At 67.5% G+C, this 55,840-nt stretch carries 52 protein-coding genes and 1 pseudogene (1 of these 53 cut by a window edge); 24 read left to right on the forward strand and 29 right to left on the reverse strand.

The features are described from left to right. A pseudogene (locus tag AUL32_RS03650) lies at positions 1-528 on the reverse strand (4Fe-4S dicluster domain-containing protein); the annotation flags it as partial. Next, a complete protein-coding gene (locus tag AUL32_RS03655; RefSeq protein WP_062111858.1) occupies positions 525-1,181 on the reverse strand; it encodes a cytochrome c3 family protein in 657 nt (218 codons plus the stop codon). The gene AUL32_RS03655 and the pseudogene AUL32_RS03650, both read right to left, overlap by 4 nt. A gap of 263 nt (positions 1,182-1,444) precedes the next feature. Here AUL32_RS03655 and AUL32_RS03660 point away from each other — a divergent pair, with 263 nt between their 5' ends. From AUL32_RS03660 to AUL32_RS03665, 3 genes are all read left to right on the forward strand, one after another. Further along, positions 1,445-1,792 carry a cupin domain-containing protein gene (locus AUL32_RS03660; protein ID WP_062111860.1) on the forward strand — a complete coding sequence of 116 codons (348 nt, stop codon included), beginning with the start codon at positions 1,445-1,447 and terminating at the stop codon, positions 1,790-1,792. Between the two features lie 42 nt (positions 1,793-1,834). Further along, the gene (locus tag AUL32_RS24980) at positions 1,835-1,987 is read left to right on the forward strand and encodes a hypothetical protein (protein WP_156421310.1); all 153 of its coding nucleotides are present in this window, start codon (positions 1,835-1,837) and stop codon (positions 1,985-1,987) included. Between the two features lie 99 nt (positions 1,988-2,086). Beyond that, positions 2,087-4,765 carry a bifunctional acetate--CoA ligase family protein/GNAT family N-acetyltransferase gene (locus AUL32_RS03665; protein WP_062111862.1) on the forward strand — a complete coding sequence of 893 codons (2,679 nt, stop codon included), beginning with the start codon at positions 2,087-2,089 and terminating at the stop codon, positions 4,763-4,765. Positions 4,766-4,822: 57 nt separating this feature from the next. On the opposite strand, the gene AUL32_RS03670 is transcribed toward AUL32_RS03665, so the two are convergent. The 5 genes from AUL32_RS03670 to AUL32_RS03690 are packed head-to-tail and all read right to left on the reverse strand — an operon-like array spanning position 4,823 to position 10,154. Further along, positions 4,823-5,899, reverse strand: coding sequence for an ABC transporter ATP-binding protein (locus AUL32_RS03670; RefSeq protein WP_062111864.1), 1,077 nt, complete (start codon positions 5,897-5,899; stop codon positions 4,823-4,825). A 22-nt stretch (positions 5,900-5,921) separates the two neighbouring features. Continuing rightward, positions 5,922-7,031, reverse strand: coding sequence for a Gfo/Idh/MocA family protein (locus tag AUL32_RS03675; RefSeq protein ID WP_062112099.1), 1,110 nt, complete (start codon positions 7,029-7,031; stop codon positions 5,922-5,924). Between the two features lie 14 nt (positions 7,032-7,045). Next, complete coding sequence (locus tag AUL32_RS03680) at positions 7,046-7,918, reverse strand: carbohydrate ABC transporter permease (RefSeq protein WP_062111866.1); 873 nt, start codon at positions 7,916-7,918, stop codon at positions 7,046-7,048. Next, positions 7,908-8,864, reverse strand: coding sequence for a carbohydrate ABC transporter permease (locus AUL32_RS03685; protein ID WP_062111868.1), 957 nt, complete (start codon positions 8,862-8,864; stop codon positions 7,908-7,910). Before AUL32_RS03685 ends, AUL32_RS03680 begins: the two co-directional genes overlap by 11 nt. Before the next feature lie 3 nt (positions 8,865-8,867). Continuing rightward, positions 8,868-10,154: an ABC transporter substrate-binding protein gene (locus AUL32_RS03690; protein WP_062111870.1), complete on the reverse strand. Its 1,287-nt coding sequence runs from the start codon at positions 10,152-10,154 to the stop codon at positions 8,868-8,870. 120 nt (positions 10,155-10,274) lie between these two features. On the opposite strand from AUL32_RS03690, the gene AUL32_RS03695 reads away from it, so the two are divergent. The 5 genes from AUL32_RS03695 (at position 10,275) to AUL32_RS03715 (ending at position 15,609) form a co-directional block, all read left to right on the forward strand. Next, complete coding sequence (locus tag AUL32_RS03695) at positions 10,275-10,964, forward strand: TetR/AcrR family transcriptional regulator (protein WP_062111872.1); 690 nt, start codon at positions 10,275-10,277, stop codon at positions 10,962-10,964. Between the two features lie 151 nt (positions 10,965-11,115). Continuing rightward, complete coding sequence (locus AUL32_RS03700; protein ID WP_062111873.1) at positions 11,116-12,276, forward strand: Gfo/Idh/MocA family protein; 1,161 nt, start codon at positions 11,116-11,118, stop codon at positions 12,274-12,276. A gap of 11 nt (positions 12,277-12,287) precedes the next feature. Further along, positions 12,288-13,457 carry a dihydrodipicolinate synthase family protein gene (locus AUL32_RS03705; RefSeq protein WP_062111876.1) on the forward strand — a complete coding sequence of 390 codons (1,170 nt, stop codon included), beginning with the start codon at positions 12,288-12,290 and terminating at the stop codon, positions 13,455-13,457. Continuing rightward, entirely contained in the window at positions 13,454-14,287 is an 834-nt protein-coding gene (locus AUL32_RS03710; RefSeq protein ID WP_062111878.1) for a sugar phosphate isomerase/epimerase family protein, read from the forward strand. Before AUL32_RS03705 ends, AUL32_RS03710 begins: the two co-directional genes overlap by 4 nt. 74 nt (positions 14,288-14,361) lie before the next feature. Beyond that, positions 14,362-15,609 (forward strand): Gfo/Idh/MocA family protein, encoded by a 1,248-nt coding sequence (locus tag AUL32_RS03715; RefSeq protein ID WP_061975028.1) that lies wholly within the window; start codon positions 14,362-14,364, stop codon positions 15,607-15,609. Positions 15,610-15,627: 18 nt separating this feature from the next. Here AUL32_RS03715 and AUL32_RS03720 read toward each other — a convergent pair whose 3' ends face one another. After that, entirely contained in the window at positions 15,628-16,257 is a 630-nt protein-coding gene (locus AUL32_RS03720; protein ID WP_062111880.1) for an alpha/beta hydrolase, read from the reverse strand. A gap of 68 nt (positions 16,258-16,325) precedes the next feature. Then, positions 16,326-17,267 carry a ring-cleaving dioxygenase gene (locus AUL32_RS03725; RefSeq protein ID WP_062111882.1) on the reverse strand — a complete coding sequence of 314 codons (942 nt, stop codon included), beginning with the start codon at positions 17,265-17,267 and terminating at the stop codon, positions 16,326-16,328. 110 nt (positions 17,268-17,377) lie between these two features. Between AUL32_RS03725 and AUL32_RS03730 the strand changes: the two genes are divergently transcribed. Next, positions 17,378-18,271 carry a LysR family transcriptional regulator gene (locus AUL32_RS03730; protein WP_156421311.1) on the forward strand — a complete coding sequence of 298 codons (894 nt, stop codon included), beginning with the start codon at positions 17,378-17,380 and terminating at the stop codon, positions 18,269-18,271. A 99-nt stretch (positions 18,272-18,370) separates the two neighbouring features. Here the strand turns inward: AUL32_RS03730 and AUL32_RS03735 are convergent, their stop codons facing one another. The 4 genes from AUL32_RS03735 to AUL32_RS03750 all read right to left on the reverse strand — a co-directional run bounded on the left by AUL32_RS03735 (position 18,371) and on the right by AUL32_RS03750 (position 22,690). Continuing rightward, positions 18,371-19,477 (reverse strand): sn-glycerol-3-phosphate import ATP-binding protein UgpC, encoded by a 1,107-nt coding sequence (locus AUL32_RS03735; RefSeq protein ID WP_062111884.1) that lies wholly within the window; start codon positions 19,475-19,477, stop codon positions 18,371-18,373. 10 nt (positions 19,478-19,487) lie between these two features. Beyond that, positions 19,488-20,375: an ABC transporter permease subunit gene (locus tag AUL32_RS03740; RefSeq protein ID WP_062111886.1), complete on the reverse strand. Its 888-nt coding sequence runs from the start codon at positions 20,373-20,375 to the stop codon at positions 19,488-19,490. A gap of 10 nt (positions 20,376-20,385) precedes the next feature. Beyond that, entirely contained in the window at positions 20,386-21,279 is an 894-nt protein-coding gene (locus tag AUL32_RS03745; RefSeq protein ID WP_061975038.1) for a carbohydrate ABC transporter permease, read from the reverse strand. A 73-nt stretch (positions 21,280-21,352) separates the two neighbouring features. Next, entirely contained in the window at positions 21,353-22,690 is a 1,338-nt protein-coding gene (locus AUL32_RS03750) for an extracellular solute-binding protein (protein ID WP_061975040.1), read from the reverse strand. Between the two features lie 264 nt (positions 22,691-22,954). Here AUL32_RS03750 and AUL32_RS03755 point away from each other — a divergent pair, with 264 nt between their 5' ends. Together AUL32_RS03755 and AUL32_RS03760 are read left to right on the forward strand one after the other, a co-directional pair. After that, a complete protein-coding gene (locus tag AUL32_RS03755; protein ID WP_062111887.1) occupies positions 22,955-23,839 on the forward strand; it encodes a glycerophosphodiester phosphodiesterase family protein in 885 nt (294 codons plus the stop codon). Next, a complete protein-coding gene (locus tag AUL32_RS03760; RefSeq protein ID WP_244497631.1) occupies positions 23,836-24,621 on the forward strand; it encodes an inositol monophosphatase family protein in 786 nt (261 codons plus the stop codon). The genes AUL32_RS03755 and AUL32_RS03760 overlap by 4 nt, the downstream gene beginning before the upstream one ends. A 76-nt stretch (positions 24,622-24,697) precedes the next feature. On the opposite strand, the gene AUL32_RS03765 is transcribed toward AUL32_RS03760, so the two are convergent. The 6 genes from AUL32_RS03765 to AUL32_RS03790 form a co-directional block, all read right to left on the reverse strand. Beyond that, positions 24,698-25,777 (reverse strand): tartrate dehydrogenase, encoded by a 1,080-nt coding sequence (locus AUL32_RS03765; protein ID WP_062111889.1) that lies wholly within the window; start codon positions 25,775-25,777, stop codon positions 24,698-24,700. Positions 25,778-25,791: 14 nt separating this feature from the next. Beyond that, on the reverse strand, positions 25,792-27,174 hold the full coding sequence (locus AUL32_RS03770; protein ID WP_062111891.1) for an aminotransferase class III-fold pyridoxal phosphate-dependent enzyme: 1,383 nt from the start codon (positions 27,172-27,174) through the stop codon (positions 25,792-25,794). A 145-nt stretch (positions 27,175-27,319) separates the two neighbouring features. Continuing rightward, a complete protein-coding gene (locus tag AUL32_RS03775; RefSeq protein WP_062111893.1) occupies positions 27,320-28,993 on the reverse strand; it encodes an ABC transporter ATP-binding protein in 1,674 nt (557 codons plus the stop codon). A gap of 1 nt (position 28,994) precedes the next feature. Next, a complete protein-coding gene (locus AUL32_RS03780; RefSeq protein WP_082659249.1) occupies positions 28,995-29,882 on the reverse strand; it encodes an ABC transporter permease in 888 nt (295 codons plus the stop codon). Next, positions 29,879-30,835: an ABC transporter permease gene (locus AUL32_RS03785; protein ID WP_061975051.1), complete on the reverse strand. Its 957-nt coding sequence runs from the start codon at positions 30,833-30,835 to the stop codon at positions 29,879-29,881. The genes AUL32_RS03780 and AUL32_RS03785 overlap by 4 nt, the downstream gene beginning before the upstream one ends. 65 nt (positions 30,836-30,900) lie before the next feature. Continuing rightward, a complete protein-coding gene (locus AUL32_RS03790; RefSeq protein ID WP_062111897.1) occupies positions 30,901-32,520 on the reverse strand; it encodes an ABC transporter substrate-binding protein in 1,620 nt (539 codons plus the stop codon). A gap of 261 nt (positions 32,521-32,781) precedes the next feature. On the opposite strand from AUL32_RS03790, the gene argE reads away from it, so the two are divergent. The 3 genes from argE (at position 32,782) to AUL32_RS03805 (ending at position 36,079) form a co-directional block, all read left to right on the forward strand. Next, positions 32,782-33,924: an acetylornithine deacetylase gene (gene argE / locus AUL32_RS03795; protein WP_062111898.1), complete on the forward strand. Its 1,143-nt coding sequence runs from the start codon at positions 32,782-32,784 to the stop codon at positions 33,922-33,924. Between the two features lie 124 nt (positions 33,925-34,048). After that, complete coding sequence (locus AUL32_RS03800; RefSeq protein WP_061975057.1) at positions 34,049-35,326, forward strand: NAD(P)/FAD-dependent oxidoreductase; 1,278 nt, start codon at positions 34,049-34,051, stop codon at positions 35,324-35,326. A gap of 39 nt (positions 35,327-35,365) precedes the next feature. After that, the gene (locus tag AUL32_RS03805; protein WP_062111900.1) at positions 35,366-36,079 is read left to right on the forward strand and encodes a GntR family transcriptional regulator; all 714 of its coding nucleotides are present in this window, start codon (positions 35,366-35,368) and stop codon (positions 36,077-36,079) included. A gap of 21 nt (positions 36,080-36,100) precedes the next feature. Here the strand turns inward: AUL32_RS03805 and AUL32_RS03810 are convergent, their stop codons facing one another. The 4 genes from AUL32_RS03810 to AUL32_RS03825 are packed head-to-tail and all read right to left on the reverse strand — an operon-like array spanning position 36,101 to position 39,844. Then, a complete protein-coding gene (locus AUL32_RS03810) occupies positions 36,101-37,036 on the reverse strand; it encodes a 2-hydroxyacid dehydrogenase (RefSeq protein ID WP_192847421.1) in 936 nt (311 codons plus the stop codon). A 14-nt stretch (positions 37,037-37,050) separates the two neighbouring features. Beyond that, positions 37,051-38,181 (reverse strand): NAD(P)/FAD-dependent oxidoreductase, encoded by a 1,131-nt coding sequence (locus AUL32_RS03815; RefSeq protein ID WP_062111902.1) that lies wholly within the window; start codon positions 38,179-38,181, stop codon positions 37,051-37,053. After that, positions 38,178-39,551: an NAD(P)/FAD-dependent oxidoreductase gene (locus tag AUL32_RS03820; RefSeq protein WP_062111904.1), complete on the reverse strand. Its 1,374-nt coding sequence runs from the start codon at positions 39,549-39,551 to the stop codon at positions 38,178-38,180. Before AUL32_RS03820 ends, AUL32_RS03815 begins: the two co-directional genes overlap by 4 nt. Further along, positions 39,533-39,844, reverse strand: a complete 312-nt coding sequence (locus tag AUL32_RS03825) for a (2Fe-2S)-binding protein (RefSeq protein ID WP_062111906.1) — start codon at positions 39,842-39,844, stop codon at positions 39,533-39,535. Before AUL32_RS03825 ends, AUL32_RS03820 begins: the two co-directional genes overlap by 19 nt. Before the next feature lie 318 nt (positions 39,845-40,162). Here AUL32_RS03825 and AUL32_RS03830 point away from each other — a divergent pair, with 318 nt between their 5' ends. The 6 genes from AUL32_RS03830 (at position 40,163) to AUL32_RS03855 (ending at position 46,771) form a co-directional block, all read left to right on the forward strand. After that, a complete protein-coding gene (locus tag AUL32_RS03830) occupies positions 40,163-40,831 on the forward strand; it encodes a haloacid dehalogenase type II (protein ID WP_062111908.1) in 669 nt (222 codons plus the stop codon). After that, on the forward strand, positions 40,828-41,565 hold the full coding sequence (locus tag AUL32_RS03835) for a cupin domain-containing protein (RefSeq protein ID WP_082659251.1): 738 nt from the start codon (positions 40,828-40,830) through the stop codon (positions 41,563-41,565). Before AUL32_RS03830 ends, AUL32_RS03835 begins: the two co-directional genes overlap by 4 nt. Positions 41,566-41,671: 106 nt before the next feature. Next, entirely contained in the window at positions 41,672-42,775 is a 1,104-nt protein-coding gene (locus AUL32_RS03840; protein ID WP_062111910.1) for an NAD(P)/FAD-dependent oxidoreductase, read from the forward strand. A gap of 1 nt (position 42,776) precedes the next feature. Further along, the gene (locus AUL32_RS03845; protein WP_062111913.1) at positions 42,777-44,252 is read left to right on the forward strand and encodes an aldehyde dehydrogenase family protein; all 1,476 of its coding nucleotides are present in this window, start codon (positions 42,777-42,779) and stop codon (positions 44,250-44,252) included. Positions 44,253-44,263: 11 nt separating this feature from the next. Beyond that, a complete protein-coding gene (locus AUL32_RS03850) occupies positions 44,264-45,724 on the forward strand; it encodes an NAD-dependent succinate-semialdehyde dehydrogenase (RefSeq protein ID WP_062111915.1) in 1,461 nt (486 codons plus the stop codon). Between the two features lie 195 nt (positions 45,725-45,919). Then, a complete protein-coding gene (locus tag AUL32_RS03855) occupies positions 45,920-46,771 on the forward strand; it encodes a GNAT family N-acetyltransferase (protein ID WP_062111917.1) in 852 nt (283 codons plus the stop codon). A gap of 57 nt (positions 46,772-46,828) precedes the next feature. On the opposite strand, the gene AUL32_RS03860 is transcribed toward AUL32_RS03855, so the two are convergent. The 5 genes from AUL32_RS03860 to AUL32_RS03880 form a co-directional block, all read right to left on the reverse strand. Then, positions 46,829-47,320, reverse strand: a complete 492-nt coding sequence (locus AUL32_RS03860) for an Lrp/AsnC family transcriptional regulator (RefSeq protein ID WP_202814298.1) — start codon at positions 47,318-47,320, stop codon at positions 46,829-46,831. Between the two features lie 128 nt (positions 47,321-47,448). After that, positions 47,449-49,437: a putative bifunctional diguanylate cyclase/phosphodiesterase gene (locus AUL32_RS03865; RefSeq protein WP_062111918.1), complete on the reverse strand. Its 1,989-nt coding sequence runs from the start codon at positions 49,435-49,437 to the stop codon at positions 47,449-47,451. 232 nt (positions 49,438-49,669) lie between these two features. After that, the gene (locus AUL32_RS03870; RefSeq protein WP_062111920.1) at positions 49,670-50,731 is read right to left on the reverse strand and encodes a magnesium transporter CorA family protein; all 1,062 of its coding nucleotides are present in this window, start codon (positions 50,729-50,731) and stop codon (positions 49,670-49,672) included. Between the two features lie 196 nt (positions 50,732-50,927). Further along, positions 50,928-51,278, reverse strand: a complete 351-nt coding sequence (locus tag AUL32_RS03875; protein ID WP_061975082.1) for a hypothetical protein — start codon at positions 51,276-51,278, stop codon at positions 50,928-50,930. A 134-nt stretch (positions 51,279-51,412) separates the two neighbouring features. Beyond that, the gene (locus AUL32_RS03880; protein ID WP_062111922.1) at positions 51,413-52,132 is read right to left on the reverse strand and encodes a L,D-transpeptidase; all 720 of its coding nucleotides are present in this window, start codon (positions 52,130-52,132) and stop codon (positions 51,413-51,415) included. A gap of 303 nt (positions 52,133-52,435) precedes the next feature. Between AUL32_RS03880 and AUL32_RS03885 the strand changes: the two genes are divergently transcribed. From AUL32_RS03885 to AUL32_RS03900, 4 genes are all read left to right on the forward strand, one after another. Then, on the forward strand, positions 52,436-53,314 hold the full coding sequence (locus tag AUL32_RS03885) for a branched-chain amino acid aminotransferase (protein WP_062111924.1): 879 nt from the start codon (positions 52,436-52,438) through the stop codon (positions 53,312-53,314). A gap of 120 nt (positions 53,315-53,434) precedes the next feature. Next, positions 53,435-54,037 carry a superoxide dismutase gene (locus tag AUL32_RS03890; protein ID WP_062111926.1) on the forward strand — a complete coding sequence of 201 codons (603 nt, stop codon included), beginning with the start codon at positions 53,435-53,437 and terminating at the stop codon, positions 54,035-54,037. 187 nt (positions 54,038-54,224) lie between these two features. Beyond that, complete coding sequence (locus AUL32_RS03895; RefSeq protein ID WP_244497633.1) at positions 54,225-54,668, forward strand: c-type cytochrome; 444 nt, start codon at positions 54,225-54,227, stop codon at positions 54,666-54,668. 12 nt (positions 54,669-54,680) lie between these two features. Next, positions 54,681-55,619: a c-type cytochrome gene (locus AUL32_RS03900; protein ID WP_062111930.1), complete on the forward strand. Its 939-nt coding sequence runs from the start codon at positions 54,681-54,683 to the stop codon at positions 55,617-55,619. Positions 55,620-55,668: 49 nt separating this feature from the next. Here AUL32_RS03900 and AUL32_RS03905 read toward each other — a convergent pair whose 3' ends face one another. Further along, positions 55,669-55,840, reverse strand: the final stretch of a protein-coding gene (locus AUL32_RS03905) for a S9 family peptidase (protein ID WP_062112109.1). The gene runs 1,934 nt beyond the window's last position; 172 of the gene's 2,106 nt are visible here — the last part of the coding sequence; the start codon falls outside the window, past its right edge; its stop codon occupies positions 55,669-55,671.

The raw sequence follows: 55,840 nt of genomic DNA on the forward strand, positions 1-55,840 counted from the left end.
GTAATGCGCCATGGCGGGAAAACCCGCCTGCAGCGCCGCCATCTGGCGCAGGAGCGTCGGCGAGGTGATCCGGCCGGTGAGGATCGCAAGACCCGCGCCGCCACTGGCTCGCAGCGCGTCGAGGCGCGGCGCGAGCTCCGCCAAGAGCCCGTCCAGAGGCGCGATCTGCCCTTGCTTCAAGGCGGTCTGCGAGCGATCGGGGTCGTAGAGGCCGAGCACGTCGGCTTCGCTGAAAATGTCGGTGGCCCCCAGGCTCGCCGGATGCCGCTCGTTGCCGGATATCTTGATCGGCCGACCGTCCACGGAGGTCGCGAGCACGCCGCGCCCATAGCCGCCGAGGGGCAGGGCGGTGGCGAAGCGCAGCGGCTCGCCGACGGGCAATCCGTCCGCCCAGCCGCCGGGGCCGGCGACGGCCGGAACGATCTGTGCGGCGGGCTTGCAGCCGGCGAGCGTCGCAGCCATGCCCCCGGCCAGAAGGCGCAAAGCGTCGCGGCGATTGAGCGGGGCGAGATCGAAGGGGCCGCTCATCGGTGGCATACCGAGCAGTCGGTGAGATGTTTCACGTCGATGCCATGCTCGGCGATCAGCGCGCGGCCGCGCGCCTCCTGGTCGGCTGGCGGGGTCCATTCGAAATCGTAGATGCGATCCTGCGGCCGCAACTGGTGCTCGGGCGCCTTATGGCAGTCGAGGCACCAGCCCATGGTCAGCGGCGCGGCCTGGCGCATCAGCGGCATGGTCGGCACGTCGCCATGGCAGGAGGAGCAGCCGACGCCATTGGTGACATGGACGCTGTGGTCGAAATAGACATAGTCCGGCAGGTTGTGAACGCGCTGCCAGACCAACGGCTTGTTCTCCGCCAAGCTGCGGCGCACCGGCGCCAGCATCTCGGCCCCTGTCCAGATCTGCGAATGGCAACTCATGCAGACCTCGGTCTTGGGCATGCCGGCAAAGGCGGTCTTTTCCACCTGCGAGTGGCACATGGCGCAGCCGATGCCGAGTTCGCGCACGTGATGCTCATGGCTGAAAGGTGGGTTCTGGTGCAGCGTCAGCGACTGGCCCGTCACGTGGTTGGAGTTCATCAGCGTGTAGGCCAGGAGGATTGACACGACCGGGAGGACGGGGATCGCCACCAGCGCGAGGCGGGCGATCGTCGTCGCGCCGGGAGAGAAGATCTGGGCCATGCGCTGCGGGGCGGGCTATCGGGCGCGCCGGCACGGCACTTCCCTCAGCACGGCTGCTCGATCTCGCGCCCGGCGCAGTCCCGCTTCCCGTCCCGCCATGCCGCGTCCCCTTCAAGCCACCCCGCTCGAACCGTTCTAAAGTCTAGTTCACGAAAGCGTGTCGGCTAGCCCTTCCGCTCGTTTGCAACCGGGTAGTCGCAAGACCGGCCGGAACGGCGCGCGGCGGGCGCCGTTGATCGCAAACAGCAATCGGGACGGATGCGATGAGCAAGACTCAACTGAAGACGCGAGCCGGCGACAGTGCGCCGCAGGGAGACGACGGCGAAATCCGTCTGGCGGCGGGCGAGAGCTTGTCGATGCGCATGTGGAAGGACGAGGAGCCGAACGAGGACAAGCCGCTCCGGACCAACGACTACGAGACGGTCGGCTATGTCCTGTCCGGCCGGGCCGAACTGCTGGTGAACGGCGAGACGATCCCGCTGGAGCCCGGCGATTCCTGGTTGGTGCCAAAAGGCGCCGAGCACACCTATCGTATCCTGGAGCGCTTCACCGCGATCGAAGCCACAAGCCCGCCGGCGCTGAAAGCCGGCACGGCGCCTAAGCCGTCCTGACACCGCCCGAAACCGCTTTCACCTCATGGGAAATTCGACAGAATGGATAGTCAAAACGGCCAATCCGACCCGCTTCTGCGGATCTGGCGCCTGCTTTTTGGCGGCAGCGAAGCGCTGGGCATGACGCGCCTCATGGTGGTGCTGGCCGCCTTCATCCTCTTCGGGGGGCTTTTCTTCGGCATCATCACGCGTTGAATGAGCGGGCGGACCTTGATCGCGATCAAGGCCCGCCGCCTGGCCCCGTGCTGAAACGAGGGTCGGGGCCAAAGGCAGGCGCCGTGAACGAGGACGAGCATGACCATCCGCAATCTCGACGCCGTGTTCGAACCCAAGGCCATCGCGCTGATCGGCGCGAGCAACCGGGAAGGCTCGGTCGGCGCGGTTCTGGCGCGCAATCTCTTCGGCTCGGGCTTCGCCGGGCCGGTGATGCCGGTGAACCCGCACGAGCGGGCGATCCGCTCCTCGGTGAACTTCCGCTCCGTCGCCGAGCTTCCCGAAGTGCCCGATCTCGCCGTAATCGCGACGCCCGCACTGAGCGTGCCGGGCCTGATCTCGGAGCTTGGAGAGCGCGGCTGCCGCGCGGCGGTGGTGATCTCGACCGGCTTTGCCGACAAGGGCCTGCGTCAGGCCCTCCTCGAGGCCGCGCGGCCGCATCTCCTGCGCATCGTCGGGCCGAACTGCATCGGCATCATCTCGCCCGGCATCGGCGTCAACGCGAGCTTTGCTCATCTCACGCCGCGCGCAGGGGATCTCGCCTTCGTCAGCCAGTCCGGCGCCATCGCCACGGCCGTGCTCGACTGGGCCGACGTGCGCGAGATCGGCTTCTCGCATGTCGTCTCCATCGGCGACATGAGCGATGTCGATATCGGCGATCTCCTCGACTATCTCGCGCTCGACACCAAGACCCGCGCCATCCTCCTTTACGTCGAAAGCATCACGAACGCGCAAAAGTTCATGACCGCCGCGCGCATCGCGGCGCGCACCAAGCCGGTGGTGGTCATCAAGGCGGGTCGCTCGGGCGCGGGCGCCAAGGCAGCCGCCTCGCATACCGGGGCGCTGGCGGGGCGCGACGCGGTCTATGACGCGGCCTTCCGCCGCGCCGGCATGTTGCGCGTCGGCTCGCTGCGCGAGCTCTTCGAGGCGGTGGGCACCCTCGCTTCCGGCATTCGACCCAAGGGCAACCGGCTCGCCATTCTCACCAATGGCGGCGGGGCCGGCGTGCTGGCGGCCGACACGCTCAGCGAAGCCGGCGGACAGCTCGCGGCGCTGTCGGCCGAGACGATGGAGCGGCTGGAGGCGATGCTGCCGCGCGACTGGTCGCATGCCAATCCGGTGGACATTCTGGGCGACGCGCCTGGGGCGCTCTACGGCCGCTCGCTCGACGCGCTTCTCGAAGACCCCGCGCAGGACGCCGTGCTGGTGATGCACTGCCCGCAGGCCGTGGCGGACGGGCTGGAGGCCGCGCGCGCCACGGTGGCCAGCGCCGCGCAGCGGCGCGGCGCTGCGGTGCTGACCTGCTGGCTGGGGGAGCGCGCGGCGCGGGAATCGCGCCGTCTCTTCGCCGCGCGGGGCATGCCGACCTACCAGACGCCTGACGAATCCGTGCGCGCCTTCATGCAGCTCGTGGACTATCGCCGCAACCAGGAGCTTCTGATGCAAACGCCCCCGGCCATTCAGCCGGGCGTGGCGGACGGGGAGGCGGCGCGGGCCATTCTAGCCCGTGCTGCAGAAGAGGGGCGCGCCGTCTTGACGGAGCCGGAGGCCAAGGCGCTGCTGGCCGCCTACGGCATCCCCGTGGCGCAGACCCGGATCGCCCGCAGCCCGGAGGAGGCGGCGCGCGTGTCGGAGGCGATCGGCTACCCCGTGGCGCTGAAGATCCTTTCGCCGGACATCAGTCACAAGTCGGATGTCGGCGGCGTCCGGCTGGAACTCGACAGCCCCGAAATGGTGCGCGAGGCGGCGGCGCATATGCTCAAACTCGTGGCCGAGCGCCGCGCCGACGCGCGTATCGAGGGCTTCACGGTGCAGGCCATGATCCAGCGCCCGCGCGCGCATGAGCTGATCCTCGGCGTCGACACCGACGCGGTGTTCGGCCCCGTGCTCCTGTTCGGCCGGGGCGGAACGGCGGTGGAGGTGATCGCCGACCGCGCCATCGGCCTGCCGCCGCTGAACCTGCCGCTGGCCCACGACATGATCGGCCGCACGCGCGTTTCGCGCCTTCTGAAGGGCTATCGAGACCGGCCCCCCGCCGATACGGACGCCGTGGCCGCGACGCTCGTCAAGCTCTCGCAGATGATCGCCGATTTCGACGAGATCGCCGAACTCGACATCAATCCGCTTCTGGCGGACGAGGCCGGCGTCATCGCGCTCGACGCGCGCGTCGTCCTGCGCGCCGCGTCCGGCGAGCCGCGTTCGCGCTTTGCCATCCGGCCCTATCCCAACGAGTTGGAGCAGGTCGCCCATTCCCGCTCCGGGTCGAGCTTCTTCCTGCGCCCGATCCGCCCCGAGGACGAGCCGGGCATCGTGGAAATGATCGCGCGATCCGACTCCGAGGACGTGCGCCTGCGCTTCTTCGCGCCGATGAAGCGGATCGGCCATGCCTTCGCCGCCCGGCTGACGCAGATCGACTATCGCCGCGAGATGGCCTTCGTGGCCACAAGGGCGGGCGAGCCGCATGGCGACATCCTGGGTGTCGCCCGAATCGTGTCGGACCCGGATGAGGAAAAAGCCGAGTTCGGCATCATGGTGCGCTCCGACCAGAAGGGCCGGGGGCTTGGCTGGCTCCTGATGGAGACGATCCTCGACCATGCCAGCCGGCGGGGCCTCGCCCGCGTCTATGGCGAGGTCCTGGCCGAGAACCGCGCCATGCTCGCCATGGCCGAAGATCTCGGCTTCGTCCAAAGCCGCCATCCCGAAGACGTTGCGCTGCGCCGGGTCGAGGTGGACATGTCAGCCTATCGCCGAGGGCGATAGGCACACTTATCGCGCCCAGCGATAGATAGGCCGGTCACCGGGCGGGAACAGCAGGGATCAGACCCGCCGACCGTCGGCCCCGAAGAGATGCGCCTGAGCCGGATCGAAGCCGAGCGGGATGGTCTCGCCGGGGCGGATCGGCTGCTGGCCGTCGAGCAGCACCGTTGTCGCTTCGCCGCTTTTGGTGCTGGTGTAGACCACCGTGGAGCCGCCGAGATGCTCGACCAGCTGGACCGAGGCTTCGCCGAGCCCGGCGCGCGCCTCTCCGGCCCGCAGATGCTCGGGCCGCACGCCGAAGGTCAGCTCCTCGTCGGCGCGCGCCTCCAGCGGCCGCTCGAACTCGACCCGCAATCCGCCGATGTCGATCGTGCGCCGCGACGGGTCGCCCTCGGCCATGCGCGCCTTGAGGAAGTTCATCTTCGGCGAGCCGATGAAGCCGGCGACGAAGCGGTTGGCCGGGTGGTTGTAAAGATCGAGCGGCCGGCCCGCTTGCATGACGCGGCCTTCCTTCAGCACCACGATCTTGTCGGCCATGGTCATGGCCTCGACCTGGTCGTGCGTGACGTAGATCATCGTGTTGCCGAGCTGCTGGTGCAGCCGCGTCAGCTCCACGCGCATCTGCACGCGCAGCTCCGCGTCGAGATTGGACAGCGGCTCGTCGAACAGAAAGATCTTGGGCTCGCGCACGATGGCGCGGCCGATGGCGACGCGCTGCCTCTGGCCGCCCGACAGGGCCCTCGGCTTGCGCTGAAGCAGCGGGCCGATCTGCAGGACATCGGCCGCCTCCTTCACGCGGCGCTCGATCTCCGGCTTCTTCATGCCCGCCGTTTCCAGACCGAAGGCGAGGTTCTTGTAGACGCTCATATGCGGGTAGAGCGCGTAGGATTGGAACACCATGGCGATGCCGCGCTTGGAGGCCGGCACGTCGTTCATGCGGGCGCCGTCGATCAGGAGATCGCCGCCCGAAATCTCCTCCAGCCCCGCGATCATGCGCAGAAGCGTGGACTTGCCGCAGCCGGAGGGGCCGACGAAGACGGTGAAGTCCCCGGGGTCTATCGCAAGGTCGATGCCGTGGATGACCCGAAGGCCGCCATAGGTCTTCTCGACGCCGCCGAGCTGGATGCTGGTCGCCATGGCGCACTCTCCCGATTGTCGTTCAGTCCTGCGGCTGCCAGCTCGCGTATTTCGGATGGTCTGGCCCGATCGGCAGTTCGATGTCGGTGCCTGAATCCGCCGAGGCATAGACGGCGGTCACGAGTTCCAGCGAGCGCCGGGCGTCTCGACTCGTCACCGGCGGCGGCTCGCCCGCCATCAGCGCCTTGTGGAAGGCGGCCATCTGGCCCCGGAACCGGCGGCCGACCGGCTCGAAATCGCTCAACGCCTCCTCGATCGCCGCAGCCACCTCGTCGTTCGCCGGCAGGATCGTCCAAGGCCCGTCGCCGGGCGAATAGGGCTCGTGCGTGCTCTCGATAGTGACGTTCTCGAAATGGAGGCGCAGCCGGCTGATCTCGTCCTGGCTGCCGAGCGTCGCGGTGGAGGAGAGGAACGCGCCGCTCTGCATGCGCCAGGAGGCCGAGACGCAATCCTCCACCTCGATCGCGTTCACACGCGTCGCCGTACGCGCGAAGACACGGTCGATCGGGCCGAACAGGAAGGTCGCGAGATCGTGGATGTGGATGGCGTGGGTCATCAGGACGCCGCCGAGCTCGGTCTTCCAGCGCCCGCGCCAGGGATTGTCGTAATACTCGGCGGTGCGCTTCCAGAAGGTTTCGGCGACGCCGACATAGGGCTTGCCGGCAAGACCCGCGTCGATGATGCGCCGCGCCTGCATGGCGCCGTCGCCGAAACGATACTGGAAGATCGGCATGAGCCGCCCGCGCGCCCGCGCCTCGGCCTCGATGATCTCGTCCACCTCCTTGAGGGAGCCGACCAGCGGCTTCTCGCAGACCACATGCTTGCCGGCCGCCAGAGCCTTCAGGATCATCGACTTGTGCAGACCGGGCGGCGTGCAGATGTCGATCACGTCGATGTCGTCCCGCCCCAGTAGCGCGTCGAAATCAGTTACGCGATCGCGAACGCCGAACTCCTCGCCCACCGAGGCGAGGCGGGCCGGGTCGAGATCGCAGAGCGCGGCGAGATCGAAGCATTCGGGCGCCGGCTGGTAGCCTTCGACGATATGCGAGCGGCCGATGCCGCAACCGACCACGGCGACGCGAAGGCGCCGGGTGGGCGTGGCGATGGCTTGGGCGGGGAGCGTGACGTTCATCGGGTCAGGGTCCATCAGCGCTTCATGCCGGTCGTGGCGATGCCCTCGATCAGGAGGCGCTGGAAGAAGAGGAAGAACAGGAAGACCGGCAGGAGGGAGAGGTTCGACATGGCGAAGAGCGAACTCCAGTCCGACGAGCCGGTGGAATCCACGAAGGAGCGCAGGCCGAGCTGCACCGTGTAGGTGTCGATGTCGTTGAGGTAGATCAGTGGGCCGAAGAAATCGTCCCACGTCCAGATGAAGGAGAAGATCGCCGCCGTCGCCAGAACCGGCAGCGAGAGCGGCAGCATGATGCGGAGATAGATGCGCCAGGGCGAGCAGCCGTCCATGATCGCCGCCTCGTCCAGCTCGCGCGGGATGCCGCGAAAGAACTGCACCATGAGGAAGATGAAGAACGCGTCGGTCGCGAGGTATTTCGGCACGATGAGCGGCAGCGGCGTGTTTACCCAGCCCATTTCCAGGAACATGATGTACTGGGGAATGAGCACGACGTGATAGGGCAGCATGAGCGTGCCCAGCATCAGCGCGAACCAGAAGTTGCGCCCGGCAAAGCGCAGCCGCGCGAAGGCGAAGGCGGCCAGCGAGCAGCCCAGCACATTGCCGATCGTCGCCAGCACCGAGATGGTCAGCGAGTTCCAGAAGAACCGGCCGAAGCTCACCTGCAGCCCCGTCCAGCCCCGGACATAGGCGGAAAAGTCCACCGCCGAGGGGATCAGCGACGACGTGCCGAAGATTTCCTCCTCCGGCCGCACCGAGCCCGAGATCATCCAGAGGATGGGGTAGAGCATCAGGAGCGAGGCGGCGATCAGCGCCGCGTGGGTGAGGACGGAGCGAACCGGGGAGCGATGGCCGTGGCGCCGGGGCGGGGGCAGGGCCTCAGTCGTCATAATGCACCCAATAGCGAGCCGACAGGAACGAGAAGGCGGTGAAGGCGGCGACGATCACGACGAGGATCCAGGCGAGCGCCGAGGCATAGCCCATGCGCAGGAATCCGAAGGCCTCCTGATAGAGATAGAGCGTGTAGAAGAGGGTCGAATTGATCGGGCCGCCCGTGCCTTCCGAGATGATGAAGGCCGGCGTGAAGGCCTTGAAGGCGTCGATCGTCTGGATCACCGCGTTGAAGAAGATCACCGGGGTCAGCAGCGGCAGCGTGATACGGAAGAACTGACGCGCCTTGGAGGCGCCGTCGATCTCGGCGGCCTCGTACATGTCGGCCGGGATCTGCCGCAGGCCGGCGAGGAAGATGATCATCGGCGAGCCGAACTGCCAGACGGCCAGCACGACCAGGGTATAGAGCGAATAGTCGGGATTCGAGATCCAGCTCGGCCCTTCGATCCCGAAGAACTGCCAGAGCGCCATGTTGACGAGCCCGTCGGAAGCGAAGAGCTGGCGCCAGAGAACCGCGATGGCGACCGAGGAGCCCAGAAGCGAGGGCAGGTAGAAGATCGCGCGATAGACCGGCAGTGCCCTCAGACCCCGGTTGAAGGCCAGCGCCACGAGAAGCGCGAAGGCGAGCTTCAGTGGAACCGAGAGGGCGACATAGAGAAAGGTCACCGACATGGCCGAGGCGAATTTCGGATCGGCCGTCGCGATGCGCACGTAGTTGGCCGCGCCGACCCAGTTGGGCGAGCGGATCAGATCGTATTCGGTGAAGGAGAGATAGAGCGAGGCGAGGGCCGGCCCGAGCGTCAGGCCGAAGAAGCCGATCAGCCAGGGCAGGAGAAAGAGATAGGCCGGCCCGTTGCGCGCCCAGGAGCGTCGCGCCGCGCCGGGCGCGCTGACCGCCGGCGCCTTCGCGCTCGGCAGCCCCGCGACCTCGGTGTGGATGCTCATGGCTCAGCCTCGCTTGAGAATGGCGCTCGCTTCCTTGACGAGATCCTCGCCGGCCTGCTTGGCCGTCTTGCGGCCGAAGCCGACCTCCTCGTTGATGCGCTTCTGCACGAAGGCGACCTCGCCCGCGCCCGGCGGCGGCGAGGGCGGCAGCGGGCCGACATCGGGGGTGATGAGGGCGATATAGTCCACCATCGCCTTTTCCACGTCGGCAAGCTGCGGGGTCAGCAGCGCGCGCATGGATTCGGACGCCGGCACGCCGCGCTCGGTTCCCAGCGCCTTGACGCCCTCGGGACTCGCCACCAGGAAATTGGCGAAGGCGAGCGCGGGCTCGGCCGGCGCGTTGGCCGAAAGGCTGATGAGCATGGAGGGCTTGAGGTAGTGGCCCGACGGCGCCCCGGCCGAAACGCGGGGATAGGGCGCCAGCGCCAGCTTGCCCTTGTTCAGCTTCTGATAGCCCACGAACTGGTTGGAATGCATGAAGGCGGTGGCCGCCTTGCCGGTGGTGATGGCGTTGGTCTCGATATTGAGCTGGTCCAGCGCCTGGATGTCGGCCGGCACGCAGGCCTTGCGCTCGCGCAGGTCGGCCCAGAGCGCGAACCATTTCTCAGCGTCGGCCGGCTCGTAGCCCAGCGCCCCCTCGGCGGTGTAGAGCGACTTGCCGTTCTGGCGCAGCCAAAGCTCAAAGCTCGGCTCCACGCCGCCGGCGTCCGCCAGCGCGAAGATGCCGGGGCGGGCGCGGTTCTTGGCGAAGGCGGCCGCGCGTTCGCCGAGCTCCTCCCAGGTCATGCCCGCTTTGGGTGGCTCGGTCTTGGCCTTTTCCCAGACCGCCGGGTCGTAGACCATGGCCGAGGAATTGACGCCGAGATTGATGCCGTAGAGCTTGCCGTCCACGCGGCCGGAATCGATATTGGCCTGGCCGAAATCCTCGATCTTCAGCGCCTTGCCGATCTGGTCGTCCATCGGCATGAGCGCGCCGCGCCGCGCATATTCGAAGATGTAGCGGTAATCCATCTGGATGAGATCGGGCGCGTTGCGGCCCGCGACCTGGGTGGCGAGACGCGGCCAGTAGTCGGACCAGCCGGCGAACTCGCCCACGATGTCGGTCTGCGGCGCCACGCCCTTGTAGGCCGAGATCGCCGCCTGTGTCCGATCCGCCCGCTCCTGGCTGCCCCACCAGAGGAAGCGGAGGCGCTGGGCCTGTGCGAAGGCCCGCCCGCCGCCCAGCGTGCCGAGGGCCAGGGCAGCCGCGCCGCCTTGCAAAAGGCTCCGCCGCGTCACCGAAAACGTCATCGCATTCCTCCCGAGAAACCCGCTCTCCCAAGCGGGGCGACGATCGGCTGGTTGCCGATTTATAACCGTTTGGTTACAAGAGTGACCATTGATCCCGGACCTTGTCAAGCAGGAGGGGGAATGGACGATCCATCCCTGGAACACGCCGAAGTTGAGGGTGAGGGCGCGCCGCCTTCGAAGGCCGGAGCGGAGCGCCCGACCCGCAACCCCGAGCGCACGCGGGCCGCGATCCTGGAGGCGGCGCGGCGCGAGATCGCGGAGAAGGGGCTGGCCGGGGCGCGGGTGGATGTCGTGGCCCGCCGGGCCGGCACCAACAAGCGGATGATCTATCACTATTTCGGCGACAAGGACGCGCTCTACCTCGCCGTCCTGGAAGAGACCTACCATCACATCCGGCAGGCCGAGAGGAGACTCGATCTCGCGCGCCGCGAGCCGGAGGAGGGGCTGGCCGAACTCGCGCTTTTCACCTGGCACTATTATCTCGACCACCCGGAATTCCTGAGCATTCTCGCCACCGAGAATCTCAACCACGCCCGCTATCTCCGGCAGGCGCCGGGCATTGCCGAGATGCACTCCAATTTTCTCAGCGAGCTTGCCGATGTGCTGCGGCGCGGCGCGGAAAAGGGCGTCTTCAAGCCGGCGCTCGATCCGGTGAAAGTCTATCTCACCATCGCCTCGCTCGGCTTCTTCTACCTCTCCAACCGCTACACGCTCTCGACCATCTTCCGGCGCGACCTGCAGGCGCGCGGCGAGCTGGAGGACTGGGGCGAGCATATCGTGGCAACGGTCCTGGCCTCCGTTCGCATCTAACCTTGGTTGCGCTGCAAAAACGAGAGGTCGCTTTCGAAGGCGGTTGACAAGACGGCCGAACCATCCTCACAAATAACCAAACGGTTACAAGTGCTCCATTCGTGAGTGCGACAGACCGGCGGCCGGGAGGGCCGCGTGGGGAGGACATCGGATGAAACGTATCGGCGTGATCATGCACGGCGTCACCGGGCGCATGGGCTACAACCAGCATCTGGTTCGCTCGGTGGTGGCGATCCGGGCCCAAGGGGGCGTGACGCTTTCGAGCGGCGAGAAGGTGATACTCGACCCGATCCTGGTCGGGCGCAACGGCGCCAAGATCGAGGAGATCGCGCGCCGCCACGGCATCGAGCGCTGGACCACCGATCTCGACGCCGCGCTCGCCAAGCCGGACGATACGCTGTTCTTCGACGCGGGCACGACACAGATGCGCGGACAGCTGCTGACCAAGGCGATCAAGGCGGGCAAGAACGTCTATTGCGAGAAGCCGATCGCCGACACGATGGCCGAGGCGATGGAGGTGGCGGACCTCGCCCGGCGCTCGGGCGTCAAGCATGGCGTGGTGCAGGACAAGCTCTTCCTGCCCGGTCTTCGCAAGCTGGCCATGCTGCGTGATGCCGGCTTCTTCGGCCAGATCCTCTCGGTGCGCGGCGAGTTCGGCTACTGGGTCTTCGAGGGTGACTGGCAGCCGGCCCAGCGCCCGTCCTGGAACTACCGCTCGAAGGACGGCGGCGGCATCATTCTCGACATGCTCTGCCACTGGCGCTACGTGCTCGACAATCTGTTCGGCGAGGTGCGGGCCGTCTCCTGCCTCGGCGCCACGCACATTCCGCGGCGGGTGGACGAGCGCGGACAGCCCTACGCGGCCGATGCCGACGACGCGGCCTATGCCACGTTCGAGCTGGAAGGCGGTGTCATCGCGCAGATCAACTCGTCCTGGGCGGTGCGCGTGCGGCGCGACGATCTCGTCACCTTTCAGGTGGACGGCACCCACGGCTCGGCCGTCGCGGGACTGACGAAATGCTGGACGCAGCACCGCGTCAACACGCCCAAGCCCGTCTGGAACCCTGACCAACCGCAGGGGATCGACTTCTATCGCACCTGGGACGAGGTGCCCGACAACATCAGCTACGACAACGGCTTCAAGGCGCAGTGGGAGCAGTTCATCCGCCATATCGCGGAGGACGGCCCCTGGCCCTATGGGCTGATGGAGGGTGTGAAGGGCGTGCAGCTGGCCGAGCTCGGGCTGCAATCCTGGCGCGAGCGCCGCTGGCTCGACGTGCCCTCGCTGGGCGCGCGCTCCCTGGCGGCGTGAGGACTCGAGACATGACGCAGATTCGCCTTCCGACCGCCGCGCGCAAGGTCGAGACTTATCGCCTGACCGGCACGCCCATCGCGCCCGAGCGCCGCCGGTCGCAGGATTTCAACCGCGTCGCCTATGCGGCGGCGCATGTCGTGGCCGATGCGCTCGGTGAGTCCGATCCTTGGCTGGAGCCGGCGATCGATTGGGATGCCACCCTGCGCTTCCGCCACCGGCTCTGGGATCTCGGCCTCGGCGTGGCGGAGGCGATGGACACGGCGCAACGCGGCATGGGCCTCGGCTGGCCGCAGGCGCAAGAGCTGATCCGCCGCTCCTTGCGGGAGGCGCGCACGCGCGACGACGCTCTCATCGCCTGCGGCGCGGGCACCGATCACCTCTCTCCCCGGCCCGGCCTGTCGCTCGACGACATCGTCTCGGCCTACGAGGAGCAGGTCGGCTTCGTGGAAGGCGAGGGCGGGCGCGTCATCCTCATGGCGAGCCGGGCGCTCGCCGCCGGCGCCAAGGGGCCGGACGATTATCTCGACGTCTATGGCCGCGTGCTGTCGGGCGCGCGCCGACCCGTCATCATCCATTGGCTGGGCGAGATGTTCGATCCGGCGTTGGACGGCTACTGGGGCGCGGCCGACCACGCCGCCGCGATGGACACCTGCCTCCAGATGATCGAGGCGAACGCGGCGAAGATCGACGGCATCAAGATCTCGCTCCTGTCGAAAGAGAAGGAGATCGCCATGCGCCGCCGGCTGCCGGCGGGCGTGCGCATGTATACGGGCGACGACTTCAACTATGCCGAATTGATCGCCGGCGATGAGCACGGCCATTCCGACGCGCTGCTCGGCATTTTCGACGCCATCGCTCCGGCCGCGTCGGCCGCGCTGGCGAGCTTGGAGCGCGGCAGCACGAACGAGTTCCACGACATTCTGGAGCCGACCGTCGCCCTGTCGCGCCACATCTTCCGAGCGCCGACGCGCTTCTACAAGACGGGCGTCGTGTTTCTCGCCTGGCTGAATGGACTGCAAGACCATTTCACCATGGTGGGCGGGCAGGAGAGCGCGCGCTCGACCCTGCATTTCACTGAACTGTTTCGCTTGGCCGACAAGGCCAATGGGCTGGCCGACCCGGACGAGGCGGCACGGCGCATGGGGCATTTTCTGGCGGTGCGGGGCGTGGCCCAATGAGCGTCAACGCGAGCGTCGAAGGGCTTTCCATCAATTTCGCGACCGTGCGCCAGGGCGGCTCGTTCGGCGAGATCGTCGACGCCTGCCTTCGCCACGGTATCACCGCCATCTCGCCCTGGCGCGAGCATGTGGAGGCGGCGGGGCTTGGTGAGGCGGCGCGGATCGTGCGCGACAACGGCCTGCGCGTGTCCGGCCATTGCCGGGGCGGGTTCTTTCCCGCCGCCGACGAAGCGGGGCGGCGCGCGGCGATCGACGCCAACAAGCGCGCGGTGGACGAGGCGGCAGCGCTCGGCGCGGCCTGTCTCGTCCTGGTGGTCGGCGGCTTGCCGGCGGGCTCGCGCGATCTGCCGGGCGCGCGCGCCATGGTGGCGGAGGGCATGGCCGAGCTTCTGCCCTATGCCCGAGCGGCCGGCGTGCCGCTGGCGATCGAGCCGCTGCATCCCAGCTACGCCGCCGACCGCGCCTGCATCAACACGCTGAAACAGGCGCTCGACCTCACCGATACGCTGGGCAAAGGCGTGGGCGTCGCGATCGACGTCTACCATGTCTGGTGGGACCCGGACTTGGACGCGCAGATCGCGCGTGCCGGGCGGAACGGGCAAATTCTCGCCCATCACATCTGCGACTGGCTGGTGCCGACCAAGGACCCGCTCAACGATCGTGGAATGATGGGCGACGGGGTGATCGACCTCAAGCGCTTCCGCGCGCTGATCGAGGCGGCGGGGTTCCGCGGGCCGCAGGAGGTGGAGATCTTCTCGCACCATTGGGGCGCGCGGCCGGTGGACGAGGTTCTGGCGACCTGCGTGGAGCGCTTCCGCGCGGTTTGCTGACAGGCGAAGAGGCCGGGCGGGACGCCGCCGGCCCTTCGGAAACGTCGATCCGCCGAAAGCGGACGGGAGGGGTGATGGCACAGGGTATCAAACGTATCCGCTATGCGCTGGTCGGCACCGGCAATCGCGGCACCACCATGTGGGGGCGCGAGCTTCTGGCGGGTTGGAGCGAGTTCGTCGATCTCGTCGGCATCTGCGATCTCAACCTGATGCGGGCCGAGCGGGCGCGGGCGATGATCGGCTCGGACGCGCCGCTCTATGCCGATTTCGACGCCATGCTGGCGGAGCTGAAGCCGGCGCTTGTCGTGGTCTGCACGCCGGATGACACGCATGACGACCTGATCGTCCGGGCCCTGGAAAGCGGTGCCGATGTCATCAGCGAAAAGCCGATGACCACGACGCCCGAAAAGGTCGCCCGTATCCGCGAAGCGGAGGCGCGCACCGGCCGGCGGGTGGACGTGTCCTTCAACTACCGCTTCTCTCCGACCTCGGCGCGGATCAAGGAGCTGATCGAGGAAGGGGCGATCGGGGAGGTGACCTCCGTCGACTTCCACTGGTATCTCGACAACCAGCATGGCGCCGACTACTTCCGCCGTTGGCACGCCTTCACGAAACATTCCGGCTCGCTCTTCGTCCACAAGGCGACCCACCATTTCGACCTTCTGAACTGGTATCTCGATTCCGATCCGGTGGAGGTGAAGGGCTTCGGCCAGCTTCTGCACTACGGGCGCAACGGCCCCTTCCGGGGCGAGCGCTGCCGCACCTGCCCGCACAAGAGCGAGTGCGACTATTATTTCGACCTGTCGGCCGATCCGTTTCTCGACGCGCTCTACGAAGAGCCGTCCGGCGTCGATGGCTATGTCCGGGATGCCTGCGTGTTTCGCGAGGAAATCGACATTCCCGACACGATGACGGCGGCAATTCGCTATCGCAGCGGGGTTCAGGTCTCCTATTCGCTCAACACCTACATGCCGATCGAGGGGCACCACATCGCCTTCAACGGCCATCGCGGCCGGATCGAACTGCGCCAATACGAGCGCCAGCCCTGGAGCGTGCCGCCGGCGGACGAGATCGTGGTGATGAAGAGCTTCGGCGGCGGCACGGAGCGGATCTGGGTGCCGCACGAGCCGGGCGGCCATTACGGCGGCGACAACCGGATGCGCGACATGATCTTCAAGCCGGGCTCCAACGACCGGCTGCGCCAGCGCGCGGGATCGCGCGCCGGCGCCATGTCGGTGCTCTGCGGCCTGGCCGCGCTGGAAAGCTCGCGCGCCGGCGGCGCGGTCGCGATCCAGCCGTTGTCGCCGGAACTGACGCGATAGGGCGGCAGCCGGCCTTTCTCAGGCGAAGGACGCGGCCAGCCATTCCCGCGCGATGGCGAGGTCCATCTGGCCGAGCCCGTGGCCGGTCGGCAGGGTCTCGTGTGTCAGCGTGGCGCCGCCGGCCTGGAACTGGCGGGCGAGGCGCGCGGCGTTCTCGGCAGGCACGATCGGGTCCATGCCGCCGGACAGGAGCAGCACGGGCTTGCCCTTGAGGTCGAATTCCGGCGGTTCGGCAAAGGGCACCATGGCGCGGATCAGGACGGCACCGGCCAGGGTCTCGGGCGCCAGCATCATCAGCGCGCTCGCGATATTGGCGCCGTTGGAGAAGCCCACCGCGATCGGCCGGTCCAAGCCGTGATGCTCGCGCGCTTCCTCGACGAAGGCGCCGAGTTCGTGCGCCCGCAGCTGGAGGTCCGCCTCGTCGAACACGCCCTCGGCCAGTCGGCGGAAGAAGCGCGGCATACCGTTTTCCAGGATGCGCCCGCGCGGCGACAGCAGCGCCGCGCCCGGCGACAGGAGCCCGCCGAGCGGCAGGAGATCGGTCTCGTCCCCGCCCGTGCCATGCAGGAGGAGCAGGGGAGCCAGCCCTTCCGCGCTCGCCGGAGAGAAGCGGTGGATCATCGAGAGATCGTTGCTGGGAAGGTCCATGGCGGGGCTCCGAAGGGGAGAGGAGGGGATGCCGGGGCGCCTCTAGGCGCCCCGGGTAGGTGTGGGTCTCAGGCCGGCTCGCCGAGCGAAGGCAGCAGCCCTTCGATGCGCGAGCGGTGGCCTTCCAGAAAGTCCGGCAGTTTCAGCGCCTGGCCGAGGGCGGCGGGCGCTTCGTCCACGGCGAAGCCGGGCTGGTCGGTCGCGATCTCGAACAGAACGTGGCCGGGCTCGCGGAAGTAGATCGAGCGGAAGTAGTTGCGGTCCTTCTGCTCGGTCGTCGCGATGCGATGGTTCTCCCGCAGCTTCTGCGCCATCGCCGCTTCCTCGGCGTCGTCCGCCGCGCGAAACGCGACGTGATGCACCGTGCCCGCGCCCGGGCGGGGCTTCAGGAAACCGCCGACGGGGCGAATGTCCACGATGCCGCCCATGGCCGTGCCCGGCACCTGGAAGCGCGTCACCGAGCCCTCCGTCGCGCCTTGCGCAAAGCCGAGCACATCGGTCAGCACGGCGCCGGTGGGCGCCGCCTCCTCGAGGAGGAGGCTGACGGAGTGGAAGCCACGAATGGCATGCTCGGCCGGCACCTCACCCGCGCTCCAGCCCGGCTCGGCCTCCGCCCCGGGAACGGCAACCAGCGCCAGACGCATCCCGTCGGGATCACGGAACGCGAGCACCGTCTCGCCGAAGCGCTTGTCGATCGGATCGAAGGCCACGCCCTTTTCCAGGAAGCGATGCGTCCAATAGCCGATCGCGCCTTCCGGCACGCGGAAGACGGTCTCCTGCGTTTCGCCGACGCCAAGCCGCCCGGGCGCAGCGTGCTCCCACGGAAAGAAGGTGAGGATCGTGCCCGGCGCGCCGGCCTCGTCCCCATAGTAGAGGTGCCACGTGCCGGGATCGTCGAAATTCACCGTGCGTTTCACCAGCCGCAGGCCGAGCGTGCGCGTATAGAAGCCGACATTGCGGCTGGCCGGGCCGGCGATGGCCGTGACGTGATGGATACCGTGCTGGCTCATGATGGATCTCCAAGGCTTGATGTCTTGGCTGAAACATAGTCGCAGTGATTTTCGGCTATAACCCCTCTGTCCATTGCGTTAATGCAATGATGAGATTGCGGAGCAGGGTCTTGGCCGGGTTCGAGACATTGAGTTGGGACGACTTTCGGCTGATCCGAGCCGTGGCGGAAACGCGCACGCTGCCCGCGGCCGCCGAGAAGCTGGGCACGGCCCATTCCACCGTGTTCCGCCGGCTGCGCTCGATCGAGACGGCGCTCGGCTGCGCCCTGTTCGAGCGCAACAAGGCGCAGTTGGCGCCGACCGTGGCGGGCGAGGAGATCGCCGCGCTGGCGGTGCGGATGGGCGAGGAGGTCGATGCCGTCGCGGTGCGGCTGGCCGGGCGCGAGCCGCTGCCCTCCGGCGAGGTGCGGGTGACCACCAACGACTCGCTGCTGGTTCATCTCCTGACGCCGATCTTCGCGAGCTTCCTTGCGGCCTGCCCGGCCGTGCGGCTCGACATCGCGCTCGGCAATTCCGCGCTGAACCTGTCGAAGCGGGACGCCGACGTCGCGATCCGCGCGACCGACAACCCGCCGCCCAACCTCGTGGGCCGTAAGGCGGCGCGCATCGCCTGGGCGCTCTACGGCGCGGGTGAGGAGGGGGAGGGGCCGCGCCGCTGGGTGACGCTGGGCGATGCCATGGGCGGCATGCGCGTGGTGCGCCATGTCATGAGCGAAGCGGGGGCGGAGGGCGTCGGCTACCGCGTCAATTCCGTTCTCGGCATGGCCGAGGCGGTGGAGGCAGGCCTCGGCGTCGGCTATCTCCCCTGCTTCGTCGGCGATCGCCGCACGGGCCTCAGGCGGCTGGCGGAACCGGACGAGCGTTTCGCCACCGATCTCTGGCTGCTCACCCACGCGGACCTGCGCCAAGTGCCGCGCGTGCGCGCGCTGCTCGACCATCTGGCCGAGGGCGTGGCGCACGAGAGGCCCTTGATCGAGGGCGAGAGCAAGGGCGAGCCCGCCTGAAAGCGCGGCCACGCCGAGCCTCGCGCTCCGTGCCGCGCGAACAGCAAAAGTGTTCCCGAGCGTCCGGACAGGCCCTGACACCCGCCGTCGCCGCCCGGCTCAGACCGGCTCCGGCACGCGTTCGCGATGGAGATCCAGCCGCAGGCCGGTTTCGGCGTCGAAGGCATGGAGCCGATCGGCCGGCAGTTGCAGGCCGATCCGGTCGCCGCTGCCGATGGGCATGGCGTCTGTCACCGTGACGGCGAAGAGCGTGCCGCCGAGTTCGGCATAGACGACGCGCGAGGCGCCGAGCTCTTCGATGAAGTCCACCACCGCCTCGGCGCTGCCGGGCGCACCGACCCGCGTCAGGATAGCGTGTTCGGGGCGGATGCCGATCTCGACGCGCCGCGAGCCGAGGCCGACGCGCGAGCCGACGGGAAGCGTGATGCGGTGGCCGTCCTTGAGGCGGATGGCGTCGTCGGCCTCGAGCTCGCCGGACAGGAGCGTCATAGGCGGCGAGCCGATGAAGCTCGCCACGAAGCGCGTTGCGGGCCGCTCGTAGATCTCGGCCGGCGTGCCGACCTGCTCGACATGGCCGGCATTCATCACCACCAGCCGGTCGGCCAGCGTCATGGCCTCGACCTGATCGTGCGTGACGAAAATCGAGGTGGCCGAAAGGCGTCGGTGCAGCTTGCGGATTTCGGCGCGCATGGTGACGCGCAGCTTGGCGTCGAGATTGGACAGCGGCTCGTCGAACAGGAAGACGCTGGGCTCGCGCACGATGGCGCGGCCCATGGCGACGCGCTGGCGCTGGCCGCCCGAAAGCTGCGCAGGCTTGCGGTCGAGAAACTCGGCAAGGCCGACCACCGCCGCCGTCTCGCGCACTCTCCGCTCGCGCTCCGCCTTGGGTACGCCAGCGACCTTCAGCGCGTAGCCGATATTCTCGGCCACGGACATGTGGGGGTAGAGCGCGTAGTTCTGGAACACCATGGCGCAGCCGCGCTCGCGCGGCTCCAGCTTGTTGACGACGCGCCCGTCGATGGCGATCTCGCCGCCCGTGATGTCTTCCAGCCCTGCGATCATGCGCAGCAGCGTGGACTTGCCGCAGCCCGAAGGCCCGAGGATCACCACGAACTCGCCGGAGGCGAAGGCGATGTCGATGCCGTGCAGCGTCGCCTTGGCGCCGCCATAGGATTTCCGAAGGTTCCGAATGTCGATCTGCGCCATGGCCCCCTCCTTATTTCTCGGTTGCGATGAGGCCGCGCACGAACCAGCGTTGCAGCACGGCGACGACGATGAGCGGCGGAAGCACGATGATCAGCGCGCCCGCATTGGTGACGTTCCAGTCCGGCAGCCCGTTCTCGGAGGGGCGCAGCGCGCGCAGCGCCGTCATGGCCGTGGAGTAGGAGGGGTCGGTCACCATCAGACGCGGCCAGAGATACTGGTTCCACGTGTCGGCGAAGAGGATGGTGGCGAGCGCCAGCATGTTGGTGCGCGACAGCGGCAGGAGGATATCGACGAAGAAGCGCCAGGGGCCGGACCCGTCCATGCGCGCCGCCTCCGCCAGCTCGTCCGGCACGGTCATGAAGAACTGGCGGAACAGGAACGTGCCCGTGGCGGTGGCGACCAGCGGCAGGGTGAGGCCGGAATAGGTGTTGAGGAGGTTCCAGTCGATGCCGACCTCGATGCCGGTCAGCGTCTGGATCAGGAGGCGGAAGGGCTGGAAGGCGTCGGCGGCGATGTTGTAGGTCGGCACGACGCGCACTTCGAGCGGCAGCATCAGCGTCATGAAGACGAGCCAGAAGAAGACCATGCCCCAGCGCGAGCGGAAATAGACGATGGCGAAGGCGCTGAGCGCCGACACCGCGATCTTGCCTGACGTCACCAGCCCCGCCATGACGAAGCTGTTGAAGAGGGCCAGGCCGAGATCGGCGCGCTGCCAGGCGGCGGCGTAGTTCTTCAGCATCTCGCCGCCCGGCACGAAGCTGAAGGGGACGGCGTTGACCTGGGCGACCGACTGCGTGGAGGCGCAGATCACGATCCAGAAGGGAACGAGCACCAGGGTCAGCGCGACGAGCAGGATCGCGTAGGTGACGATGTTGGCGAAGGGGGTTTTCTCGATCACGGCCAGCCCCTCAGCGATAATGCACGCGCCGCTCGACGAAGCGGAACTGGACGAAGGTGAAGACCATGATGATGGCGATGACCATGAGGCTCTGCGCAGCAGCGCCGGAATAGTCGAGCCCTTCGAAGGCTTTCGCCACGATGTTGAAGACCATGACGTTGGTGGCGTTGTTGGGACCGCCATAGGTGGTGCGGTCGACGATGCCGTAGGTGTCCTTGCCGACGAAGCTTTCCGTCGCGATCAGGATCAGGAGAAGGAACAGCGTCGGCGTCAGCATCGGGATCTGGATGTCGATGGCGCGGCGCAGCGGGCCGGACCCATCCATGGCGGCGGCCTCGGTCAGCGAGCGCGGGATCGATTGAAGGCCCGCTAGAAGGAAGATGAAGCAGTAGCCGACCCATTTCCAAACGAAGCAGGTGATGATCAGGATCATCGCGTGGCTGCCGTATTTCGCCGGGTTCCAAAAGTCGGGATGCGCCGCGTTGACGATCGCCATCAGCCCGCGCTCGGGCGAGAGGATGAAGAGAAAGGCGGTGCCGACCGCCGGTCCGGCCAGGGCATAGGGCCAGATGTAGAAGAAGCGGAAGAACTTCGAGCCCTTGAGCTGCCGGTCCACGGCGAGCGCCAGGACCAGGGCGAGGGCGAGCGTGATGAAAGTGCTGGAACAGGCGAAGATCAGGCTGACGCGCACCGAGTTCCAATATTGGGTGTCGGCGAAGACGGAGGTGAAGTTCTCCCAGCCGACGAAGATGCGCTCGCCCGCGCCGCCGAAGGCCGGCTCCAGCGTGAAGGCCCAGTTCATGACCGAGACGGCCGGCCAGTAGAAGAAAAGGAAGATGAGCAGGAGCTGCGGTAGGGCGGCGACGGCCGGAACCCAGCGGCTCTTGAAGACGACGCGCTTCATGGGAGACATCCGCTATGAGGCGCGCCGCCGGCCCCTGATGGAGACCGGCGGCGCGGGTTGAAGGCAGGTCGGCTCAGTTCAGCGTCTGGCCGGCATAGGTCTTCTCGAAGCGGCGCAGCAGCGTGTTGGAGCGCGCGGCGGCTTCGTCGAGGCTCGTCTGGACGTCGGCGTTCTGCATGAAGATCGCCTCCAGCGCGGTCGAGAACTCCTTGCGGATCTGCGTGTAGTTGCCGAGGCGGATGCCGCGCGTGTTGTCGGAGGGCTCGGTGAAGCTGAGGCTCTCGATCGCGAGTTCGCGGCCCTTGAACTGCGGCTTGTCGTAGAAGCCGTTGGCCTTCATCGCCTGGAAGCCGGTCTTCGTCACCGGAATGTAGCCGGTGACCGTGGACCACCATTCCACCATGTCGGGCTGGGCGATGAAGTTCAGGAAGGCGGCCGCACCCTTGTATTCGGCCTCGGGGCGATCCTTCATGACCCAGAGCGAGGCGCCGCCGACGAGCGACTTCTGGCGCTCGGTGCCCTCGAAGACCGGCAACATGGCGACATGCCACTCGACGCCGGCGGGAATGGTCTTGCCGACCGTGCCGTGATCGGCGATCGAGCTCATGGCCATCTGGCAGGTCTGCGACGAGAAGGCCGGGATCGGGTCCATGCCGAGCGCCTTGGTCTTCACGACGAAAAGCTTCTCGTCCGCCTGCTTCTTCCAGAACTTGATCTCGTCCACGACCTTCGTCTTGTTGAAGACGACTTCCGCGTCGAGGCCCTTATAGCCGTTGGCCTGGGTGGCGATCGGCTGGTTGTGGATGGCGGAGAACTGGTCCAGCGAGAACCAAGGGTCGAAATTGATGGCCATCGGGCATTCGAAGCCCGCGTCCTTCAGCTTGCGGGCGTCAGTCGCGACCTGTTCCCAGGTCTTCGGCGCGTCCGTGATACCGGCCTTTTTGAAGGCATCGGCATTGTAGTAGAAGACGGCGGTGGAGGAATTGAAGGGGAAGGACTGCAGCTCGCCCTTCGCCGTGGCGAAGTAGTTGGCAATGCCCGGGAAGTAGTTGTCCCAGTCGATCTTGTAGCCGCTGTCGGCCATCAGCTTCTTGGCGGGGACGAAGGCGTTCGACATCATGAGGTCGAGCGTGCCGGCGTCGTAGACCTGGGTGATCGCCGGGTGCTTCTTGGCGCGATAGGCGGCGATCGTGTTCTGCAGGTTGGTGTCGTAGGCGCCCTGGCTGACGCAGTTGATCTCGTAGTCCGTCTGCGAGGCGTTGAACTTGGTGCAAGCTTCCTGCACCCGCTCGCCGAGATCGCCGGAAAGGCCGTGCCAGAACTCGAACTTGACCGGGGCGGCCTGCGCCGTGCCCGACAGACCTGCCAAAAGCGCAAGCGCGCTCGCCGCGCCGAAGATTTTCGTCAGCATCTTAGCCCCATCGATCCGAAAAATTGTTGCCGAACTCTTGTTGTTCGTCGCGGCGCTCTACTAGGTAATGGTGGACGGCGAGTACAATGAAGTTTGGATGACGGTCCGTGAAACAGACATTCGCGGTTTTGTTTCACATCCGTCAAAAATCCATGACGAGACTGTCACCGAGGTGACATGGGGCCCGTGCTAGCGCCCGGCTCGGCGTCCACCGCTTCTCGCCGTGAGATCAGCCTTTCCCCTTCACGAATCGTCCGAGCCCCCATGACCTCCCGTTTCGCCGCTCCCGCCGCCGAGCCGCTGTCGCTGCGCTCTCCCGTTTTGGATTTCGACCCGGCCGATATCCTGGTGATCGCCCATCGCGGCTCCTGGGCGCGGGCGCCCGAAAACTCTATCCAAGCCATTCGCGACGCCATCGCGCTCGGCGTCGGGATGGTGGAGATCGACGTGCGCCAAGCCGCCGACGGCGCGATGGTGGTGATCCACGACGACACGCTGGACCGCACCACGGAAGGAACCGGCCCCGTCCGCGCTGAGACGGGCGAGGCCATCCGCCGGATGCGGCTTCGCGAGCGGGGCGGCGACGAGGGCGCGGCGCTGACGGAGGAGCGGGTGCCTTCGCTTTTCGAGGCGTTGGAAGAGGCGCGCGGGCGCGTGCTCGTTAATATCGACACCAAGTCGGTGAGCGAGCTGCCGGCGGTCTCGGCCGAGATTCTCAGCGGCGGTTTTAGCGCCGGCGTGGTGGTGAAGGCCGAGCTGAAATCCAGCGAGCTGGCGCAGCTGCCGACCGATCATCCCGCCTTCGGCCCGCTGCCCTTCATGCCGGTCGTCGTCTCGGCGCCGCAGGGCTTTGCCGGCGATCTCGCCGCGCTGGCGCCGCTGTCGCCCTTCATGATCGAGTGCAAGCCCCATTGCGTCGCCGATCTGGAAACGGGCATGGAAGTGGCGCGCACGATCGGCGCGCGGATTTGGCTCAACACGCTGGACGTGGCTCACATGACCGACTTCAACGACACGGCGGCCATGGCCGACGCGGACGCCATCTGGGGGCGGCTGCTCGATCTCGGCGTCGGCGCGATGCAGACCGACGAGTCGCAGGCTCTCGTCGCCTATCTCGCCGGGCGCGGCCTCAAGAGCGCCCGTCCGTGACGCTCGAGCGCATGGCGCGCCGCGACGCGGCGAGCGAGATCGTGAAGGCCGCAGCAAACGACGCGCTCGGCTTCTTCTCGCAGCGCGCGGGGCTGGCGGTCGAGACCAAGGCCGGTCCTCGCGATTTCGTGTCCGACGCCGACCGCACGATCGAGACGCGCGTGCGCGCCCTGCTGGCCGAGCGCTTCCCGGGCGAGGCCGTGGTCGGCGAGGAGGCCGGCGGCGAGACCGCCGCGCGCTACTGGATCGTCGATCCCATCGACGGAACGTCGAACTTTCTGGCCGGCTCGCCGCTCTGGGGCGTGTCGCTCGGCTTCGTGGAAGAGGGCGAGCCCACCGTCGGCGCCATCGCCGCGCCCTGCCTAGGCGAACTCATGGCCGGGGCCAAGGGAGCCGGCGTCCTGCGCAACGGCGTTCCGTTCGAGCGGCGGGTCACGGTCGAAGGGCTGGGTCTCGTGTCGATCGGAGACAGTCCCGGCGAGGATCTGGAGGCCACGATCGCGCTGCAGCGCCGCCTGCGAGAGCGGAACTGGATCGTGGAATCCTTCCACTGCACCTCGGTCTCCATGCTGTTTGCCGCGCTCGGTCGCTTCGACGGGCACATCCAGCCGGTGACGACGATGTGGGACATCGCGGGCGGCGCTGCGATCTGCCGCGAACTGGGGCTGGAGGTCGAGATCAGTCAGCACGCGGACGGCGCCTATGGCATCCATGCCGGGACGGCCGCGCTCCTGCGTGATGCGCTCGGAGAAGGCGAGAGAGCAGGCGTCGCCGCCCAATAGTTCCCCCCGAACAGACAAAAAGGCCCGCGTCGATCGCTCGGCGCGGGCTTTACTATGTCAGGGGATCGCGCCGAGATCAGGCTTCGAAGGCGCGCAGCACGGCGTCGCCGGCCTGACCCGTCGAGGCTTCGCCCTTGAGATCGCGCGTGCGCCCTTCCGGCGTCTGAAGCGCGGTCTCGATCGCCGCGACGATCGCGGCTGCGGCTTCCGTCTCGCCGAGATGCTCCAGCATCATCGCCGCCGTCCAGATCTGGCCGATCGGATTGGCGATGGCCTGGCCCGCGATGTCGGGCGCCGAGCCGTGCACCGGCTCGAACAAGGAGGGGAAGCGCCCTTCCGGGTTGATGTTGGCCGAGGGCGCGATGCCGATCGTGCCCGTGCAGGCCGGACCGAGATCGGAGAGGATGTCGCCGAAGAGGTTGGAGCCCACCACGACATCGAACCGGTCCGGGTTCAGGACGAAATGCGCGGTGAGAATGTCGATATGGTACTTATCACTCCGCACGTCGGGATAGTCCGCTCCCACGGCCTCGACCCGCGAATCCCACCACGGCATGGTGATGGCGATGCCGTTGGACTTGGTGGCCGAGGTCAGGTGCTTCTTCGGCCGGGCCTTTGCCAGATCGAAGGCGAAGCGCAGGATGCGGTCCGTTCCGTGGCGGCTCATCACCGTTTCCTGGATCACCACCTCGCGCTCGGTGCCGGGGAACATGGTGCCGCCGACGGCGGAATATTCGCCTTCCGTGTTCTCGCGCACCACCATGAAGTCGATGTCACCGGGCTCGCGGCCCTTCAGCGGGCAGGGCACGCCCGGCATGAGGCGCACGGGGCGAAGGTTCACATATTGGTCGAACTCGCGGCGGAACTGCAGCAGCGAGCCCCAGAGCGAGATGTGGTCGGGCACCTTCTGCGGCCAGCCGACGGCGCCGAAGAAGATCGCGTCCATCGGCGAAAGGATCGCCTTCCAGTCGTCCGGCAGCATCTTGCCGTGTTGGAGATAATAGTCGCAGGAGGCGAATTCGTGGTGCCGGAGGTCCAGCGTGAAGCCGAAGCGGCGCGCCGCCGCTTCCAGAAGCTTGACGCCCTCGGGCATGACTTCGAGGCCGATCCCGTCACCAGGGATCACGGCGATCGTGTAATGTCTGGTCTCGCTCATATCGGTCTTCTCCCTCAAGCCGCCAGGGCGCCGCGAATGTCGGGGATCTCGAGCAGCCCGTCCAGCACCGCCTCGAACCGGTCGACGAGCAGGTCGATCTCCTCGATCGTGCAGACCAGCGGCGGGGCGAAGCCGACGATGTCGTCCGCGAAGGCGCGGAAGATCAGCCCCTTCTCGTAGCCGAGGCGGCTGAGATGCTCGGCGACCTTCAGGTCGGCGGTGGGCTTCAGGCGCTTCTGCTTGTCGGTCACGAGTTCGACGCCGGCGAGCAGGCCGCGCACTCTGACGTCGCCGACCAGCGGATGGCTTTCCATCGCCTGCAGGCGCTGCGTGAAATGGGCGCCCGAGCGCTGGCCGTTCGCCAGAATGCCGCCCTCGGTGTAGAGGCGCAGCACTTCGAGGCCGACGGCGGCCGAAACCGGATGGGCGGAGTAAGTGAAGCCGTGGCCGATCGGCTTTCCAGCCGGCGCGTTGTCGGCGATCGCCCGGTAGATCGTGTCGGACAGGAGCACCGCGCCCATCGGCGAATAGCCCGACGTGAGGCCCTTGGCGACCGTCATCAGGTCGGGCACCACGCCGTCGTGCTCGCAGCCGAAGAGCGGGCCGGTGCGCCCGAACCCAGTGATGACCTCGTCGGCGACGAAGAGAATGTCGAGCTCGCGGCAGGCCTCGCGCATCGCCTTCAGCCAGCCGTCGGGGGGCACGATGACGCCGCCCGACCCCTGCACCGGCTCGACGAAGAAGGCCGCGACATTCTCCGCCCCCAGTTCCTCGACCTTGTCGCGCAGCGCCGCGACGGAGGAGGCGATGACGCTGGCATCGTCCGATCCGTTCGGGTTGCGATACGGATAGGGCGAGGCGATGTGGTGCTGGATGGGCATCGGCGCGTCGAACCCGTCATGGAAAACGGGGAGCGCGGTGAGGCCCGCGCCGACCGTGGAAGAGCCGTGATAGCCGCGCTGCAGCGCGATCATGTGCTTCTTGGTCGGGCGGCCCGTCACATTGTAGAAATAGCGGATGAAGCGCACGGCCGAATCCACCGCGTCCGAGCCGCCGAGCGTGAAGTAGACATGGTTGAGATCGCCCGGCGCCAGTTCGGCGATGCCGGCGGCCAGCCGGATGGCGGGCTCGGAGGAGAAGTGAAAATAGCCGGTGGCATAGGGCAGGCGGCGCATCTGCTCGGCCGCGGCCTCCACGATCGACTCGTGCCCGTAGCCGACATTGACGCACCAGAGGCCGGAGAAGCCGTCGATCAACTCGCGCCCCTCGCTGTCGGTCAGCATCACGCCCTTGGCCGACTGGAGCACCGTGGCGCCGCGCTTCTCGTGCCCGCTCCAGGACACGACGGGGTGGATCAGGTGCTCGCGATCGAGTTCGATCAGGGAGTTGGCGCGCATGGGACGGGCTCCGGTGGAAAGGCTGGAGCCCGAGATTGATCCCGTTCGCGCGGAAGATGGTGCCGGGGCCGGCGCATGCGCGGCCCATTTCGAAGCGTTTGCGGGCGGCGTTCCGGCAGAAGATCGCGGCCGAAGCCGCCTGCCGTCAGGCCGCCTGCTGGCGCTTGGCGTTCACCTCGTCCAGCCAGCCGGTGCGCAGTTCCGGCACCGAGGAAAGGAGCAGCTTGGTGTAGTCCTCGCGCGGGTTGGCGAGCAGCGTCTCGGTCGGCCCGCTTTCCACGATGCGCCCGTTCTGGAGCACCAGGACCTCGTCGCTGATGGCGCGGACCACGCCGAGATCGTGGCTGATGAAGACATAGGACACGGCGAGTTCGCGCTTCAGCTCGGCCAGAAGATCGAGGATCGCCTCGGCCACCACCGTGTCGAGCGCCGAGGTGACCTCGTCGCACAGGATAACGTCGGGATCGGCGGCGAGCGCCCGGGCGAGATTGGCGCGCTGCTTCTGCCCGCCCGACATTTCGGACGGCAGGCGCTCGAGAACGCCGGCGGGCAGGCGGACGAGATCGAGCAGCCTCAAGGTTCGCTTGTGTCGCTCTGCGGTACCGAGGCCATGATAGAAGGTGAGGGGGCGGCCGAGGATTTCGCCGATCGTCTGCGCCGGGTTCAGCGCCGTGTCGGCGTTCTGGAAGACGATCTGCACGCGGCGAAGCTCGTCGCGCTGGCGCTCGTTCAGAGACGGCGCCAGCACCTTGCCGGCGAGCCGCACCTCGCCCCGCGACGCCGGCAGGATGCCGGCGACGACGCGCGCGAGGGTCGACTTGCCCGAGCCGGATTCTCCGATGACGCCCAGCGTGCCGCCCTTGGGCAGACGGAATCCGACATCGTCGAGAATGCGCACTTTGGGGCTGCCGTCGCGCTCGCGCTGGCCATAGCCGGCCAGAATGCCCTTGGCTTCCAGAATAGGCGCGGCGACATGGTCCGGCTCGCGCGCGCCCTCGCGCCGGCTGGCGGGCTCGGCGGCGGCCAGGAGCTGGCGGGTATAGGGGTCCTTGGCGTCGGTGATGATTTCCTGCGTCGGCGCCACTTCCTTCAGGCGGCCATCGCGCAGCACGGCGATGCGATCGGCGATCTGCGCCACCACGGCAAGGTCGTGGCTGACATAGATGCCGGTGATGCCGCGATCGCGCACCGCCTTCTTGAACGAGCAGAGAACCTCGATCTGCGTGGTGACGTCGAGCGCGGTGGTCGGCTCGTCGAAGATCACGAGATCGGGGTCGTTCAACAGCGCCATGGCGGCGAGAAGCCGCTGCAGCTGGCCGCCCGAGACCTGATGCGGATAGCGGTCGCCGATCGTGTCGGGATGCGGCAGGGCGAGCTCGCGAAACAGCGCCTTGGCCTTGGTTCGCGCCTCGTCCGCGCCCATCGAGCCGTGAATCACAGCGCTTTCGATGACCTGCGCCATGATCGTGCGGCTAGGATTGAACGAGGCCGCCGCGCTCTGCGCGATATAGGCGATGCGGTTGCCCCGGATCTGGCGCAGCGCCTTCTCGCCCGCCGCCGTGATGTCGGTGCCGAACACTTCGACATGGCCGGAATGGATGTGGCAGCCCTTGCGGGCATAGCCCATCGTGGCGAGCGCGATCGTGGTCTTGCCCGAGCCGGACTCGCCGATCAGCGCCAGGACCTCGCCGCGCTGGATGGTGAAGTCGATATTCTCGACGATCACGGTTTCCTCGCGCCGCTCGCGCGCCACGACGCGAAGGCCCTTGACCACGACCTGGCCGGAGGTGCGAAGCCCGCTTGCCTTGAGATCCGTCATGTCAGGCTTTCCCCGCGCCGGCCCGGCGGCGGCCGGGCAGATTGTCGATGAAGAGATTGACGCCGATGGTGAGGATGGCGATCGCGATCGCGGGAACGATGACGGCCGGCGCGCCGTAGGGAAGGCCGGCGATGTTTTCGCGCACCAGCGAGCCCCAGTCGGCTTCCGGCGGCTGCACGCCGAGCCCGAGGAAGGAGAGACTGGACAGGAGCAGAACGACGAAGACGAAGCGCAGGCCGAAATCGGCCAGAAGCGGACCCAGCATGTTGGGCATGATCTCGCGCATCATGATGTAGCCGCGCCCTTCGCCGCGCGCCCGGGCGGCGAGCACGAAGTCTTCCTGCGCGATGTTGACGGCGAGCGCGCGCGTGATGCGAAAGCAGCCCGGCACGTAGATGAAGGCGAGCGTCAGCGTCAGCACGGGAAGCGACGAGCCGAGGCCGGCCACCAGAACCAGCGCCAGCATCTTGGACGGGATGGAGGTGAGCGCGTCCAACGTGCGCGCCAGGGCGCTGTCGGCAAGGCCGCCGATGACGGCCGCGAACAGGCCGAGCGCGATGCCGCAGGAGCAGGCGAGCGCGGTGGCGACGAAGGCGATGCCGACCGTATAGCGCGCTCCGAGCAGAACGCGGCTCAGCATGTCGCGGCCGAGATAGTCGGTGCCGAGCGGATAGGTGGCGCTCATCGGGCCGAACACGTCGAAATCGACGATCTCGCCGGCGTCATGCGGGGCCAGCGTTGTGCCGAACAGGGCGGTCAGCACGGCGAGAAGGATGAGGACCCCGCCGATCACCGTCATGGCGTTGAGATGAAGCCGGCGTTTGGGACGGGTCTCCGGCATGGGCTGGCTCACGGACGCGAGGGGAGTGGAGCGGGCAAAGGGGCTCATCGATGACGCAGCCTCGGATTGGAGACGATGGCGATGATGTCGGCCATTGTCACGAGGAGGAGATAGACGGCGCAGAAGACGATGGCGCAGGCCTGCACGACGGGCATGTCGCGCATGGACACGCTGTCCACCATCAGCTTGGCGATGCCGGGATAGTTGAAGATCGTCTCGACGATAATGACGCCGCCGAGCAGATAGGAAAGGCTGAGCGCGACGGCGTTGGCCACCGCGCCCACCGTGTTGGGCAGTGCATGGCGCAGGACGACGCGAAGCGGGCTCGCGCCCTTGAGGATCGCCATCTCGACATAGGGCGCCTTCAGCGCTTCGATCATCGCGGCGCGGGTCATGCGCACCATCTGCGCGACGACCACGAAGGACAGGCTGACCACCGGCATGGCGACGGCGCGCAGGAACTGGAGCGGCGTCGCCGAGGGCGGCAGGAAGGAGAGGGCCGGCAGCCAATGGAGGTGCACGGCGAAGATCAGCACCGCCAGCGTCGCGACCAGGAATTCGGGAACCGACACGACGGAAATGGTGAGGATGCCGACCGTGCGGTCATAGGCCGAGCCGCGCCAGACGGCGGTGGTGATGCCCAGAAATAGCGCGAGCGGCACGGAGATGGCCGCGACGATGCCGGCCAGCGTCAGCGACGAGGTGAGCCGCGTCCAGATCAGATCGCTGACCGGCTGACGGCTGACCAGCGACAGGCCGGCGTCGCCCGTCACCAGACCTCCCAGCCAATGCACGAAGCGCAGGAGCGCCGGCTCGTCGAGGCCGAGCGCGGTGCGCAGGCCCGCGACGGCGTCCGGCGTCGCGCTCTGGCCCAGAATGGCCTGCGCCACGTCGCCCGGCAGGAGCTGCGTCGCGCCGAACACGACGAAGGACACGAAGAACAGGGTTCCGAGCGCCACCGCGAGGCGCCCGGCGACGAGTTTTCCGATGCGGCTGTTCATGCGCTTGGCCTTTCAAGAAACCGCCGGCGCCCCGTTTGGAGCGCCGGCCGGGACCTTTGTTCGGATCAGGCGTCGAGCCAGACGTGCTCGCCGAAGGCAAAGCCCATCATGGGGCCGGTGGTCATCGGCTTCATTCCCTTCAGCGTCTTGGAATGGACGTCGAGATTGGAGGTGAAGGCCGGGATGATGACGCCGGACTCGTCGTGAATGAGAGCCTGCGCGTCGTGGTACATCTGCTTGCGCTTGGCGTCGTCCGTCTCGGCGCGGGCGCCGACGACCAGCTGGTCAAACTTGGGGTTCTTCCAGCGCGACTCGTTCCAGTCGGCGTCCGAGAGATAGAAGAGGCTGAGCAGGAGATCGGCGGTCGGGCGCGGGTTGATGTTGCCGAAACCGACCGGCGACTTCATCCAGTAGTTCGACCAGAAGCCGTCCGAGGGCACGCGCTGAATGTCGAGCGTGAAGCCGACCTTCTTGGCTTCCTGCTGCAGGAGGGTCGCCATCTCGACCGAGTTGTCGGCGGCGGGCGAGGCGACGATCGGGATCGTCTGGCCGAGGACGCCGGCTTTCTCGAAGTGGAACTTCGCCTTGTCCGGGTCGAAGGCGCGCTGCGGCAGGTCGGCGTGGAAGCGGTTGGACTTGGGGATCGGCTGGTCGTTGGCGACCTCGGCGTAGCCGCGGAAGATCGCCTTCTGGATCTGCTCGCGATTGGTCAGGTACTTCATGCCCATGACAAAGTCGGAGTTCTGGCCCGGACCCTCGTCGAGACGGATGATGAGATTGGTGTAGTTGCCGGCGTCGGTGCGCAGCACGTCGAACGCGCCGGCGCCCTCGATCACCGCCAGCGAGCGCGGGTTGATGGTGGAGGCGAGCTGCACGTCGCCCGACATCAACGCGTTGACGCGGGCCTGCTCGTCGGCGAGGCCGAAGAACTCGATCTGGTCGAGATAGGGCGCGTTGGGGCGCCAGTAATTCTCGTTGCGCAGCGCGATCGTACGCACGCCCGGCTGGAACTCGCCCAGCTTGAACGGGCCGGTGCCGACACCCTTGGAGAAGTCGGTCGTGCCGTCCGGCACGATCAGGAACTGGCTGGTGCCGAGGATCGTCGGGAAGTCGGCATTGGCGCCGGTCAGCGTGATCTGGACTTCCGCGTCGCCGTTGGCCGAGATTTCGGCCATTTGGGCGGCGAGCTTCTGCGCCTTGGAGCCGATCGCCGGGTCGAGATGGCGCTTCAGCGAGTAGAGCACGTCCTTGGAGGTGAAGCTCTTGCCGTCGTGGAAGGTTACGCCCTTGCGCAGCTTGAAGACCCAGACCTTGGCGTCTTTGGTCTCGAAGGTTTCGGCCAGCGCCGGCTGGGGCGCGCCGCTTTCGTCGATTGTGGTCAGGCCGTTGTAGAAGAAGTTGCAGCGCGTGTAGTCGGAGGCGTTGGACGCCTTGGCCGGGTCCAGCGTGTCGGCCGTCGAGGCGGCGTAGCTGGCGACGCGGATGGAGCCGCCGCGCTTTGGCTCGGCGGCGAAAGCGCGGGTCGCGCCGGTGAAGACCGAGCCGCCCATGGCGAGGCCCATGCCGGCGAGGCCGAGCATGGCAAGCACTTCGCGCCGGTTGGCGCCCCTGCGGACGGTGTCGAGAACCAGAGTGCGGTCCTTCGGCGACATGGCTTCGAATGCGTCTGCGTCGAGCTTCGACATCGTCGTCTTTCCTTCCGGCATGGCTGTTGATGGCTGAAATGATGGCGGTGACGGAGGGCTTTCGGCGTCCTTGTTGCAGCGCCGCATTTTTGCGCAGTCTCGCGTCGGCACAAACAAACAGCATCATCCTCGTAGGATTGTCAACAATCAGAACGGCGTGGTAACGCTTTTTGTGAGGTCGTCCCTCTCGCAGGCGTCCCCAGGCATCCCATCGAAGCCGACCCGGCACGCGCCCTCGGCATCGCCCAGAGGCAGGTCCGCATGTCCGAACTCCTTCCGCTTCTCGAGCGCCTCGTCGGGTTCCCCTCCGTCTGCCGCACGCCGAACGGCGAGATCGCAGGCTTTGCCCGCGACAGGCTCGTGGCGGCCGGCGGCGAGGTGACGATGATGACCGGCCCGGAGGGCGACCGGGTCAATCTCTTCGCCAGCTTCGGCCCGCGCGACGTGCCGGGCGTCATTCTCTCCGCGCATCTCGACGTGGTGCCCGCTCCGGCGGAGGGCTGGGGCGGCGATCCGTTTCGGCTGCGGCGCGAGGGCGATCGGCTGATCGGGCGCGGCGCGGCCGATATGAAGGGGTTCGTCGCCGCCGTCCTTTCCATGCTGCCCGAACTGCCCGAGAAGCTTAGCCGCCCCGTGCATGTCGCCCTGTCCTATGACGAGGAGATCGGCTGCGTCGGCGTGCGCCACATGATCGAGCGGCTTCCCCAGCTCTGCGCGCCGCCGGAGGCCTGCATCGTCGGCGAGCCCTCCGACATGCGCCCCGTCCTGCGGCACAAGGGCAAGGTCGCGGGGCGCGTGACGATCCACGGGCGCGCCGGCCATTCCTCGCGGCCGGACCTTGCCGACAACGCCGTGCATCTGGCGGCGGACGTGATCGCGCTGGTCCGCGCCCTGCACGAGGAATATGCGGCGAAAGGCCCGTTTCATCCGCAGTTTGAGCCCGCCGCCTCGACGCTTCAGGTGGGCGTCGTCGGCGGGGGAACGGGCGTCAACATCGTGCCCGATCTCTGCCGCGTCGAATGGGAGGCGCGGGCCGTGCCGGGCGTCGATCCCATGGCGATCGCCACTGAACTCGACCGCTGCATCGCCGTGCTGCTGCGCCCGCTGCAAATGGCGGGGCGCAGCCTGCGCGTGGAGAGCGAAATCCTCTCGGCCTATCCCGCGCTGGACCTGCCCGACGACTCGCCGCTGCGCGGGCTAGCGGAGCGCATCTCCGGTCATGCAGCGCTAGGCGCCGTCAGCTACGGCACCGAAGCCGGGCTGTTCCAGGCGGCAGGCGTGCCCTCCATCATCTGCGGTCCCGGCAGCATCCGCGAGGCGCATCGCCCGAACGAATCCATCGGCCTGGAAGATTTGGAAAGCTGCCGCGCGGCCCTTCGCCGTCTCTTCGCGGAGCTGACCTGACGCTGCGTCCAAAGGGTCGGGCGACTTACGTTATAATTGTTGACAATCATACGATATGGATGAAGATGGGGCTGGATCTGCAAGGACGAACCTCGCAGCCGCTTCCCCCACAGGTGATTTGGCCATGAAGCTCGCATCCTATTGGCTCGATACGGCGCCGGCCTTCACGCTGGGCGCTGAAGGGCCCGTGCCCGGCCGGGTGGACGTGGCGGTGGTCGGCGGCGGCTTCACCGGCCTTTCGGCCGCTCTCGCGTTGGCCAAACGCGGCGCAAGCGTCGCGGTGCTGGAAGCGGGCGAGGTGGGAGGCGCGGCCTCGGGCCGCAATGGTGGCCAGTGCAACAACGGCTTCGCGCTCGACTTCCGCTCGGCCTCGGCGATGCTGGGCGAGGAGCGCGCCGTTGCGCTCTACCATTCCTATGACGCGGCCGTGGACACGGTGGAGCGGCTTGTGCGCGAGGAGGGGATCGACTGCGATTTCCGCCGGGGCGGAAAGCTGAAGCTCGCCGCCAAGCCCGAGCATTTCGACAAGCTGCAGCGCACGTTCGAGGCCCTGTCGAAGCGGGCCGACCCCGACACGATGCTGGTCGCGCCCGGCGACATCCGCTCCGAGGTCGGCTCCGACGCCTTTCATGGCGGGCTCGTCTATAAGAAGAGCGCCGGCATGCATGTCGGCAAGTTCGCACGCGGCCTCGCCTCGGCCGCCGTGCGCCATGGCGCCGGCGTCTACGAACACGCGCCCGTGCGCGGCCTCAAGCGCCTTCAAGGCACGGCCCACGAGGTGGAGACCGCGCGCGGCACCCTTCGCGCCGAGCAGGTTCTGCTCGCCACAGGCACCTCGACCATCGGCCCGCTCGGCTGGTTTCGCCGTCGCATCGTGCCGATCGGCTCCTTCATCATCGCGACCGAGCCGCTGGCGCCGGACCTGATCGACCGCCTCATGCCGACCCGGCGCATGGCGACCGACTCCAAGAATGTCGGCACCTATTTCCGCATCACGCCCGACAACCGGCTCCTGTTTGGCGGACGCGCGCGCTTTGCCGTGTCCAACCCGGCGCAGGACGAGAAGAGCGGACGCGTCCTGCGCCGCACGCTCGACCGCGTCTTCCCCGAATTGGCCGGCACCCGCATCGACTATTGCTGGGGCGGCGTGGTGGACATGACCTCCGACCGCCTGCCGCGCGCGGGCGTGAAGGACGGGCTCTTCTATTCCATGGGCTATAGCGGCCACGGAACGCAGATGGCGACCCATATGGGCGGCGTCATGGCCGAGGTGCTGGAAGGGCGGGGCGAGCGCAACCCCTTTGCCGGGCTCGACTGGAAGGCCGTGCCGGGCCATTTCGGGCCGCCCTGGTTCCTGCCTTTCGTCGGTGCCTACTACCGCCTTCAGGATGTTCTGCACTAGAAAGACTGCGGGTCGAACGAGTTCGAACGGGATGATGCGATGAGTGCCGGAGCAGAGAAGCGTGCCCCCAAGCGCCTGGTGCGCACCACGCTTTCGGGACAGATCGCGGAGGGCATCCGAAATTCGATCCTCGACGGCACCTTCGCGCTCGGCTCGCAGCTCAACGAGATGGAGCTGGCCTCCACCTTCGGCGTCAGCCGGGGGCCGGTGCGCGAGGCCCTGCAGCGCCTGATCCAGGAAGGGCTGCTGCGTTCAGAGCCCCATCGCGGCGTGTTCGTGCCCGAGCTTTCGCCGGCCGATCTTCTCGACATCTATTTCGTGCGCCGCTCGCTGGAGCTTGTCGCCATGCGCCGCATTATGGAGAAGGCGGATCGGCACGCCGTGGTCGCCGATCTCAGCGCCATCACCGAGCAGATGAAGGACGCGCTGAAGCGCGAGGACTGGCTGCGCATCGCCGATCTCGACATGCAGTTCCACCGGCGCATGGTGGACGAGGCGCGCAGCGACCGGCTCAGCCGCTCCTTCGCCACGCTCCAGGCCGAGACGCGGCTCTGCCTGCAGATGCTGATGGGCGGCTACAAGGAGAATGCGCTTCTGGTCGAGGAGCACGAATGCCTGGCCTGGCTGATCGACGAGGGCAAGGTGGACCCGGCGCTGGCCGAGCTGGAGCGCCATTTCGGCGACCCGGTGCGCACGCTGGAGCGCGCCAATGCCCTGCGCAACAAGGAGAAGCTCGACGCGGAAGCGGCCTGACGCCGCCTCCGCTTCTTCGTCTCAATAGGCCCGGCTGCGGTCCACCGTATTCTCCGCCTTCTGCCCGCTGCGCAAAGCCCGAATGCCCCGGATGACCTGACGCGCGGCGCCGGCCGGATGGGTGGCACTGGCGATATGCGGGGTGATCCAGACCTTGGGATGTCTCAGGAGCGGGTCATCACTGGCCGGCGGCTCGGCGGCGAGCACGTCCAGCACCGCGCCGGACATCTGACCGCTTTCGAGCGCGGCGAGGAGATCGGCTTCCACCAGATGCCCGCCGCGCCCGACATTCACCAGTGCCGCACCGGTCGGAAGCTGGGCGAAGAGGTCCGCGTTCAGGATGCCACGCGTCGCCTCGGTCAGCGGCAGGAGGCAGACCAGACTATCGGTGCCCGCCAGAAACGCCTCGCGCTCCTCGCCCCCCGCGAAACACTCGACACCGGCAAGCGCCTTGCGCGAGGCGCTCCAGCCGCGCACGGGAAAGCCGAAGGCCTGCAACCCGGCGGCGACCGCTTGGCCCATGACGCCGAGGCCGAGAATGCCGACGCGCCGATCCGCCGCGCGGCGAAGCGGGCGCGCCTGCCAGCACCCGGCGCGCGCATCCTCGACATAGAAGGGCAGGTCGCGGTGCAGGGCGAGCACCGCCATCACGACATATTCCACCATGGAGGCGGTGAGGTCGGGATCGACCATGCGCACCACGTCCATCCCCGGCGGAAAGGCGGCAATCGGCAGATGGTCGATGCCCGCACCGATGCAGAAGAAGGCCTCGACCTTCGGCATGGCGGCAGCGAGATCCTCGGGCGGCGTCCAGGCGACGAGATAGGGCGCACTCGCCGCTTCCCCCGCCGGGTCCCAGTCCACCAGCTTCATGTCAGGCGCTTCGGTGCGGAACACCTCGTGCCACACGGCGCCGCGCACCGGATCGGACTTGTAGGCGACGAGGATCGGGTCCATCGCGGTTTCCATTCTCAAGCTGCCGCGCCGCTGAAGCGGGCGATGGAATAGGGCTCGATCGGGGTCGTGGTTGCGCCCGTCGCGATCAACTCGGCCATCACATCGCCGACGCCCGGCCCGATCTGGAAGCCCGCGCCGCAGAAGCCGAAGGCGTAGAAGAGGCCCGGCGTCGTGGCGCTCGGCCCCATGATCGGCACGTCATCCGGCAGGTAGCTCTCGACGCCGCTCCAGGTGCGGATGATGTTGACGCGGGCAAGCCCGGGGATCATCCGGCGCATCTGCTCGAACTGGCCGAGAATGTTCTCCGGCAGGACGCTCGCCCGGTTCGTCTCGTTGGAGGCGGGGCCGCGCGTCGAGCCGCCATAGACGACGTTGCCGCGCTTCACCTGCCGGAAATAGACGGTCTCCTTCACATGCGGCGTCGAGACACCGAAGGTCGGCCCCAGCCGATAGGGCAGGGGTTCGGTCACCGCCATCTGCGGCCCGTGCACGGCCAGCGGCACGCTTTCGCCGAACTGCGAGGAGAGCTTGTTGCCCCAGGCGCCGGCCGTCACCAGCACGATCGGCGCGCGGAACGTGCCTTTCTCCCGCGTTTCCACGGTGAAGTCTGCGCCCGTCTTGCCGATCGACAGGACCTCCGTGCCTTCCTCGACCCGCGCACCAGCGCGCGCCGCCGCCCGGCCGAAGGCGGGCGCGGTGAGGCGCGGGTTGGCATGGCCGTCGATCGGCGCGAAGCAGCCGGCGATCGCATCCCGCCCGAGATAGGGAAAGCGCGCCCGAAGCGCGTTGCTGCTGATCATTTCGAGATTGAGCCCATAGGGGCGCGCGTCGTTGGCATAGGCTTCGAGCTTGGCCGCCTGTTCTGGCGTGTAGCAGATGCGCAAGTGACCCGAGGCGACGAACTCGCAATCCTCGCCGATCAGCTCCGGCAGCCGGCCCCAGATGTCGCGCGCCCGGTTGGCGAGCGGCAGCTGATGGAGATAGCGGCCCTGCCGGCGCACATTGCCGAAATTCGTGCCGCTGGCCTGCTGGCCGGTGAGCCCGCGCTCCAGAAGCGTGACCGACAAGCCGCGCCGGCGCAGGAAGAAGGCGGCCGAGCATCCCATGATGCCGCCGCCGACTACGATGACGTCGGACTGGTTCACGCGCTTTCCTCCGTAAGAGTGGCGACCGAGAGCGGCTTCACCGGCGCCTGTCCGCGCAGACGGCCGGCCTCGCGGAGGCTGGAGCCCGTCGCCTCGGCGAGGATTTCGGCCGCGGCCGAGCCGCAGAAGCGGCCCTGGCAGCGGCCCATGCCGACGCGCGACAAAGCTTTGGCCCGGTTGAGCTCCGGCGCGCCCTTGGCTTTGGCCGCCTCGCGCAGGTCCCCGGCCGTGATTGCCTCGCAGCGGCAGAGGATCGTCTTGTCCTCGACGCGCCGCGCCAGATGCGCCGGCCAGGGGAAGGCCTCGGCCAGACCATCGCGAAAGCGCTCCATCACGCTCATGGTGCGGCGAAGCCCAGCGCGCTCGGCCTCGTCCACCGGCAGGCCGAGATCGCCAAGCACGGCCAGCGCGGCGAGGCGCCCAGCCGTCTCGGCCGCGTCCGCGCCGAGGACCCGAATGCCGTCGCCCGCGAAATAGATGCCCGCGCGTGGCGAGCGTCCATCCGTGTCGATCTCCGGCCGGAAGCTCTGCGTCGTCTCGTCGAAGGTGAAGGGGCAACCGGCGAGATCGGCAAGCTGCGTTTCGGAGCGCAAGTGAAAGCCCATGCCAACCGCGTCCGCCAATGTGCGATGCTCCGCGCCCTTGGCGTCCCGCCAGAGGACGCCGGCCACGCTGCTCTCGCCCTCGATGGCGAGCGGCGTCACGCCGTTGTGGACGGGAACGCCCTTGGCCGCGAGCACGGCGCGGAAATAGAGCCCGCGCGCCAGGAATTCCGGCCGCACGGCAAGCTTGGGCAGGGCGCGCGCTTGAGCCGAGGCGGGCGAGGTGTCGAGCACCGCTGCCACCACGGCGCCGGCCTTGGCATATTGATAGGCCACGAGATAGAGAAGCGGCCCCGTGCCGAGGAAGACGACGCGGCTGCCGATCGTGCAGCCCTGCGCCTTCAGCGCGATCTGTGAACCGCCGAGCGAATAGCAGCCCGGCTTGGTCCAGCCCTCGACCGGCAGAAGCCGGTCCGTCGCGCCGGTGGCGAGAATCAGCGCGTCGAAGCTCTCCGCCCGCGCCACGCCGTTCGAGACGAGATGCAGCGTTTGCTCGCGCAGGTTCCAGGCGAGCGTTTCGGGGCGGTAGTCGATACGGGGTTGAAGCGCCTCGAACCCGTCATGCAGTGCCTTGGCCCGCCCGGCGTCGAAGCCGTAGAGCGCCTTGTGCATGCGGCCGTGGGTGAGCGGCGGGCGGCGGTAGATCTGCCCGCCGGCGCGGGGTGCCTCGTCCACCACAATGGGTTTGAGGCCCGCTGCCACCAGTCGCTCGGCGGCGCGGATGCCCGCCGGGCCGGCGCCGACGACGATTACGCGGGGAGTGGCCATGCGTCCTCCGAGGGAAAGCTGGTGACGATGCGCAGGCCCGGTTCGGCCGGCGTGGTGCAGGCGCGCAGGCGGTCGCCGTCCGGCGTCCAGACCCAGCAGTCCTGGCAGGCGCCCATGAGGCAGAAGCCGGCGCGCGGCCCGTCGCCGAACTCCGACTGGCGCAGCGTGCCGCGCGACAGGAGCACGGCGGCCATGACGCTGTCGCCCTCCAGGGCGGACACGGGCTGGCCGTCCACCTCGATTTCGATCGATCGCCGGCCGGTCTCGGCGACCCGGCGGAAGCGCGGCACCATCACCCGCATCTCCTTGTCTGGAACATGGACTCATTCTAGCCCGATGCATCGCCCGAGGGGATGGGGCGGGCGCCCCGCGACGGCACGTTCATGCGAACCCGGGGAGGCCGGCGGCAAATCATGCTGCGAACCCGCCGCGAGACCTCTCTCTGGAGGCCGGATTTCGGGTGAAACGGGTGGCGTGGCAGCAGGACATGCTGAGCGCGCGGCGGAGAACGATAGGAACGGCGCGAAAAGGCGCGGGCTGCCCGGCGCGATCCGCTGCGACCGGGCCTATGCTCTTCCCATCCGCCCCGCCGCCTTCCGAAGAGAGATCAGATGGCCTGCTTCGCTCCCAAGTTCATCACCTTCGACTGCTACGGCACGCTCATCTATTTCGAGATGGCCCCCGTCGCCCGCGCGCTCTATGCCGACCGCGTCGCCCCCGAAGCGATGGACCGCTTCATCGCGGACTTCTCCTCCTTCCGTCTGGATGAGGTCCTGGGCGCCTGGAAGCCCTACAAGGATGTGGTCGCCAACGCTCTGCAGCGCACCTGCAAGCTGAACGGCGTCGCCTATCGCGATTCCGACACGGACGCGGTCTATGCCGCCGTGCCGACCTGGGGCCCGCATCCCGACGTGCCCGAAGCGCTCGCCCGCGTCGCCAAGGAATTCCCGATCGTCGGCCTCACCAATTCCATGGTGGATCTCATCCCGCCTTCGATCGAGAAGATCGGCGGGCCCTTCCACGCCGTCATCACGGCGGAGGAGACCGGCGCCTACAAGCCGCAGATGAAGGGCTTCGAGTATATGCTCGACAAGCTCGGCGCGCGCCCGGAGGAGGTAATGCACTGCTCCTCCTCGTTCCGCTACGACCTGATGACCGCCCATGACATGCATTTCGGCGCGCGGGTCTTCGTCAATCGCGGCCACGAACCGTCCAACCCGAAATACTCCACGCACGAGATCGCCGACATTCGCGGCCTGCCGGGGCTTCTGAGCCTGTGAGCGCGCTGGCTGAGAGCGCGAGCCAGCGCACGTTTCACGACCTTCGCGCCTTTGCGGGCGATCGCAAGGCCGGCAACGCCGTCGCGCCGGATGGTGACGCCTTCCTGTCCGCCCGCCGTCTGCTGCCGATCGAGAAGGGCGCCGTCACCGTCGCCGCGATCGACCTGCCGGCCGGCTCGGGCGAAGTGACCTCGCTTGCGGCGGACGAGTTCGTCATCGCCGCCGAGGGCGAGGTTAGCTTCACCGACGCGGACGGACGCACGGTGGACCTCGCCGAAGGGCGCAGCCTCGTTCTCGCCAAGGGCGCGCGCTTTCGGTGGAGCACCGGCAGCGGCGCGTCGCTCTTGGTCGTGGCTTATCCCAATGGCGGCGGCTCGGCGGCCGGCATCGTGCCGATCGACGAGACGGCCAAGCTCGAAGCGTCGAACCCGCCGCTCGCCGCGCTGCTGGTCGGGGAGACGCCGAGCTGCCGCAACCACACGGACTATCGCTCCGGCGACGGCGAGTTCGTCTGCGGCACTTGGGATTCCACGCCCTATCACCGCCTGCCCATGGTCTACCGCCATTACGAGCTGATGCATCTCCTGGCCGGTTCCGTGACCTTCGTGGACGAGGCCGGGCGGGAAGGGACGTTCCGCAAGGGCGACATCTTCTTGGTGGAAGCCGGCGCGTCCTGCTCCTGGGACAGCCGTGAGCATGTCGCGAAAGTCTACGCTATCCATCGCCCGGCCTGACCGCACATCGACCATCGACCGGACGGCGTCCTCCCGTCGCCGTCCGGCTCTCTCCCCCTTCTGCCGCTGGGCTTCGCCATGGCGGCGCCAGAGCCTGGAGTGTCCCATGAGTCGTGCCGTCATCATCGGGGGAGGGATCGTCGGTCTCTCGATCGCCCGCGCGCTTCTGAAGCGCGGCCACGAGGTGCACGTGATCGACCAGGGGCCGATCCCCAATCCGCAGGGTGCCTCGGTCGATCGCCATCGCATGATTCGGCCGCACTATGGCGCGGCTACCGGCTACGCCCGCATGGTGGCCCCGGCCTTCGAGGCCTGGGACCGGCTCTGGGCCGATCTCGGCGAAACGCATTTCGAGAACACCGGCGCGATCTCCATTTCGCTGGAGCCCGGGGACTATGCCGCCAAGACTCTGGCGAGCTTTCGCGAAGCCGGCATTCCGCATGAGGTGCTGGAAAAGGCCGGCGTCGAGGAGCGCTGCCCGCAGCTGATCCTTCCCGAGGGCGCCTGGGGCGTCGTGGCCGAGCCGGCCGGACCGCTCTTTGCCGACCGCATTGTGGCGGGCCTTGCCGATTGGCTGCGCCGCAACGGCGCGACGCTGGAGGAGAACTGCCGCATCGCCCGCGTCGAGCCGGACGCGGCGCGCGCCTGGTGCGAGGACGGCAGCGAGATCAATGGTGACCGGCTGGTGGTGGCGGCCGGCGCCTGGCTTCCCGGCCTGATGCCCGAGCAATATGGCGAGGCCCCGGCCTATCGCCAGGCGCTGCTCTATATCGACCCGCCGCAGGACTATGCCGAGGCTTGGCGCGAGGCGCCGCCCATCGTCACGCTTGGCGACCACACCGGCTACACGCTGCCCGACCGGCGCGGCGCCGGCCTCAAGATCGGCTACAGCAACCACCGCCGCCGCGCCCGGCCCGATGTCGAGGGCTTCGCGTCGGATTTCGAGGCGGAGTCGCAGGCGATCTTCCAGCCCTTCGTGCCCTATCTGCGCAAGGCCGAGGCCTATCGGCCGCTGCGCCTGCAGCTCGGCTATTACGTGCTCTCGCCCGACCGGCGCTTCCGCTTCGAGGCGGCGGGCAAGGGGCTCGTCATCACCGATTGCGACGGGCAGATGTTCAAGTTCGGCCCGCTGGTGGGGGAGCGCGTCGCCGGCATGTTCGACGGTGCCGAAAGCGCCGAGTCGCTGAAGCATTGGGCGGCGGGATACTGAGATGAGCCTGTCCTTCGATCCCGCCTCCGTTCGCCTTCCCAACGGCCATTTCATCGGCGGCGAGCTGGTGAGCGAGGGCGTCGACACGCTGCCCTTCGTGCGCCCGTCCGACGAGCGGGTGGTGGCCGACCTGCCGGTGGCCGATGCCGCGATCGTGGCACGCGCCGTCGAGAACGCGCACCGGGCGCAGCGCGCCTCGGGCTGGGGCACGATGGCACCGCGCGATCGCGCCCGCCTTCTGCGCCGCTTCGCCGAGCTGATCGAAGCCAAGGGCGAGGAACTCGGCCGCCTGGAAGCGGTGTCCTCGACACGTCCGATCACCGCCGCCATGGCCTATGACGTGCCCGCGACGGCGGAGGCGTTCCGCTTCTTCGCCGAATATGCCGACAAGTCGGGTGGCGAGGTCGCGGCCACGCGCGCCGATCATCTCGGCCTCATCATCGCCGAGCCCTATGGTGTCGTCGCGGCCATCACGCCGTGGAACTTCCCGCTCTCCATGGTCTCCTGGAAGGCGGGCGCGGCCATGGCGGCGGGCAATGCCGTGGTGGTGAAGCCCTCGGAGATGACGCCCTTCTCCACCGTTCGCCTCGCCGAGCTCGCGATCGAGGCCGGCATTCCGGCCGGCATCTTCAATGTCGTGCAGGGCGACGGACAGCGCACGGGCGACGCGCTCTGCCGCCATCCCCTGATCGCCAAGATCTCCTTCACCGGATCCACCGCGACGGGCGCCGCCATCATGCGCGCCAGCGCCGAAAGCGGCACCAAGCCGGTGACGCTGGAACTCGGCGGAAAGAGCCCGCAGCTCGTCTTCGCCGACATTGCCGATGTCGAGCGCACGGCCGGGCATGTCTCGGGCTCGATCCTCTACAATGGCGGCCAGGTCTGTGTCGCCGGCTCGCGCCTCATCGTGCAGCGCGGCGTGGAGGCGCCGATGCTGGAGGCCCTGGCGCGGCGCTTCCGCGACATCCGGCCCGGCCCGACCTGGGAGGCCGAAACGGGCTTCGCGCCGATCATCTCGCGCCGGCAGATGGAGCGCGTCGACGACATCGTGCGCCGCACGCTGGAGGCGGGGGCGACGGCGCTCGTCGGCGGCGCGCCGATGGCGTACCGCAACGAGGGCGCCTTCTATCAGCCGACCATCCTGACCGACGTCACGCCCGACATGCCCGCCGTGCGCGAGGAGGTCTTCGGTCCGGTTCTGACCGTGCAGAGCTTCGAGACCGAGGCGGAGGGCATCGCGCTCGCCGACCATCCCGACTACGGTCTGGCCGCCGGTGTCCACACGGGCGATCTTGGCAAGGCCATGCGCGCCATGCGAGGCATTCCCGCCGGCACCGTCTGGATCAACCGATACGGACGCACGGCCGACTTCGCCATTCCGACCGGCGGCTTCAAGCGCTCCGGCATCGGCAAGGATCTGGGCCGCGCGGCTTTCGAGGCCAACCAGCGGCACAAGAGCGTGCTGATCGAATTCTGAGGAGGTTTCCGATGTTCACCAAGGACCAGCTCTCCGACCCGTCGCTTCTGCGCCAGGAGACCTTTATCGCCGGCGAATGGGCGGGCGCGGCGAGCGGCGCGACGATCGAGGTCACCGACCCCGCCACCGGCGAGGTGATCGGCACCGTGCCCGACTGCGGCGCGGCCGAAACGCGCGCGGCGATTGAAGCGGCCGAGGCCGCGTTCCCCACCTGGCGCCGCACCTCGCCCAACGAGCGCGCCGCCATTCTGGAGCGCTGGAACGACCTGATGCTCGCCCATGCGGACGATCTCGCCGCCATCATGACGGCCGAGCAGGGCAAGCCGCTCGCCGAGGCCAAGGGCGAGGTCGCCTATGGCGCGAGCTTCGCCAAATGGTTCTCCGAGGAAGCCCGGCGCATCTATGGCGATGTCTTCGTCGGCCCGACGGGAGATCGGCGCATTCTAGTTCTGCGCGAACCGGTCGGCGTCTGCGCCGCAGTGACGCCCTGGAACTTCCCGATCGCGATGATCACCCGCAAGGCCGCCCCGGCCTTCGCCGCCGGCTGCCCGATCGTAGTGAAGCCGTCCGATCTGACGCCCTATTCGGCGCTGGCCCTGGCCGTGCTGGCCGAGCGGGCGGGCGTGCCCAAGGGCGTGTTCAGCGTCGTCACCGGCCAGGCCCGGCCGATCGGCGGCGAGATGACCGGCAACGAGACCGTGCGCAAGCTCTCCTTCACCGGCTCAACCCCGGTCGGGCGGCTTCTCATGGAACAGTCGGCCCCGACCCTCAAGCGCCTGTCGCTGGAGCTCGGCGGCAACGCCCCCTTCATCGTCTTCGACGACGCCGATCTGGAACTGGCCGTCGCCGGTGCCATGGCCTCGAAATTCCGCAATGCCGGCCAGACCTGCGTCTGCGCCAACCGCATCCTGGTGCAGGACGGGATCTACGATCGCTTCGCCGCGCGCCTCTCGGAAGCCGCGGCGAAGCTTCGCCTCGGCAACGGCTTCGAGGCGGGCGTCACCATCGGCCCGCTGATCAACGATGCGGCCGCAGAGAAGGTCACCCGCCATCTGGAAGACGCGCTCGCCAAGGGCGCGCGCATCGCCAACGAAGGCGCGGTGTCGACCAAGGGGCGCTTCGTCGCGCCTGTGGTCCTAACCGGGGCGGACACGTCGATGCTGCTCGCCAGCGAGGAGACCTTCGGCCCGCTCGCGCCGCTGATGCGCTTCGAGCGGGAAGACGAGGCGGTCGAGATCGCCAACGCCACGCCCTTCGGCCTCGCCTCGTATTTCTACACGAGCGACATCGGCCGGGCATGGCGCGTCGGCGAGGCGCTGGAGTTCGGCATGGTCGGCCTCAACACCGGCGCCGTCGGCATGGACGCCGCGCCCTTCGGCGGCGTCAAGCAGTCGGGCCTCGGCCGCGAAGGCTCGGCCTACGGGATCGACGAATATCTCGAGATGAAGTCGTTTCACATGGGCGGGTTCTGAGAGTCTGTTTGGAAATTCGGCGGCGGAGGGCCGGCGAGGGATTTTTGGGTGTCGCGAGGCGCCAAACGCAGTCGATGCCGGCGGCATCGGCGAGGATTGGCAACGAAGCGACAGCGAAAAAGAACCGTCGGACCGACCCGACCGAGTTTCCAAGCAGGCTCTGAGCCCGCCGTTCCAGCTACAACCGGACACGCCATGACCAAGTCGATGATCGACCTATCCGAAATCCGGCCGATGGAGCCCGGCGACATCGAAGCCGCCCACGGCTTGTCGGTCGAGGTCCGCTGGCCGCACCGCCCGGACGACTGGCGGCTGGCGCACGAGGTCGGCCACGGTCTCGTGGCCACCGACGAGGGCGGCCGCGTCATGGGCTCGGCCATGTGGTGGCCCTTCGGCGACAGGCTCGCGACCATCGGCATGGTGATCGTCTCGCCCCGCCTTCAGGGCAAGGGCACGGGCCGGCGCATGATGCGCCAGCTTTTCGAGGCGGCCGGCGAGCGAACCATCCGCCTCGTCGCCACCGCCGCCGGCCAACGCCTCTACGAGTCGGAGGGCTTTCGCCCGACGGCCACGATCACCCAGTACCAGGGCACGGCCTCGGCCGGCCCGGCGGTGGAGAATGCCACCGTTCGCCCGGCTCGGGAGGGCGATTGGGATGCCATCGTGGCCTTGGACGCCGAGGCCTATGGCGGCGATCGCAGCCGCATGCTGGCCGCCCTCCGTCGCGTCGGCGAGGCCACGGTGATCGAGGAAGGCGGCGCGATCCGGGGCTACGCCGTGTGCCGGCCCTTCGGGCGCGGCCATGTGGTCGGCCCGCTGGTCGCCCAATCCGTGGAGGATGCGATCGCGCTCGCCAGCCCGCATGTGAAGACGCATGACGGCGCCTTCCTGCGCATGGACACGCCCGAGCGCGAAGGCGCCTTCGTGGATTTCGTGGAAGGCTGCGGCCTCGCGCAGGTCGACCGCGTCGTACAGATGACGCGCGGCCCCGCGCCCCAGACCGGACCGGCACGGCTCTTCACGCTGACCAATCAGGCGCTGGGCTGACGCGTCATCGCGGCTCATGCAGCGAGGATCGGGAAGGCGGGGGAGACCCCGCCTCTTTCAGTTGGGTCGCACGGCCTCGCCGAACAGCGTGTCCAGCGGCAGTTCGCTCCGGCTGATCGGCGTGCGCAGGACGATGTAGCTGAAATATTTCGCGATGCCGATGTTGCGCTCCAGAAGCGCTTCGATCACGTCCTGATAATGCGGCAGGCCGCGCGTGACGAATTTCACGAGATAGTCGTAGCCGCCCGACACGAGATGGCACTCCATCGCTTCCTCGACGCCGCGCAACGTCTGCTCGAAGCGCTGGAAATACTCGCGCGTGTGGCCGGTCAGCGTGATTTCGGTGAACACGGTCACCGTTTCGCCGAGCTTGGGCAGGGCGACATGGGCGCCGTAGCCGGTGATGTAGCCGCTCTGCTCCAGCCGCTTGACGCGGAACAGGCATGGGCTTGCCGACAGGCCCACCGCGTCCGCCAGCGTCACGTTCGTCATGCGACCGTTCTTCTGCAGCTCGATCAGGATCTTCATGTCGATCCGGTCGAGCTTGATGGGGGCCTGGCTCACGTCGTCGTCCTCGCGCTGCGGGGGAGGGCATCCCTTGCGGAAAGCCGCTCCTGCCGATAGCGCAATCCGCCCTTGAGGTGAACAGCCTAGCGAGCGGCCGGCATTGGCCGAGGTCAGGCCGCGACGTCGGCTCTCCATGTCTTTGGCACCTCGGGCCGGCCCGTGAGATAGCCCTGCACCGCGTCGCAGCCGAGCTCCTTCAGAATGTGAAACTGCTCCTCCGTCTCGACGCCCTCGCCGAGCGTCGCGATGCCCATGTCCCGCCCGAGTTGGGTGACTGCGCGCAGCACGGCCATGGAATTGCGGTCGCTCGACGCGGCGGCGACGAAGCTGCGGTCGATCTTGACTCGGTCGAGCGGCAGATCGCGCAAATGCGACAGCGAGGAATAGCCGGTCCCGAAATCGTCCATCGAGATTTTCACGCCGAGCGCGCGCAGGTCTTTCAGAACATGGGCGAGCTGTTTCTCATCTGAGACGATGGCGGTTTCCGTGAGTTCGACCTCGAGCCGCGCTGCCGGGAGGCCGCTGTCCGCGAGGGCCTGGGCGACATGGGTCATGAACATGGGCGAGCGGAACTGCAGCGCCGAGACGTTGACGGCGACATGCTGATGGATCGGCCAGCCCGCCGCCGCGCGGCACGCCTCTTCCAGCACCCATTTTCCGATCGGCAGGATCATGCCGGTTTCCTCGGCCAGCGGAATAAACTCGGCCGGTGAGATCGGGCCATGCTGAGGATGGTTCCAGCGGATCAGTGCCTCGTTGCCGATGGGCGATCGCGTGTGGATGTCCACCAGCGGCTGATAGGCGAGAACGAACTGGCGCTCGTCCAGGGCAGTCTTGAGGTCGAGTTCACGCTGAGTGCGGTCCGCCAGGGCCTCGATCAGTCCCTTGGTGTAGCGGGACACCTGATTGCTGCCGCGACGTTTGGAATCGCGCAGGGCCGCGTCGGCCAATTGCATGAGTTCATCGGGCGTTCGCGCATTGTCCGATGCGCAATGGCCGACATTGCATCCGAGGGTCAGCACCTGGCCCTTGATGGCATAGGGCGAGCGCAGGGCGATCACGACGTCGTCGCCCATCTGCAGCGCGTTGTCCCGCTTCCCGAAGACGAGCATCGCCATCTCGTCCCCGCCGACACGGAACACCAGGGCATCGGAGCCCGCCAAGTGCCGCAACCGGTTCGCGACCTCGATCAGAACCGCGTCCCCGACCCTCTTGCCGTGGTTCGAATTGACGAGCTTGAAATGGTCGAGATCGACAAGGAGCAGCTTGAACCAGCGATCGCTGGCGAAAGCCTCCGACAGGTGCGCCATCAAAGCGTAGCGGTTCGGCAGGCCGGTCAGCGCGTCCCGGAACGCCGGGTTGAACAGCCGCCGGTTGAATCTTTGCGCCAAGCGCTCGTCGATGAGATAGCAGGCGATCCCGGTTGCGACGAGCAGTAAGGCGACCATGGCGACGGCCATCGTTGTCGCCAGACGCACGACCTCGTCGGGCGCCGTGGCACCTGCCAAGGGCACGACCTCCAAGGCCGAAACCAAGGCGGCATGAGAGGACAAGATGGCGAGGATCGCGCAGAGGATCGATGGAATGCGCGTCTTGCGCCAAGTGCGCAGGGCCATGATGGCCAGAAACCAGAACAGGATGGGAAGCGCGATCGAAAGAAGAAGCTGGCCTTTATGCCAGATCATCAAGCCCCCGACCTGATGCCCGATCAAGCTGGTGTGATGCATGGCCGGGATCGACAGCCCCAGAAGCGTCGCGCCGATAAAGGCTGGGCCCAGGCTCCGGGAGCGGATCGTCACGCCAAGCCCGAGTGCTGTTCCAACAATCGCGACCGCTGCGGAGCCTATGGTGGAAAGAGGATTGAGCGTGAGGCCCATCTCCGGCCGGACGCCGAGGGTGACGATGAAATAGGTCGCCCAGATCATCGCCCCGGCATAGAGCGAGGCCAGGGACAGCCATCCCGAGCGCGCGCACTGCTTGGCTTCATAGGCGCGCTGCGCAAGCGATATGGCAATCGTCGATCCGAAGGCACAAAGGGCCGCACCGACGAGAAAAGATCCGAACGTATGGTCGTCTGTCAGGACGGTGAGAAGCCGCATGTCTTTCCCCTACTAAGGGAAGCATGCGACAGGATCGTTGAAAGAGTCCTATACGCGCTCGTCAAGGTTTTGACATCGAGAGGAGAAACGAGCGACAGATAGCCGTTCGCCGTCACTTCCAGCTTCCAAAACTATGCTAAGCTCGCTGCGGAATATGCTTCGTATTCCTTACGGAAAGTCGTGGCGGTTTGGATCGATCGTCCTGCGCATCTTCCCCGGCACGGCCACGCCTTCAGAGCCACTTCTTATGGCGGAAATACATCAGAGGCAGCAGCGCCGAGAGCACCATGATGAGCAGCGCCATCGGGTAGCCCAGCGCCCATTTCAGCTCGGGCATATGCTCGAAGTTCATGCCGTAGATCGAGGCGACGAGGGTCGGCGGCATGAAGCCGACGGCGGCGACCGAGAAAATCTTGATGATCGCGTTCTGCTCGATCGAGATCATGCCGACCGTGGTGTCGAGCAGAAAGGTCGTCTTATTGGACAGGAAGGACACGAAGTCGTTGAGCGAGGCGACGTCGCGCGCCATGGCCTTCACCCGCAGCTTCAGCTCCTTCTGCGGCTTGCGGCGGTCCATCACCAGCGACAGGAAGGGCAGGAGCCGGTCCATTGTGGCCAAGCTTTCCCGCGTGCGCGACGACAGGTCGCCCGCCGCGCCGAGGCGCTTCAGAAGCTGCTTGAAGTCGGCGGTCGCGGTCGGCGTGTTGGTGTCGGAGGAGCGGAAGATGTCGGTGCCGATCCGGTCGAGATCGGTCGCGATCTGCTCCAGCATGTCGGCCATCCGGTCCACCACGGTTTCCAGAAGGCCGACGGCGATCGAATCGGCGGTCGGTCCCTTGGTGCGCGAGGGCTTGGGGGGCGCCGGCGGCGGGCCGTAATGGTCGGCGCTCGGCAGATGGCCGCTCTTGCCGCCATCGGCATTGCCTTCGCGGCAGAGCTTGGTCGAGAAGATTTGGAAGGATCGAGGGTTGGTGTAGCGCAGCGTCAGAAGGCGTGGGCCAGCCAGAATGAACGTGACGGGGCCGAAATCGGGCTTGCCCTCGTCCAGCCCGTAGACGATCGAAGCGGTCATGAAGTCCCCGCCGTCCTCGGAATAAAGACGGCTCGACACCTCGATCTCGCGCATCTCTTCGCGCGTCGGAACTTCGAGGCCGCACAGTTCCTCGATCGCCTTTTCCTCTTCAGGCGTTGGGTTGCGCATGTCCAGCCACACGGCTTCGGGCGGAATCTCGTCGGCCCGCACAGCTCCATGGCGGCGAACCTGAGAGCCGAACACCGTGTAGGCATCGATCATGAGCCATCATCCTTGCATCGCACGCAGTGCGTCGGGTGGTCCGAGACGGCGTGAGCGCCGCCGCCACGGCGGGACGGCGCGCTTCGCGACGGCGATATAGCTCCGCGGCGCGTCCATGCGCCACCGACTTTCTCGGCGAGCCTCGGAAGGCGGCGGCTTCGCGCAAGCCGCCGCCTTCCGATACGACGCAATTGTATCAGATGAATGGCGCGAGCGCGGGGACCGAGGCGATGGCGCGCGAGACCGTGGCCTCATCGGTATGCGCCTTGGAGAAGGCCACGAGCTCTTCGCCGACGGTGCGGATCTGGCCCATGTCCAAGCCGAGGCCCATGAGCTTGGCGCCGAGCGCCATGATGCCGCCGCCGAACTCCGTGTCGCCGGCCGCACCGATCGCCTCATCGGCGCCGGGCGTCTCGGCGATCATGGTCTCAACGGCGGGGTCGTCGCTCTGCGAGCGCAGGAAGGCAAGGATGTTGCCGACGGCCTCGCGCGCCGTTTCGGGCGTGAGGGAGGCCGATGCGCTGAGGCGGTCGTAAAGGTCGGACATGGGAAAACTCTGAACGGGTTGGACGGGCCGGTCGGCGCGCCACAGTGTCAGCGCGCGGAGCGCGGCGCAACGGGGAACGAGGCCACGCGTTTCGGCGCAGCCTCGCGAAAATAGCGATCGTCAGGAGCCCGAGATCAGACCGTCGCGCCGCCCGGCTGGTTCACGATCACCGTCGCGCCCTGGTCGGCGCGATTGTAGAGATCGATGATGTCGTGGTTCATGAAGCGCACGCAGCCAGACGAGACGGCCTTGCCGATCGTCCACCATTCCGGCGTGCCGTGCAGGCGGTAGAGCGTATCCTGCCCGTTCTGGAAAAGGTAGAGCGCGCGGGCGCCGAGCGGGTTCTTGAGGCCGGGGTCCATGCCCACGCCGCGATACATCTCAAGCTCGGGCTGGCGATCGATCATCTCGTTGGGGGGCGTCCAGCGCGGCCATTCGCGCTTGAACTGCACGCGGGCGCGCCCTTCCCAGGCGAAGCCCTCGCGGCCGATGCCGACGCCGTAGCGCATGGCCGTGCCGCCCGGCTGGATCAGATAGGCGTAGCGGGTCGGCGTATCGATGATGATGGTGCCCGGCGCTTCCGGCCCGGTATAGGCGACCTGCCGGCGCAGGAACTGCACGTTCATCCGCTTCAGGTCGATCGGCGGGATCTCGTGGCCGCCGTCGGAGATCGGGCCATAGGCCGTCGCGTATTCCGGGGGGATGTTGCCGGGAAGGCCGCCAAAGGCCGAAAGGTCGGCGATCTGCGCGCGGGGCGAACTCACGCACCCTGTCAGCGTCGCAAGCGCGCCGAGGCCAAGGCCAGAGAGAACCGCGCGGCGAGGCACGGGGCGGGAAAAGGGATTTTGTGTCATCGTCCAGCCGGGAAGGGGGACGGAGGTCGGCTTTCTATGAAGCCTTCGGGCCTCCGGCCCTGGTTGTTGTCGTTGCACATCAACGTCGAACCGGGCGGTTCGTTCCATGAAGCGCGCCTGAAGCCAATTGCGACCGGCATTGCGGCAAGCCCGCGGCGTGGACGGGGCGGGGCTACGTGGGGGCTTCGAGTGAGGCTTCCATGTAACAGGGGAGAGGTGTGACAGGGGACGGTTCGGGTTGTAGAAAACGGCCGGCAGGATTGACGGCGCGCCGACGCCGGGCCCCGAGTGAAAGGCAGACCCATGCCAGACGGTTTTTCGCGCACCTTCACCTTTTTCGACGGCCAATGGCTGGAAGGCAATCCCGGTCTGGTGGGGCCGCGCTCGCATGTGCTCTGGCTGGGCTCGTCGGTTTTCGACGGAGCGCGCTGGTTCGAGGGACTGACGCCCGATCTCGATCTGCATGCCGCCCGGGTCAACCGCTCGGCCGAGGCGCTGGGCCTCAGCCCGACGATGGCGCCGGCCGAGATCGTCCGGCTGACGCATGAAGGGTTGGGAAATTTCAGCGGCGAGACGGCCGTCTATATCCGGCCGATGTACTGGGCCGAGGACGGCGGCTACATGGGCGTGCCCGCCGACCCCGAGACGACGCGCTTCTGCCTGTGCCTCTACGAATCGCCGATGATCGCGCCGGCCGGGTTTTCGCTGGGCGTCTCGCCTTTTCGCCGCCCAACGCCCGAGACCATGCCGACGCTTGCCAAGGCCGGCTGCCTTTATCCCAACAACGCGCGGGCGATTCTGGAAGCCAAGCGGCGCGGCTTCGACAACGCGCTGGTGCGCGACACGATCGGCAATGTCGCGGAAACCGGCACGTCGAACATATTCATGGTGCGCGACGGCGCGGTGTTCACCCCCGTTCCCAACGGCTCGTTCCTCAACGGCATCACGCGCCAGCGCGTCATCCAGTTGCTGCGCACCGATGGCATGGAGGTGGTGGAGGCCAGCCTTTCGGTGGAGGACTTCCTGTCGGCGGACGAGGTGTTCTCGACCGGCAACCATTCCAAGGTCGTGCCCGTCGTCGGGCTGGAGGAGCGCCGCTTCGAGGCGGGGCCGGTCGCCGCGCGGGCACGCGAACTCTACTGGCGCTTCGCCCGGGAGAACGGAAAGGCGGCGCAAGCATGAGTTTTGGAACGCAAGGCGGCTGACATCCGCGCTGAGAGGCCCTAGCTAAGGACCCGGCTCGTAAGCCCGGCGGCCCGCGATTCGCGACTTGTGGCCGCGGGCCCAACCAAGGAGACGGACATGGCCTTCACGCTTCCCGAACTGCCTTACGCCTATGACGCGCTGCAGCCCTTCATGTCGAAGGAGACGCTGGAGTACCATCACGACAAGCACCACCAGGCCTATGTCGACATGGGCAACAAGCTCGCCGCCGAGGCGGGCCTCGCCGACGCCTCGCTCGAAGAGATCGTGAAGCAGTCCTTCGGCAAGAACCAGCCGCTCTTCAACAATGCCGGCCAGCACTACAACCACATCCATTTCTGGAAGTGGATGAAGCCGAACGGCGGCGGCAAGTCCCTGCCGGGCAAGCTGCAGACCGCCTTCGATTCCGATCTCGGCGGCTACGACAAGTTCCGCACCGACTTCGTTGAGGCGGGCAAGGGCCAGTTCGGGTCGGGCTGGGCCTGGGTCGCGGTGAAGGACGGCAAGCTTCAAATCGTCAAGACGCCGAACGGCGAGAACCCGCTGGTGCACGGCGCGGAGCCGATTCTCGGCGTCGACGTGTGGGAGCATTCCTACTACATCGACTACCGCAACGCCCGCCCGAAGTATCTCGAGGCCTTCGTCGCCAGCCTCGTGAACTGGGATTACGTGCTGGAGCGCTACGAGGCCGCTACCGCCTGATCCGCGCGTAGCGTCGCATACGCCAAGCTTCGAGCCCCGTCTTCCTTTGGAAGGCGGGGTTTTTGCGTTGGAAGGGTTGCGACGAAATTTCCGCCTTCTCCCGCCCTTTCACATGGACGGCGGGTGAAAAACGGGCTTTCATCCATTTGGAACGATTCCATTTGGCCGAGAGCCCGGAGTGATTGCCATGCGCCTGTCCGCCCTGATCGTGGGACTTTGCGTCGCCGCCTCGGCCGCCCTGCCGGCATTGGCGCAGAACGAAAGCGTCATCCGCGAGCGCCAGCAGCTGATGAAGAACAACGGCAAGGCCTCGCGCACCGCGTCCGAGCTCATCAAGGGCAGCCAGCCCTTCGACGCCGCCGTGGCGGCGGGCGTGTTCCAGACGTTGAACGACGACGCCAAGAAGTTCGCGACGCTCTTCCCCGAGGATTCCAAGACCGGCGGCAAGACCGAGGCCTCGCCCGCGATCTGGGAGAAGCCGGCCGAGTTCAAGGCGGCGAACGACAAGTTCATTGCCGAGACACAGGCCGCGATCGACGCCAAGCCCGCCGATCTCGACAGTTTCAAGGTGGCCTTCACCAAGGTCGCCGCCAATTGCCAGGGCTGCCACCAGCAGTTCCGGCAGCGCTGAGCGGAGCGCCTCTTGCGGCGCCGACCGGTCTTCGCGCTTCTGGCCGGCGTCGTCGCGGTGGTCGTGGCCGGCGCGTATAGTCTCCTGCGTCCCGTGCGGCTCGAACCCGCTGCCATCGCGCAGGAAGGCTCGGGCGACGCTGGACGCGGCGAGCGCGTGTTCTGGGCTGGCGGCTGTGTCTCCTGCCATGCAGCGAGCGTGGCGCCGGGCACCGAGGCGACGGACCGCCCGATTCTTGCCGGCGGTCCGCCGTTGGTGACGCCTTTCGGCACGTTTTACGGCCCCAACATCTCGCCCGATCCTGAGCATGGGATCGGCCGCTGGAGCTTGGCCGACTTCGCCAATGCCCTTCAGCGCGGGGTCGATCCGGCCGGGCGCCATCTCTACCCCGCCTTTCCCTACACGTCCTATTCGCGCATGACGCCGGCGGACGTGGCCGATCTCTATGCTTTCCTGCGCACGCTGCCGGCCTCGCCGGCGGATGCGCCGCCCAACGACCTCCCGTTCCCCTTCAACCTGCGCATTTCGCTCGGCCTGTGGAAGGCGCTGTTTCTCAACTCCGAGCCGGTCGTAACCCTGGCCGTCGATGCGTCCGACGCCGCGCGTCGCGGGCAATATCTCGTGGAAGGGCCGGGCCATTGCGGGGAGTGCCACACGCCGCGCCGTCTCAGTGGCGCGGGCGGGCTGGACGCCTCTCTCTGGCTGGCGGGCGGTCCGGCGCCGGAAGGCGACGGGCGCATTCCCAACATCACGCCGGGCGGCGAGCTCGCGGATTGGAGCGAGGACGATCTCGTCAACTATTTCGAGACCGGCTTCACGCCCGATTTCGACAGCGTCGGCGGCTCGATGGTCGAGGTGCAGCACAATTTGGCGCGCCTGCCGAAGGAAGACCTTCAGGCCATCGCCGCCTATCTCAAGGCGGTGCCGGCGATCGAGAGCGACGCTCAGTAGCGAGGAGAAGCGCTTTGGAGGCGGCCGCAGCCGCCTCCGATTTCCAGCCTCAAAGCCCGGCCTTGCCCATGAGCTTCAGCGCGAAGCTGTAGATCATGGCGATCTCGTCCAGCTTGGCGAAGCGGCCCGAGGCGCCGCCATGGCCGGCGCCCATATTGGTGCGCAGGATCACGGGGTTGGCGTCGGTCTTGCGGGCGCGCAGGCGCGCCACCCACTTGGCC

Origin of the sequence: Aureimonas sp. AU40 (assembly GCF_001463785.1) — a bacterium.
Lineage (GTDB): Bacteria > Pseudomonadota > Alphaproteobacteria > Rhizobiales > Rhizobiaceae > Aureimonas.

Excerpts from the sequence above, each read along its gene's own strand:
- AUL32_RS03655 (WP_062111858.1), bottom strand. The coding sequence starts at position 1,181 with ATGGCCCAGATCTTCTCTCCCGGCGCGACGACGATCGCCCGCCTCGCG.
- AUL32_RS03660 (WP_062111860.1), top strand. The coding sequence starts at position 1,445 with ATGAGCAAGACTCAACTGAAGACGCGAGCCGGCGACAGTGCGCCGCAG.
- AUL32_RS24980 (WP_156421310.1), top strand. The coding sequence starts at position 1,835 with ATGGATAGTCAAAACGGCCAATCCGACCCGCTTCTGCGGATCTGGCGC.
- AUL32_RS03665 (WP_062111862.1), top strand. The coding sequence starts at position 2,087 with ATGACCATCCGCAATCTCGACGCCGTGTTCGAACCCAAGGCCATCGCG.
- AUL32_RS03670 (WP_062111864.1), bottom strand. The coding sequence starts at position 5,899 with ATGGCGACCAGCATCCAGCTCGGCGGCGTCGAGAAGACCTATGGCGGC.
- AUL32_RS03675 (WP_062112099.1), bottom strand. The coding sequence starts at position 7,031 with ATGAACGTCACGCTCCCCGCCCAAGCCATCGCCACGCCCACCCGGCGC.
- AUL32_RS03680 (WP_062111866.1), bottom strand. The coding sequence starts at position 7,918 with ATGACGACTGAGGCCCTGCCCCCGCCCCGGCGCCACGGCCATCGCTCC.
- AUL32_RS03685 (WP_062111868.1), bottom strand. The coding sequence starts at position 8,864 with ATGAGCATCCACACCGAGGTCGCGGGGCTGCCGAGCGCGAAGGCGCCG.
- AUL32_RS03690 (WP_062111870.1), bottom strand. The coding sequence starts at position 10,154 with ATGACGTTTTCGGTGACGCGGCGGAGCCTTTTGCAAGGCGGCGCGGCT.
- AUL32_RS03695 (WP_062111872.1), top strand. The coding sequence starts at position 10,275 with ATGGACGATCCATCCCTGGAACACGCCGAAGTTGAGGGTGAGGGCGCG.
- AUL32_RS03700 (WP_062111873.1), top strand. The coding sequence starts at position 11,116 with ATGAAACGTATCGGCGTGATCATGCACGGCGTCACCGGGCGCATGGGC.
- AUL32_RS03705 (WP_062111876.1), top strand. The coding sequence starts at position 12,288 with ATGACGCAGATTCGCCTTCCGACCGCCGCGCGCAAGGTCGAGACTTAT.
- AUL32_RS03710 (WP_062111878.1), top strand. The coding sequence starts at position 13,454 with ATGAGCGTCAACGCGAGCGTCGAAGGGCTTTCCATCAATTTCGCGACC.
- AUL32_RS03715 (WP_061975028.1), top strand. The coding sequence starts at position 14,362 with ATGGCACAGGGTATCAAACGTATCCGCTATGCGCTGGTCGGCACCGGC.
- AUL32_RS03720 (WP_062111880.1), bottom strand. The coding sequence starts at position 16,257 with ATGGACCTTCCCAGCAACGATCTCTCGATGATCCACCGCTTCTCTCCG.
- AUL32_RS03725 (WP_062111882.1), bottom strand. The coding sequence starts at position 17,267 with ATGAGCCAGCACGGTATCCATCACGTCACGGCCATCGCCGGCCCGGCC.
- AUL32_RS03735 (WP_062111884.1), bottom strand. The coding sequence starts at position 19,477 with ATGGCGCAGATCGACATTCGGAACCTTCGGAAATCCTATGGCGGCGCC.
- AUL32_RS03745 (WP_061975038.1), bottom strand. The coding sequence starts at position 21,279 with ATGAAGCGCGTCGTCTTCAAGAGCCGCTGGGTTCCGGCCGTCGCCGCC.
- AUL32_RS03750 (WP_061975040.1), bottom strand. The coding sequence starts at position 22,690 with ATGCTGACGAAAATCTTCGGCGCGGCGAGCGCGCTTGCGCTTTTGGCA.
- AUL32_RS03755 (WP_062111887.1), top strand. The coding sequence starts at position 22,955 with ATGACCTCCCGTTTCGCCGCTCCCGCCGCCGAGCCGCTGTCGCTGCGC.
- AUL32_RS03765 (WP_062111889.1), bottom strand. The coding sequence starts at position 25,777 with ATGAGCGAGACCAGACATTACACGATCGCCGTGATCCCTGGTGACGGG.
- AUL32_RS03770 (WP_062111891.1), bottom strand. The coding sequence starts at position 27,174 with ATGCGCGCCAACTCCCTGATCGAACTCGATCGCGAGCACCTGATCCAC.
- AUL32_RS03775 (WP_062111893.1), bottom strand. The coding sequence starts at position 28,993 with ATGACGGATCTCAAGGCAAGCGGGCTTCGCACCTCCGGCCAGGTCGTG.
- AUL32_RS03780 (WP_082659249.1), bottom strand. The coding sequence starts at position 29,882 with ATGAGCCCCTTTGCCCGCTCCACTCCCCTCGCGTCCGTGAGCCAGCCC.
- AUL32_RS03785 (WP_061975051.1), bottom strand. The coding sequence starts at position 30,835 with ATGAACAGCCGCATCGGAAAACTCGTCGCCGGGCGCCTCGCGGTGGCG.
- AUL32_RS03790 (WP_062111897.1), bottom strand. The coding sequence starts at position 32,520 with ATGTCGAAGCTCGACGCAGACGCATTCGAAGCCATGTCGCCGAAGGAC.
- argE (WP_062111898.1), top strand. The coding sequence starts at position 32,782 with ATGTCCGAACTCCTTCCGCTTCTCGAGCGCCTCGTCGGGTTCCCCTCC.
- AUL32_RS03800 (WP_061975057.1), top strand. The coding sequence starts at position 34,049 with ATGAAGCTCGCATCCTATTGGCTCGATACGGCGCCGGCCTTCACGCTG.
- AUL32_RS03805 (WP_062111900.1), top strand. The coding sequence starts at position 35,366 with ATGAGTGCCGGAGCAGAGAAGCGTGCCCCCAAGCGCCTGGTGCGCACC.
- AUL32_RS03810 (WP_192847421.1), bottom strand. The coding sequence starts at position 37,036 with ATGGACCCGATCCTCGTCGCCTACAAGTCCGATCCGGTGCGCGGCGCC.
- AUL32_RS03820 (WP_062111904.1), bottom strand. The coding sequence starts at position 39,551 with ATGGCCACTCCCCGCGTAATCGTCGTCGGCGCCGGCCCGGCGGGCATC.
- AUL32_RS03825 (WP_062111906.1), bottom strand. The coding sequence starts at position 39,844 with ATGGTGCCGCGCTTCCGCCGGGTCGCCGAGACCGGCCGGCGATCGATC.
- AUL32_RS03830 (WP_062111908.1), top strand. The coding sequence starts at position 40,163 with ATGGCCTGCTTCGCTCCCAAGTTCATCACCTTCGACTGCTACGGCACG.
- AUL32_RS03840 (WP_062111910.1), top strand. The coding sequence starts at position 41,672 with ATGAGTCGTGCCGTCATCATCGGGGGAGGGATCGTCGGTCTCTCGATC.
- AUL32_RS03845 (WP_062111913.1), top strand. The coding sequence starts at position 42,777 with ATGAGCCTGTCCTTCGATCCCGCCTCCGTTCGCCTTCCCAACGGCCAT.
- AUL32_RS03850 (WP_062111915.1), top strand. The coding sequence starts at position 44,264 with ATGTTCACCAAGGACCAGCTCTCCGACCCGTCGCTTCTGCGCCAGGAG.
- AUL32_RS03855 (WP_062111917.1), top strand. The coding sequence starts at position 45,920 with ATGACCAAGTCGATGATCGACCTATCCGAAATCCGGCCGATGGAGCCC.
- AUL32_RS03865 (WP_062111918.1), bottom strand. The coding sequence starts at position 49,437 with ATGCGGCTTCTCACCGTCCTGACAGACGACCATACGTTCGGATCTTTT.
- AUL32_RS03870 (WP_062111920.1), bottom strand. The coding sequence starts at position 50,731 with ATGATCGATGCCTACACGGTGTTCGGCTCTCAGGTTCGCCGCCATGGA.
- AUL32_RS03875 (WP_061975082.1), bottom strand. The coding sequence starts at position 51,278 with ATGTCCGACCTTTACGACCGCCTCAGCGCATCGGCCTCCCTCACGCCC.
- AUL32_RS03880 (WP_062111922.1), bottom strand. The coding sequence starts at position 52,132 with ATGACACAAAATCCCTTTTCCCGCCCCGTGCCTCGCCGCGCGGTTCTC.
- AUL32_RS03885 (WP_062111924.1), top strand. The coding sequence starts at position 52,436 with ATGCCAGACGGTTTTTCGCGCACCTTCACCTTTTTCGACGGCCAATGG.
- AUL32_RS03890 (WP_062111926.1), top strand. The coding sequence starts at position 53,435 with ATGGCCTTCACGCTTCCCGAACTGCCTTACGCCTATGACGCGCTGCAG.
- AUL32_RS03895 (WP_244497633.1), top strand. The coding sequence starts at position 54,225 with ATGCGCCTGTCCGCCCTGATCGTGGGACTTTGCGTCGCCGCCTCGGCC.